The 46,205-nt window shown below is 61.3% G+C and carries 43 protein-coding genes and 1 other RNA gene (1 of these 44 running past the window's edge); 21 read left to right on the top strand and 23 right to left on the bottom strand.

Translation table 11 applies throughout. The annotated features are described in order from the left end of the window. Positions 1-14: 14 nt before the first annotated feature. Genes HX821_RS04220 through HX821_RS04205 form a run of 4 tightly spaced genes read right to left on the bottom strand, consistent with a single transcriptional unit; the run spans position 15 to position 3,164 of the window. Entirely contained in the window at positions 15-758 is a 744-nt protein-coding gene (locus HX821_RS04220) for a penicillin-binding protein activator LpoB (RefSeq protein WP_087693297.1), read from the bottom strand. 3 nt (positions 759-761) lie between these two features. Next, positions 762-1,349, bottom strand: a complete 588-nt coding sequence (lpoB, locus tag HX821_RS04215) for a penicillin-binding protein activator LpoB (RefSeq protein WP_003214026.1) — start codon at positions 1,347-1,349, stop codon at positions 762-764. A gap of 35 nt (positions 1,350-1,384) precedes the next feature. Next, positions 1,385-1,756 (bottom strand): YcfL family protein, encoded by a 372-nt coding sequence (locus HX821_RS04210; protein ID WP_008439304.1) that lies wholly within the window; start codon positions 1,754-1,756, stop codon positions 1,385-1,387. A gap of 10 nt (positions 1,757-1,766) precedes the next feature. Then, entirely contained in the window at positions 1,767-3,164 is a 1,398-nt protein-coding gene (locus HX821_RS04205) for a COG3014 family protein (protein WP_003214023.1), read from the bottom strand. Between the two features lie 307 nt (positions 3,165-3,471). On the opposite strand from HX821_RS04205, the gene HX821_RS04200 reads away from it, so the two are divergent. Next, entirely contained in the window at positions 3,472-5,367 is a 1,896-nt protein-coding gene (locus tag HX821_RS04200) for a cytochrome c/FTR1 family iron permease (protein ID WP_008439302.1), read from the top strand. A gap of 2 nt (positions 5,368-5,369) precedes the next feature. After that, positions 5,370-5,822, top strand: coding sequence for a YaiI/YqxD family protein (locus HX821_RS04195; RefSeq protein WP_003214020.1), 453 nt, complete (start codon positions 5,370-5,372; stop codon positions 5,820-5,822). On the opposite strand, the gene elbB is transcribed toward HX821_RS04195, so the two are convergent. Next, the gene (gene elbB / locus HX821_RS04190; RefSeq protein ID WP_003214018.1) at positions 5,819-6,484 is read right to left on the bottom strand and encodes an isoprenoid biosynthesis glyoxalase ElbB; all 666 of its coding nucleotides are present in this window, start codon (positions 6,482-6,484) and stop codon (positions 5,819-5,821) included. The genes HX821_RS04195 and elbB overlap by 4 nt on opposite strands. Positions 6,485-6,599: 115 nt before the next feature. Here elbB and HX821_RS04185 point away from each other — a divergent pair, with 115 nt between their 5' ends. Next, complete coding sequence (locus tag HX821_RS04185) at positions 6,600-7,835, top strand: sterol desaturase family protein (RefSeq protein WP_177035330.1); 1,236 nt, start codon at positions 6,600-6,602, stop codon at positions 7,833-7,835. Here HX821_RS04185 and HX821_RS04180 read toward each other — a convergent pair. Next, entirely contained in the window at positions 7,816-8,454 is a 639-nt protein-coding gene (locus HX821_RS04180; protein ID WP_003214015.1) for a DedA family protein, read from the bottom strand. The two genes, HX821_RS04185 and HX821_RS04180, sit on opposite strands and share 20 nt — an antisense overlap. A gap of 229 nt (positions 8,455-8,683) precedes the next feature. Here HX821_RS04180 and hemB point away from each other — a divergent pair, with 229 nt between their 5' ends. Further along, positions 8,684-9,697 carry a porphobilinogen synthase gene (gene hemB, locus HX821_RS04175; protein WP_087693295.1) on the top strand — a complete coding sequence of 338 codons (1,014 nt, stop codon included), beginning with the start codon at positions 8,684-8,686 and terminating at the stop codon, positions 9,695-9,697. 18 nt (positions 9,698-9,715) lie between these two features. Continuing rightward, complete coding sequence (ppk1, locus tag HX821_RS04170; protein ID WP_177035329.1) at positions 9,716-11,944, top strand: polyphosphate kinase 1; 2,229 nt, start codon at positions 9,716-9,718, stop codon at positions 11,942-11,944. A 186-nt stretch (positions 11,945-12,130) separates the two neighbouring features. Here ppk1 and ppx read toward each other — a convergent pair whose 3' ends face one another. Further along, positions 12,131-13,633, bottom strand: coding sequence for an exopolyphosphatase (ppx, locus tag HX821_RS04165; RefSeq protein WP_003214007.1), 1,503 nt, complete (start codon positions 13,631-13,633; stop codon positions 12,131-12,133). Between the two features lie 472 nt (positions 13,634-14,105). On the opposite strand from ppx, the gene HX821_RS04160 reads away from it, so the two are divergent. The 4 genes from HX821_RS04160 (at position 14,106) to HX821_RS04145 (ending at position 18,673) form a co-directional block, all read left to right on the top strand. After that, entirely contained in the window at positions 14,106-14,765 is a 660-nt protein-coding gene (locus HX821_RS04160) for a DUF1120 domain-containing protein (RefSeq protein WP_102604076.1), read from the top strand. 123 nt (positions 14,766-14,888) lie between these two features. Beyond that, on the top strand, positions 14,889-15,605 hold the full coding sequence (locus HX821_RS04155; RefSeq protein ID WP_177035328.1) for a fimbria/pilus chaperone family protein: 717 nt from the start codon (positions 14,889-14,891) through the stop codon (positions 15,603-15,605). Between the two features lie 7 nt (positions 15,606-15,612). Next, entirely contained in the window at positions 15,613-18,117 is a 2,505-nt protein-coding gene (locus HX821_RS04150; RefSeq protein ID WP_256344260.1) for a fimbria/pilus outer membrane usher protein, read from the top strand. Beyond that, a complete protein-coding gene (locus HX821_RS04145) occupies positions 18,083-18,673 on the top strand; it encodes a hypothetical protein (RefSeq protein ID WP_177035327.1) in 591 nt (196 codons plus the stop codon). The genes HX821_RS04150 and HX821_RS04145 overlap by 35 nt, the downstream gene beginning before the upstream one ends. Positions 18,674-18,677: 4 nt before the next feature. On the opposite strand, the gene HX821_RS04140 is transcribed toward HX821_RS04145, so the two are convergent. The 4 genes from HX821_RS04140 to HX821_RS04125 are packed head-to-tail and all read right to left on the bottom strand — an operon-like array spanning position 18,678 to position 21,525. Beyond that, on the bottom strand, positions 18,678-19,415 hold the full coding sequence (locus HX821_RS04140; protein WP_003213999.1) for an amino acid ABC transporter ATP-binding protein: 738 nt from the start codon (positions 19,413-19,415) through the stop codon (positions 18,678-18,680). Next, positions 19,402-20,052 carry an amino acid ABC transporter permease gene (locus tag HX821_RS04135; RefSeq protein WP_003213996.1) on the bottom strand — a complete coding sequence of 217 codons (651 nt, stop codon included), beginning with the start codon at positions 20,050-20,052 and terminating at the stop codon, positions 19,402-19,404. Before HX821_RS04135 ends, HX821_RS04140 begins: the two co-directional genes overlap by 14 nt. Further along, positions 20,049-20,717 (bottom strand): amino acid ABC transporter permease, encoded by a 669-nt coding sequence (locus tag HX821_RS04130; protein ID WP_177035326.1) that lies wholly within the window; start codon positions 20,715-20,717, stop codon positions 20,049-20,051. Before HX821_RS04130 ends, HX821_RS04135 begins: the two co-directional genes overlap by 4 nt. A 22-nt stretch (positions 20,718-20,739) precedes the next feature. Then, positions 20,740-21,525, bottom strand: coding sequence for a transporter substrate-binding domain-containing protein (locus tag HX821_RS04125; protein ID WP_003213993.1), 786 nt, complete (start codon positions 21,523-21,525; stop codon positions 20,740-20,742). Positions 21,526-21,780: 255 nt separating this feature from the next. On the opposite strand from HX821_RS04125, the gene HX821_RS04120 reads away from it, so the two are divergent. The 6 genes from HX821_RS04120 (at position 21,781) to HX821_RS04095 (ending at position 29,087) form a co-directional block, all read left to right on the top strand. Next, a complete protein-coding gene (locus tag HX821_RS04120) occupies positions 21,781-22,476 on the top strand; it encodes a FadR/GntR family transcriptional regulator (protein WP_003213991.1) in 696 nt (231 codons plus the stop codon). Between the two features lie 121 nt (positions 22,477-22,597). After that, complete coding sequence (gene trxA, locus HX821_RS04115; protein WP_003213989.1) at positions 22,598-22,927, top strand: thioredoxin TrxA; 330 nt, start codon at positions 22,598-22,600, stop codon at positions 22,925-22,927. 234 nt (positions 22,928-23,161) lie between these two features. Beyond that, positions 23,162-24,421 (top strand): transcription termination factor Rho, encoded by a 1,260-nt coding sequence (gene rho, locus HX821_RS04110; protein ID WP_008438874.1) that lies wholly within the window; start codon positions 23,162-23,164, stop codon positions 24,419-24,421. Between the two features lie 156 nt (positions 24,422-24,577). After that, positions 24,578-26,563, top strand: coding sequence for an acyltransferase family protein (locus HX821_RS04105; protein WP_177035325.1), 1,986 nt, complete (start codon positions 24,578-24,580; stop codon positions 26,561-26,563). Between the two features lie 89 nt (positions 26,564-26,652). Next, the gene (ubiD, locus tag HX821_RS04100; RefSeq protein WP_134327510.1) at positions 26,653-28,119 is read left to right on the top strand and encodes a 4-hydroxy-3-polyprenylbenzoate decarboxylase; all 1,467 of its coding nucleotides are present in this window, start codon (positions 26,653-26,655) and stop codon (positions 28,117-28,119) included. Continuing rightward, positions 28,119-29,087, top strand: a complete 969-nt coding sequence (locus tag HX821_RS04095) for a CDP-6-deoxy-delta-3,4-glucoseen reductase (protein WP_003213981.1) — start codon at positions 28,119-28,121, stop codon at positions 29,085-29,087. Before ubiD ends, HX821_RS04095 begins: the two co-directional genes overlap by 1 nt. Before the next feature lie 150 nt (positions 29,088-29,237). Here the strand turns inward: HX821_RS04095 and HX821_RS04090 are convergent, their stop codons facing one another. Next, entirely contained in the window at positions 29,238-29,714 is a 477-nt protein-coding gene (locus tag HX821_RS04090) for a hypothetical protein (protein WP_003213979.1), read from the bottom strand. Positions 29,715-30,043: 329 nt separating this feature from the next. Here HX821_RS04090 and HX821_RS04085 point away from each other — a divergent pair, with 329 nt between their 5' ends. Both HX821_RS04085 and HX821_RS04080 read left to right on the top strand, forming a co-directional pair. Further along, positions 30,044-32,437 (top strand): TonB-dependent siderophore receptor, encoded by a 2,394-nt coding sequence (locus tag HX821_RS04085; RefSeq protein ID WP_177035324.1) that lies wholly within the window; start codon positions 30,044-30,046, stop codon positions 32,435-32,437. A 40-nt stretch (positions 32,438-32,477) separates the two neighbouring features. Further along, entirely contained in the window at positions 32,478-33,131 is a 654-nt protein-coding gene (locus HX821_RS04080; protein WP_003213974.1) for a gamma-glutamylcyclotransferase, read from the top strand. On the opposite strand, the gene glpT is transcribed toward HX821_RS04080, so the two are convergent. From glpT to HX821_RS04065, 3 genes are all read right to left on the bottom strand, one after another. Further along, complete coding sequence (gene glpT, locus HX821_RS04075) at positions 33,128-34,465, bottom strand: glycerol-3-phosphate transporter (RefSeq protein ID WP_003213972.1); 1,338 nt, start codon at positions 34,463-34,465, stop codon at positions 33,128-33,130. The genes HX821_RS04080 and glpT overlap by 4 nt on opposite strands. A 220-nt stretch (positions 34,466-34,685) precedes the next feature. Next, positions 34,686-35,303, bottom strand: coding sequence for a flagellar basal body-associated protein FliL (locus HX821_RS04070; protein ID WP_008438881.1), 618 nt, complete (start codon positions 35,301-35,303; stop codon positions 34,686-34,688). A gap of 76 nt (positions 35,304-35,379) precedes the next feature. Beyond that, positions 35,380-36,357 carry an NADPH:quinone oxidoreductase family protein gene (locus tag HX821_RS04065; RefSeq protein ID WP_003213968.1) on the bottom strand — a complete coding sequence of 326 codons (978 nt, stop codon included), beginning with the start codon at positions 36,355-36,357 and terminating at the stop codon, positions 35,380-35,382. Between the two features lie 149 nt (positions 36,358-36,506). On the opposite strand from HX821_RS04065, the gene HX821_RS04060 reads away from it, so the two are divergent. Then, complete coding sequence (locus HX821_RS04060; RefSeq protein ID WP_003213967.1) at positions 36,507-36,914, top strand: flagellar basal body-associated protein FliL; 408 nt, start codon at positions 36,507-36,509, stop codon at positions 36,912-36,914. Positions 36,915-37,032: 118 nt separating this feature from the next. On the opposite strand, the gene HX821_RS04055 is transcribed toward HX821_RS04060, so the two are convergent. The 4 genes from HX821_RS04055 to HX821_RS04040 form a co-directional block, all read right to left on the bottom strand. Further along, the gene (locus tag HX821_RS04055; RefSeq protein WP_003213965.1) at positions 37,033-38,151 is read right to left on the bottom strand and encodes an ABC transporter permease; all 1,119 of its coding nucleotides are present in this window, start codon (positions 38,149-38,151) and stop codon (positions 37,033-37,035) included. Position 38,152: 1 nt separating this feature from the next. Beyond that, a complete protein-coding gene (gene rbbA, locus HX821_RS04050; protein WP_177035323.1) occupies positions 38,153-40,873 on the bottom strand; it encodes a ribosome-associated ATPase/putative transporter RbbA in 2,721 nt (906 codons plus the stop codon). Continuing rightward, on the bottom strand, positions 40,870-41,835 hold the full coding sequence (locus HX821_RS04045) for an HlyD family secretion protein (RefSeq protein ID WP_177035322.1): 966 nt from the start codon (positions 41,833-41,835) through the stop codon (positions 40,870-40,872). Before HX821_RS04045 ends, rbbA begins: the two co-directional genes overlap by 4 nt. Before the next feature lie 140 nt (positions 41,836-41,975). Continuing rightward, positions 41,976-42,425 carry an EVE domain-containing protein gene (locus HX821_RS04040; RefSeq protein ID WP_177020275.1) on the bottom strand — a complete coding sequence of 150 codons (450 nt, stop codon included), beginning with the start codon at positions 42,423-42,425 and terminating at the stop codon, positions 41,976-41,978. A 196-nt stretch (positions 42,426-42,621) separates the two neighbouring features. Between HX821_RS04040 and HX821_RS04035 the strand changes: the two genes are divergently transcribed. Further along, positions 42,622-42,771, top strand: coding sequence for a hypothetical protein (locus HX821_RS04035; RefSeq protein ID WP_003213959.1), 150 nt, complete (start codon positions 42,622-42,624; stop codon positions 42,769-42,771). Between the two features lie 7 nt (positions 42,772-42,778). Here the strand turns inward: HX821_RS04035 and HX821_RS04030 are convergent, their stop codons facing one another. The 4 genes from HX821_RS04030 to HX821_RS04015 form a co-directional block, all read right to left on the bottom strand. After that, a complete protein-coding gene (locus HX821_RS04030) occupies positions 42,779-43,408 on the bottom strand; it encodes a 5-formyltetrahydrofolate cyclo-ligase (RefSeq protein WP_087693301.1) in 630 nt (209 codons plus the stop codon). A 56-nt stretch (positions 43,409-43,464) separates the two neighbouring features. After that, positions 43,465-43,643, bottom strand: a non-coding RNA gene (ssrS, locus tag HX821_RS04025) — 6S RNA. A gap of 30 nt (positions 43,644-43,673) precedes the next feature. Further along, positions 43,674-43,991 carry a cell division protein ZapA gene (locus HX821_RS04020; RefSeq protein WP_003213956.1) on the bottom strand — a complete coding sequence of 106 codons (318 nt, stop codon included), beginning with the start codon at positions 43,989-43,991 and terminating at the stop codon, positions 43,674-43,676. Next, positions 43,988-44,197, bottom strand: a complete 210-nt coding sequence (locus HX821_RS04015; RefSeq protein WP_003213954.1) for a TIGR02449 family protein — start codon at positions 44,195-44,197, stop codon at positions 43,988-43,990. The genes HX821_RS04020 and HX821_RS04015 overlap by 4 nt, the downstream gene beginning before the upstream one ends. 139 nt (positions 44,198-44,336) lie before the next feature. On the opposite strand from HX821_RS04015, the gene HX821_RS04010 reads away from it, so the two are divergent. Beyond that, positions 44,337-44,894 (top strand): YecA family protein, encoded by a 558-nt coding sequence (locus HX821_RS04010; RefSeq protein WP_003213952.1) that lies wholly within the window; start codon positions 44,337-44,339, stop codon positions 44,892-44,894. Between the two features lie 20 nt (positions 44,895-44,914). Continuing rightward, positions 44,915-46,205 carry the 5' portion of a Xaa-Pro aminopeptidase gene (gene pepP / locus HX821_RS04005; RefSeq protein WP_134327504.1) on the top strand. Its footprint extends 32 nt past the window's final position, so the window shows 1,291 of its 1,323 coding nt (coding positions 1-1,291); it begins with the start codon at positions 44,915-44,917; its stop codon lies off the right edge, out of view.

Here is a 46,205-nt window from a genome sequence, read left to right as displayed (position 1 = left end):
AGCGGGATTTTCGTTCAGCGCAGGATCTTCGGCGCTTCATCCCGTGGCAGGTTATTGCGCAATGCAGGCTGTCCAGGTGCTTCCTGATAACCACCGCCGAGTTGTTCGGCCAACTGCCGCGCCACATCCTCGCCCAACGCCTTCGACACTTCCCGCACCACGCGAGGCCGGTTCAGGCTCACGCGCACGTCACGGTTGTTCACCAGCTTGGTGTCCTGGCCTTCGCCCATGGCGGTAAACGCCGAGGTGATCTCAAAGGTGCGGGTGTTGATCAGGCTGAAATCCGCCACCAGCGTCAGGCCCAGCACCGCCGAGTAGCTGTTGGTGTGGTCCAGCGCGTTGATGTCCTGGGTGAAGTCGATGTCCGACAAGGTGCCGAACAGCACGTAGTCCGCACCCTTGAAGTTACCGGCCTTGATCCGCTTGATCACGTCATACACATCGCCCTTGGCGTCCGCGGTGTAAGGCGTGCCCTGCACCAGCTGGAACTGCCGCGACTTGAGGATTTCCCCCTTGATGTCGCCGCTGAACTTGCGCAGCTCGGTCTGCTCGATGTAGCTGGTACGACTTTCGTATTCGCTGTAGCTCGAGGCGCCGCTGGCGTTGTAGGCGCTGGCCTGGAAATTATTGCTGGCCGCGACCTGGTGGATGTACTCCTCCACGCGAGCCTCGTAGGCCAGGTCGGTTACCGCGATCTTCGGTGCGGCCGAGGCGCCAAAGGCGCACAGCAGGCCGATCATGCCGATCCATGCACGCATTGCTTAGCGCTCCGTGGTCTTGCGGATTTCTTTTTCGTCCATCCATTCGGCCAGGCCGCTTTCGACGTCGACCAGTTGCAGGCTGAACTTGTAGAACACGTCCTTGTAGTCCGAGCTGCGCTTGACGATGGAGCTGATGGAGCCTTCCAGGCGGTATTTGGCGGCGACCATGTTGCCGGTCTTGCTGACGGTCGACTTCTTGTACAGGCCGCTCTGGTTCTGCAGCTTCAGTTGGTCGACCTGGCTTTGCATGTCGGTGTTGTCGCTGGCGAAGCGGGCGGTGCCGGTCTTCATCAGCTGGGTCTTGATCGACGTGGTGATCTCGCGGGTATCGATGTACTCGCTGGTCTTGTTCTTCACGTCATACACCTGCACCACCGGGCGGCCTTGCAGGATGCCGGACTGGGCCAGGGAGCGGGTCATGCTTTCGGCGATCATCTGCAGGTCGGTGGAGCCGAACTCGTTGGTCACCAGTTCCACGGCCTTGCTGTCGCCGTAGCTGATGTTTTTACCGCCCAGGACTGGCGAGGTGTTGGCGCAGCCGCTGGCCAGGACGGCCACCACGGCGAGGAACGAGAAGCGTGCAAACATGGGGATGTCTCTCTGAAACTGAATGAGTGGGTGGATCAAGGCGTCTTCACTTCAAGGCGGAAGTCGGCAGCCTGGGGCAGGTTGGCGATGGCCGGCAGGAAGGTCGCCTGGTTTGCGTAGAGGTTCAGCACCTTCCAGGTCTCTTCATCACCCACCGGGAAACCGTCGGCACCCAGCCACGCGAAGCGGTAATACATCATCTGGTTGCTGCTGGTGATGTTGCTCAACTGCACCTTGGCGGTCAGGAAGCCGTTTTCCCGGGCGACCCGGATGGCGCCGACGGCGATGCCCTTGAACTTGCCCATCACCACGATCTTGCTCGCGGCGCTTCCGGGTTCCGGCGGTGGCGGGGTGGCGCAACCGGCCAGCAGGACCAGCGCCAGGGCGCCGAGGATGAAATGACGCATAGCGTGCTCCTTAAGGTTGTTTGAGAGTGGCGACGGCCTGGGGCGGATTGTTCTGCACCACGTGGGCTGCAAGACCGCCGGCGAAGACCTGGTTGCCGACCACGCGCAGGGTGATCACCTGGTAGCGTTGATCGGCCTTGACCGTCACCAGCGTGCCGCCCAGGGCGTTGGGCAGGCTGACCTGATGCTCGCCGTGCTTGAGGCGCAGGCGTGTCACCTGGGTCATGTCCGGCAGGGTGCGCCAGGTGCGGGTGTCGGCGCCTTCGGTGACGGCCGAGGCAATACCGAGTACCAGGCCCGCCATCGGGTTGGTCTTGTTCAGGTTGTTCTGGGTGATGCCGCGAGTGACGGCGCGCACGGTGGTGCGCAGGATGATCCCCGGCATGTCATCCCGCAGGGCGCGGCGGGACATGGCGGTGGTGCTGTTGAGGGCAGTGAGGTTCTGTTGCCGGCCGTCGACACCGATCTGCGCGAAGGGCGCGGTCGAGGTGTCGGGCTTGATCACCGGGAACGACAGTGGCGTGATCACCAGGTGGCCGTCGATGGGGATCGGCAACGGCAGGCGAATCGAGTCGCGGGCCGGCGCCAGGCCGCTTTGCACCACGATCAGCACGTCAGTCTCGTCCGCACCGACCTTGGATTTGTCCAGGTCGAGCAGGGCCTGTTCCAGCAGCGGTGTGTTGGGGCGCAGTTCGGCGGCCTTGCGATAACCCGGTGCGGCCAGGTCTTTTTCGCCCAGGGCTTCGTAGACGAAGCCGGCCAGGTAGTGGCTGAACGCGCTCTGGTAGCTGTTCTTCAGGCCTACCACTTCAGGGGCGTTGAGGCTTTCCACCGGGTAGCCGCGCAGGTCCTTGAACTGGGTCGCGATGCCCTGGCGCTCGGCCTCGTTTTCGCTCTTGAGGTATTCCTTGTCCCGCAGGTCGGCAATCACCGCTTCGCGTTCGTGGGTCTTCTTGATCTCGGTGCGGGCACCGTCGAAGTCATTCAGCGCCAGCAGGTTGAGGGCCATCTGGGTGGTCAGCATGACCTTTTCGTAGTCGTAGCCTTCGTAACGGCGGACCTTGTCATTGACCAGGAAGGCGCCGAACTGCGCGAGGTACTTGTCGGTGTCGAACTTGACCGACTCTTCCCACTTGTAGACTTGCAGGTCGGCGCTGCGCCAGGCGACCTGGCTGCCGGTCAGGTCGCCCTTGGCGCGCAGCAACTCACCCTTTTCGAAGTAGTAGAGAAGGTCCTTGTCGTCGCCGGTGTTGTTCTTCTCAAGCAGGGTCAGCGCGGCGTCGACGTTGCCGGTGGCCAACTGCTGATTGGTGGCTTGCAGCTCGGTGTCGTAGCTGCGAAACATCGAACAACCGGACAGCAAGGTCACTGCCGCGAGCGCGAGCGAGGTAAAGGCGCGAGATGCCATCGAAGAGCTTCTTCCCTGAACGTAATCGGCCGAATGTGCTGGTCGGGCCGAATCACCAATGGCAGGAACGCGTTGCGATCCGGCCAATTCCTCATAAAAAGAGGAGCTGAAATGCCATTTAGAAATAACGAAGGCGCGGCATTATAAGCTGCATTACTGGCAAAACAATGGCCTTTTGGATCCGATTTTTAGCTCGGATGCCACTACCTAAGTGTCGTTATCCCCATCCCCGAATCACTAACGCCTTGAGTCAAACCCCTTAAGGTTTGACAATGTGTTACTTCGTATTTCCCTTTGAGATCCATTCATGATTGCCCCCTTCCGTTTTCTTGCCTGGCTGGTGCTGCCGGCGTTGATGTCGTGCAGTTTCAACCTGCTGGCTGCAACTGCCGAGGGCGCGCCCCAAGCCCTGCATTTACTGGACTACATCGGTGCGGACTACCCCCCGACAGTGGAGGCGGGCAAGGTTATCGATGATTCCGAATACCGTGAACAGGTAGAGTTTCTCGGGGTGTTGCAGGGGCTGGTGGCCGATCTACCGGAAAAGCCCGAGCGCGCCGAACTGATCAAAGGCGTGGATGAACTGCTGGCCGCCGTAACGGCCCATCAGGACGGCGCGGTGGTTGCGCACCAGGCCCGGCAATTGGGCGCCAAGTTGGCAGTGGCCTATGAAGTCAGCCAGGCCCCGGCCATTACCCCCGATCCGACGCGCGGTGCGCCGCTGTACGCGCAGAACTGCTCGGTGTGCCACGGCGCCACAGGCGCCGGCGATGGCCCCGCAAGCGTGGGCATGACGCCGCCGCCCGCCAACCTGCGGGACGCTGCACGCCTCGATCGCTTGAGCCTCTACGCGATCTACAACACCCTGGGTCTGGGCGTGGAAGGCACCGACATGCCGTCGTTTGCCGATCAACTGGACGACCGCCAGCGCTGGGACCTGGCGACCTATATCGCCGGCTTCACCGCCGACCCGGCTGCCGCGAACAGTGAAAAGTCCTTCAACCTCGCCGACCTCGCGCGCCAGACCCCCAACGAAGTGCTGGCTGCCGAAGGTCCCGGCGCAGTTGCCACCTTCCGCGCCCAGCGCGCCCAACCGCCGCAGGTCAAGCGTGGCCCGGCGCAGTTGCTTGATTACACCGCGGCCACCCTCGACAAAAGCCTCGCCGCGTTCCGCAATGGCGAGCACGAGCAGGCCTACGACCTGTCGGTAGCCGCCTACCTGGAAGGTTTCGAGCTGGTTGAAAGCTCCCTCGATAACGTTGATGCCAACGTGCGCAAGGACACCGAAAAGGCCCTGATGGCCTACCGGCAGTCATTGCAGGACGGCTTGCCGATCGAGCAAGTGCAGCAGCGCCTGGATGTGGCCAAGGGCAAGCTCACCGAGTCGGCCGGCCTGCTGGGCAGCGATGGCTTGAGCTGGTCCCTGAGCTACATCTCCGGTTTGCTGATCCTGCTGCGCGAAGGCCTGGAAGCGATCCTGGTGCTGGCGGCGATTCTCGCGTTCCTGCGCAACACCGGCCAGCAATCGGCGGTGCGCAGCGTCAACGTCGGCTGGGGCCTGGCGCTGTTGGCCGGCTTGGCGACGTGGGCGTTGGCGGCTTATGTGATCGACGTCAGCGGCGCCCAGCGCGAGTTGCTGGAAGGCTGCACGGCGCTGTTTGCCAGCGTGATGGTGCTGTGGCTCGGGGTGTGGATGCACGACCGCCGTCACGCGGCCGCCTGGCAGGACTACATCAAGAGCAGCCTGGTAGGCGGTGGCGGGCGCTTCGGTTTTGCGATGCTGGCGTTCTTCTCGGTGTACCGCGAGCTGTTCGAAGTGATCCTGTTCTACGAAACCCTGTGGTTGCAGGCCGGCCCTGCCGGGCACAACGCGGTATTGGCCGGTGGCGCCACGGCGCTGGTGCTGTTGGTGGGCCTGGCCTGGGTGATTCTGCGGGGCTCGGCGAAACTGCCGCTGGCGCTGTTCTTTGGCATAAACGCGGCGTTGCTGTGCGCGCTGTCGGTGGTATTCGCCGGGCACGGCGTCAAGGCGTTGCAGGAAGCCGGGATCTTCGGCACCCGGCCGGTGGCGTTCTTTGACTTCGACTGGCTGGGCATTCACGCCGATGCCTATTCCCTGAGCGCCCAGGCCGTGGCGATCCTGGCGATTGTGGTGCTGTACGGTCGCAGCCGGCTCGCTGAAAAGCGCCGGGTGGTGGCTTAACCATGCGCGTGTGGATCGATGCAGACGCCTGCCCCCGGGCGGCCAAGGATCAGGTAGTGAAGTTCGCCCTCAAGCGCCAGTTCGAAGTGGTGCTGGTGGCCGGGCAGAGCCAGATCAAGCCGAGCTTCTCGTGCGTGAAGTTGATCGTGGTGCCCAGCGGCCCGGACGCGGCCGATGACTACCTGGTGGAGCACGCCGTGCCCGGTGACCTGGTGATCTGCAGCGATGTGCCGTTGGCCGACCGCTTGGTGAAGAATGGCGTGGCTGCGCTCGACCCACGAGGCAAGGAGTTCAGCCCGCAGAACATGAGCGAGCGGCTGGCGGTGCGTAACCTGTTCACCGATCTGCGGGAGCAGGGGCAGATGGGCGGTGGCCCGCCGCCCCATGGGGACAAGGACAAGCAGGCGTTTGCCAATTCGCTGGATCGGATTCTGACCCGGCTGATGAAGGCCTAATCGTTCTCGTGGGTGAGTTCCAGCACCCGGTCCACCAGCTTGTTGATGCCTGACGCCACTTCGCTGATGCGTTTGCCCAGCATGTAGGCCGGGGTACTCACCAGCTTGCGCGCCTTGTCTTCGACGATGTCGTCGACCGCGCATTCCTGGTGGGTGGCGCCCATCTTGTCCATGGCGGCTGCGGTGTCGGCGTCATTGCCGATGGTGCAGGTCACGCCTGGGCCATAGATCTTCGCTGCCAGCGCCGGCGAGATGCAGATCAGCCCGACGGGCTTGCCCGCTTCGGCAAACGCCTCGGCCAGTTCCAGCACCTGCGGGTTGACGCTGCACCCGGCGCCTTCCACGGCAAAGTTCGACAGGTTCTTCGCCGCGCCAAACCCCCCGGGCACGATCAGTGCGTCGAAATCCTCGGCGTTGGCCTCACGAATGTCCTTCACCTCGCCACGGGCAATGCGCGCCGACTCCACCAGCACATTGCGCGACTCGGGCATCTCCTCCCCCGTCAGGTGGTTGATCACATGCAACTGGGCAATGTTCGGCGCAAAACACTGCACCTCGGCGCCGCGCTGGTCCAGGCGCAGCAGGGTGATCACGCTTTCATGAACCTCAGCCCCGTCGTACACGCCACAGCCGGAAAGGATCACTGCAATCTTTTTGCTCATGGGCATTTCTCCTGATTCATGGCGTTAAATGTCTACTCATTTGTCACTCATTGCCAATGGGATATCCAGCCGCTACACCTACTCTAGATGTAACAATAATTGACCGGACTTGCCCATGGACTTCGTCCCTTACGCGGTACCGTTTTTCATTGCCTTGATCGTGGTCGAGCTGCTGGCCGACTACCGGCGCGGCCAACGCAACTACCGGGTGGCCGACGCCATCAACAGCCTCAGCACCGGCGTGCTGTCCACCACCACGGGGCTGCTGACCAAAGGGGTGGGCATCCTCACCTATTCCTTCGCCCTCAAGCACCTGGCGATCATCGAGCTGTCGGCCCAGAGCGTCTGGACCTGGGTGTTCGCCTTTGTGTTCTATGACTTCTGCTACTACTGGCTGCATCGCATGGGCCATGAGCGCAACATCCTCTGGGCCGCGCATTCCGTGCATCACCAGAGCGAGGACTACAATCTCAGCACCGCCTTGCGACAGACCAGCACCGGCTTCCTGCTGAGCTGGATCTTCTACTTGCCGCTGGCCGTGTTGGGCGTGCCGCTGGTGGTGTTTATCAGCGTGGCGTCCCTCAACCTGCTGTATCAATTCTGGGTGCATACGCGGCATGTGCCGAAGCTCGGCTGGTACGAGTGGTTCTTCGTCACGCCATCCAATCATCGGGCCCACCATGCACAGAACGCTCTCTACATGGATCGCAACTACGGCGGGGTGTTCATTATTTGGGACCGCCTGTTTGGCTCCTTCCAGGAAGAAGACGATAACGAGCCGGTAATCTTTGGCGTGACCACGCCCTTGGCCAGCTGGAACCCGCTGTGGGCCAACCTGCAGTTTTATGCGCAGCTGTGGAGTGATGCACGGCGCACCGAAAGTGGGTGGGACAAGCTGCGGATCTGGTTCATGCGCACCGGTTGGCGCCCGGCGGATGTGGCGGCAAAGTACCCGATGGCCAAGCCGGACTTGAGCCAGTTCCGCAAGTTCGAGGTGCCGCTGGATGGGCGCCAACAGATTTACATCGCGCTGCAGTTTGCCGCGTACGTGGGTTTTGGCAGCTACCTGATGAATTTCGGCGAGGGCTTGCCGACCGCTGCCCTGGTGTTGGGCTGGAGCGCGATGGCATTGGGGTTGTTTACCCTGGGGGTGGCGCTGGAGAATCGCCCGTGGGCGTTGAAGGCTGAGCTGGTGCGCCTGGCACTGAATGTGCCTTTGGTGTGGCTGGCGCCGCTGGTGGGGCTGTGGCCGGCCAGCTCGTTGGGCTGGCTGGGCCTGGTCAGTTACAGCTTGCTCAGCGGCATCGGCCTCTACTGTTGCAGAGACCGGCTTACTCGACTGGCGTCGTAGGCTTTTCGGCTTTTTCAGGTTCGCCGGCCGCCAGGCGAACCTTCTCGGCGGCACAGGCTTCGCGGGTCAGGCGGGCGTTCTTGACGCGCCGGCGAATCCACAAGCCCAGGCCCAGCACCAGCAGTGCGCCCAGCACCCACAGCTCGTATTTCTTGACGCTGCCCAGCATGCCTTCCAGTACCGCGCCGAAATGGTAAGCCGCAGCGCCCAGCGCAGCGGCCCACACGGCGGCGCCAATCCCGTTCAGCAACAGGTAGCGGCCCGGCGGGTAGCCCGACAAACCAATGGCCACCGGCATCACCGTGCGCAAACCGTAGACAAACCGGAAGCTCAGCACCCAGATGTCCGGGTGCTTGCGAATATGCTCCAGGGCCTTGTCGCCCAGCAGTTGCCAGCGCGGCTTGCGCGCCAACAGTTTGCGGCCGTGCTTGCGTCCCAGGAAGTACCACAATTGGTCGCCGGCGTAGCTGCCGAAAAAGGCAACGACCACCACCAGGTTGATATCCATGTATCCACGGAACGCCAGGAAGCCTGCGAGAACCAGGATGGTTTCGCCTTCGAAGAAGGTGCCTAGGAACAGCGCAAAGTAGCCGAAGTCATGCAGAAATTGTTGAAGCATGGTCTGGGTGCTGGCGAAATGAACGCGCAGCCTACGCCTTCGTGAACATTCATGAAAGTATCGAGATGTGTCACGAAGTGAACAATTCCTACATAAACGACGAATGCGACTACAGGTCGCACGCCGGTTGCCTTACGGCGCATGAGCTAACCACAACTGTAATTCCTTCGTCATAATGGCCGCTTATAACTGTCACGCTCGCCCGTCAAGCCGGGCTCAGGAGTCTGCCGTGAGCTTTACCCCCGCCAACCGCCTGTTTCCCGCCACTCGTCTGCGTCGCAACCGTCGTGATGATTTTTCCCGGCGCCTGGTGCGTGAAAACGTGCTGACGGTGAATGATCTGATCCTGCCGGTGTTTGTGCTGGACGGTGAAAATCGTCGGGAAGCGGTGGCGTCGATGCCGGGCGTGGAGCGCTTGACCATTGATTTGCTGCTCGAAGAGGCCGCGAACTGGGTTGAACTGGGGATTCCGGCGCTGGCGCTGTTCCCGGTCACGCCGTCCGGGCTCAAGTCCCTGGACGCCGCCGAAGCCTGGAACCCCGACGGCATCGCCCAGCGCGCCACCCGCGCCTTGCGTGAACGCTTTCCGGAGCTGGGGGTGATTACCGATGTGGCGCTGGACCCGTTCACCACCCACGGGCAGGATGGCATTCTCGACGAAGAAGGCTATGTTCAGAACGACATCACCGTTGATGCGCTGGTAAAACAGGCCTTGTCCCACGCCGCAGCGGGCGCCCAGGTGGTGGCCCCCTCGGACATGATGGACGGTCGCATCCAGGCGATTCGCGAAGCCCTGGAGTTGGCCGGCCACGTCAACGTGCGCATCATGGCCTACTCGGCCAAGTACGCCAGCGCCTATTACGGCCCGTTCCGCGATGCGGTGGGCTCGGCGCTGAACCTGGGCAAGGCCAACAAGGCCTCGTACCAGATGGACCCGGCCAACAGCCACGAAGCCCTGCACGAAGTGGCCGCGGACCTGGCCGAAGGCGCCGACATGGTGATGGTCAAGCCCGGGATGCCGTACCTCGACATCCTTTATCGGGTCAAAGAGGAATTCAAGGTGCCGACCTTTGTCTATCAGGTCAGCGGTGAATACGCCATGCACATGGCCGCGATCCAGAATGGTTGGTTGAGTGAAGGGGTGATCCTTGAATCCCTGACTGCCTTTAAACGCGCGGGTGCTGATGGCATCCTGACTTACTTCGCCGCCCGCGCCGCCCAATTGCTTAGAGAGCAACACTAGCCCTCACAGGAACACTCGATGAATACCGAAGGACTCACAGAAGTTGCCGTAAAAGACGCTCACCCGGTGGTCGAACAAGCTACCGAGACCCCGCCGGAGCTGGAGCCGGCCCCGCCTGCCGTGGTGGCCGAAGCGCCCGCTGCCGCGCCGGTACCGGTGGTTGCGGTTACCAACCTGGATGACAGCAGCCTGTACATCCATCGCGAGCTGTCACAACTGCAATTCAACATCCGCGTGCTGGAACAGGCGCTGGATGAGTCCTATCCGTTGCTGGAGCGGCTGAAATTCCTGCTGATCTTCTCCAGCAACCTGGACGAGTTCTTCGAGATCCGTGTCGCCGGCCTGAAGAAGCAGATCACGTTCGCCCGTGAACAAGCCGGTGCCGACGGCCTGCAACCGCATCAAGCCCTGGCCCGCATCAGCGAGCTGGTACACGGCCACGTGGACCGCCAATACGCGATCCTCAATGACATCCTGCTGCCGGAACTGGAAAAGCATCACGTGCGCTTCATCCGGCGCCGTCACTGGACCACCAAGATCAAGACCTGGGTGCGCCGCTACTTCCGCGACGAAATCTCGCCGATCATCACCCCCATCGGCCTCGACCCGACGCACCCGTTCCCGCTGCTGGTGAACAAGAGCCTGAACTTCATCGTCGAGCTGGAAGGTATCGACGCCTTCGGTCGCGATTCCGGCCTTGCGATCATTCCGGCACCGCGCCTGTTGCCACGGATCATCAAGGTACCGGAAGAGGTGGGGGGCGCTGGCGATAACTATGTATTCCTTTCGTCGATGATCCACGCCCACGCCGATGACCTGTTCCAGGGCATGAAGGTCAAGGGCTGCTACCAGTTCCGCCTGACCCGTAACGCCGACCTGGCGCTGGACTCCGAAGACGTCGAAGACTTGGCCCGCGCCCTGCGCGGCGAGCTGTTCTCCCGTCGCTACGGTGATGCGGTGCGCCTGGAAGTGGCGGACACCTGTCCGAAACACCTGTCCGACTACCTGCTCAAGCAGTTCAACCTGAGCGAGACCGAGCTGTACCAGGTCAATGGCCCGGTGAACCTGACGCGCCTGTTCAGCATTACTGGCCTGGACAGCCACCCGGAGCTGCAATACACGCCGTTCACCCCGCAGATCCCGAAACTGCTGCAAAACAGCGAGAACATCTTCAGTGTGGTGAGCAAGCAGGACATTCTGCTGCTGCACCCGTTCGAGTCCTTCACCCCGGTGGTCGACCTGCTGCGCCAGGCCGCCAAGGACCCGCACGTGCTGGCTGTGCGCCAAACCCTGTACCGTTCCGGCGCCAACTCCGAAATCGTCGATGCGCTGGTGGATGCCGCGCGTAACGGCAAGGAAGTGACGGCAGTGATCGAACTGCGGGCGCGGTTCGATGAAGAATCCAACCTGCAACTGGCCAGCCGCCTGCAAGCGGCCGGCGCGGTGGTGATCTACGGCGTGGTCGGCTTCAAGACCCACGCCAAGATGATGCTGATCCTGCGCCGCGAAGCCGGTGAGATCGTGCGCTACGCCCACTTGGGCACCGGCAACTACCACGCCGGCAACGCCAAGCTCTACACCGACTACAGCCTCCTGACCTCCGACGATGCCTTGTGTGAAGACGTCGGCAAGCTGTTCAGCCAGTTGATCGGCATGGGCAAGACCCTGCGCATGAAGAAACTGCTGCACGCGCCGTTCACCCTGAAGAAGGGCATGCTCGACATGATTGCCCGCGAGACCCAGTTCGCCCTCGAAGGCAAGGCGGCGCACATCATCGCCAAGTTCAACTCGCTGACCGATCCGAAGATCATCCGCGCGCTGTACAAGGCCAGCCAGTCGGGTGTGCGTATCGATTTGGTGGTGCGTGGCATGTGCTGCCTGCGGCCGGGCATCGCCGGGGTCTCCCATAACATCCACGTGCGTTCGATCATCGGGCGCTTCCTGGAGCACACGCGGGTGTTCTACTTCCTCAATGGCGGCGAGGAGCAGATGTTCCTCTCCAGTGCCGACTGGATGGAGCGCAACCTCGACAAACGCGTGGAGACCTGCTTCCCGGTGGAAGGCAAGAAACTGATCATGCGGGTCAAGAAGGAGCTGGAAAGTTATCTCACCGATAACACCCACAGCTGGAGCCTGCAGTCGGACGGGCGCTACGTGCGCAACACCCCGACCGGCAACCAGAACCCGCGCAGCGCCCAGGCGACGTTGCTGGAGAAGCTGGGCAGCCCGATTCTGACGGTGAACTAAAAACCGACGCGGTCAAAAATGTGGGAGCGGGCTTGCTCGCGATAGCGGAGTTTCAGTCAACAGATTCATCGACTGTTCCACCGCCTTCGCGAGCAAGCCCGCTCCCACATTTGTTTTGTGGCGTTGGATTGTTCCCACGCTCTGCGTGGGAATACATCCTGTGACGCTCCGCGTCACTCACTCATATCAGCGCACGTTCAGCGTGAACCCAACCCGCGTCAGCCACTCGGCTTCCTGGGCGAAATCCGCCTGGGTCAGCTGGTTTTCATCCAGCCAGTTCTTCGGGAATACCACGTCCAGGCTGTCGGCATTGGCCCGCAGGACCACTTGCGGCATTTCCTGGGTACCACGGATGTGGTGGAACAGGATCGCAAACCGCAGCAGCGCGCACAGGCGAATCAGCTTGATGCCCTCGGCACCGAACTCGGCAAACTTGTCCCGGGGGATGTTGCGGCGGTGGCCGCGTACCAGCAGCGCGAGCATCTGCTGGTCTTCACGGGAGAAACCCGCCAGGTCCGAGTGCTCGATCAGGTAGGCGCCGTGCTTGTGGTAATGGTAGTGGGCGATGTCCAGCCCCACTTCATGGACCTTGGCCGCCCAGCCCAGCAGTTCACGCCACACGCCGTCTTCCAGGTCCCAGTCCGCTGCGACCTGGTCGAAAGCATGCAGCGCCTTGCGTTCAACCCGCGCCGCCTGTTCCAGGTCGACGTGGTAACGCTCCATCAACGAGCTGAGGGTGCGCTCACGGACGTCTTCATGATGATGACGGCCCAGCAGGTCGTAGAGCACCCCTTCACGCAGGGCGCCATCGCAGTGGTCCATGCGTTGCAGTTCAAGGGCGTCGAAAATCGCTTCGAGAATCGCCAGGCCCGCCGGGAAAATGGTGCGGCGATCAGGCTTGATGCCTTCGAAGTCGATCTTCTCGGCATCCCCCAGCTTGAACAGCTTGCGCTTGAGCCAGGCCAGGCCTTCGGCGTTGACCTCGCCAGTGCCATGGCCGCCGGCCTTGAGGGCCAGGCCGATGGCGCGGATGGTGCCGGACGAACCGATGGCCTCATCCCAGGTCAGGCGGTGCAGGGCGTGCTCGATGCTCATGATCTCCAGCCGCGCCGCCGTATAAGCCTGGGCGTAGCGGGCCGGGGTGATCTTGCCGTCCTTGAAATAGCGCTGGGTGTAGCTGACGCAGCCCATTTGCAGGCTTTCGCGCAGCAGCGGCTCGAAGCGCTGGCCAATAATGAATTCGGTACTGCCACCGCCGATGTCGGCCACCAGGCGCTTGCCCGGAGTGTCGGCCAGGGTGTGGGACACGCCGAGGTAGATCAGGCGTGCTTCCTCGCGGCCGGAGATGACCTCTACCGGGTGCCCGAGGATCTCCTCGGCGCGGCGGATGAACTCGCCCCGGTTGCGGGCTTCGCGCAGGGCGTTGGTGCCGACGATCCGCACGGCGCCCGGGGGCATGCCGTTGATCAGTTGGGCAAAGCGCTTCAGGCAATCGAGCCCGCGCTGCATGGATTCTTCATTGAGCTGACGCTCGTCGTCGATCCCGGCAGCCAGCTGCACTTTCTCGCCGAGCCGCTCAAGGATGCGGATTTCGCCGTTCTGGGCCTTGGCCACGACCATGTGAAAGCTGTTGGAGCCCAGGTCGATGGCGGCGATCAGGGACAGATTCTTGGCTTGGGATTGCGGCATGGTTAAGGGGTCTCGGTCGATAACCTCGCCATCGTGCCACGATCAACCGCTGACGCCAACGCGTAGTGCTTCTGGAATTCGCTCATCGGTGTCTTGGAGGAAAATCTGCAGGATATGTAGGGCGATTCTTGATGCGCCTGGCGATTGTTCCGTAGGGCAAGTGGAGTAACGGAAATCTCCAGCTTTAATAGGCTTCCTGAATATGCCTACATGGCTGGGTTATTTGTTCCAGTCGATAATTAAGTCAGGACTACTGCAAGGATGATCTAAGGGGACATTGTTTTTTTACCGCTCTGACACTAGTTCAGGCGTCGTCTCATTCTTTCTTCGGGTGTTTACGAGAGAGACTGTCACTCGGCAATTAAGCCGTGGTGTTAACTATTTGTAGTTTGCCTATCAAGGTTGATAGCAGTTGGGCATGGAATAGCCCGGCGAACCACATGCACCTGAGAACTTCAGTGACAGGATGAACATGAACAGAACATTTGGTTTGGCAATAGTGGTCGTTGGCCTGGCGGTAAGCATGGGTGCTCAAGCAAATACAAGTGGTGCCGGAAACCTGAGAGTCACCGGAACCATTAAACCAGCTGCATGCACGGTAAACCTCGGCGCCACAGGCGGCACCGTTGATTACGGTACGATCAATGCGTCGAGCATTCCGCTGACCTCTTTCTATCCTCTGCCGGAAAAGTCGCTGCCGTTAAACGTCAACTGTGGTGCGGCGGCTGCCCAGATGGCACTGTCCGTTACTGACTCACAAACAAACAGTGTTGTAAGGGGGATCCTGGGAACCGGCTTCACCGACAACCACAACTTTGGTCTTGGCGCGGTCGGAACCAGGAATACCGGTGGCTATTCGATCAGGCTCGCCACCTTGACCACTGTCGGCGCTACGCTGTACCCGCTTAGAAGGACAAGCTCCGGCGGTGCCTGGAGCACCAGTGACGGCAAGGTCGAAAAATCTCCTTACCAGCACTCCTGGAGCCGTAATAACAACACAACTCCAGCCGCGGTCTCTTCCGTTACCGGCACTCTCGTAGTCAAGGCTGTGATCAATCGCGGCGATGCACTGGATCTCAGCAGGGATATTCAATTGAATGGAGCTGCTACTTTGGTAGTAACTCGAATCTAACTCTATAAACATGGCCAGCATTTAGCAGGCGGTCGCGCACCGTGGCTTCGTGCTGGCTCTTTATATGCGTATAGGTATTTCGTGATTGTCAACGGTGCGTTATCTGGTTGCGGGTAGAGTTCGATGAGTCGTCTTTTAAATACAGTTAATGCTCTGTTCTGGTGTGCGAATCTTTGTTTTTTGGTTTCTGGCAGTGTAAGAGCGGATGGGATGGAGCCGGAAACATCCGTTGTTATTCTTTATGAAGAGAACGGTGAAGCGACGATCAACGTAAAAAATACGGACGCTGGCCCTGCTTTACTTCACACAGTCATTCAAAACGTCCCGGAAGATCCGGAGACACTCTTGATCGTTACGCCCCCTATCGCCCGTGTCGAACCGGGCGAAACACAACTTGTGCGGTTTATCAGTACCTTGAAGCAGCCGCTCAAGACTCAGCGATTGAAGCGCGTCACCTTTGAAGGTATTCCGCAGGCGCGCGCCGAAGGGCGCTCGATTATTGGAGTGACCATTCGACAGGACTTACCGCTGATCCTGCACCCCCAGGGCTTGCCGCGGCATCAGGAGCCATGGAAGTTGCTGAAGTGGAAGCTGCGGGGAAATCGGCTGACGGTTCATAACGACAGTGCCTACGTGGTCCGGATGGGGCTGGAGGTACACCTGCTGCCGTCGAGGCACCCGGCGATATTGCCGCGCACCTATATCCTGCCTGGCGAAGTGTTATCGACCCGCATCGAAGAGGCGGTGGCCCAGGTCAGCGGTGTCGAGATTCAACCCGCGACGGTCTACGGGTATTCGGCAACCGCCTACGAAGCCTCCGTTGTTGTCGAGGCGGGTTGAGCGGTCTATGAGAAATGCTACCCATGCAAACGATTGGAGCCTCTCTGTACGACCCATTCGAATCTCGGTTTCCCGGACTTGTATCGGCCTGGCAACGCTGTGGAGCCTTCCCGCCTGCGCGCTGGAGCTCGGATCGGGTTTTGATCTGGCGGTCTTGTCGGCGAACGGGATCGACCCGAAGGTTGCCCATTATTTTCGCAGTGCTGCGCGATTCCGCGAGGGCGTGCACGTGGTGGGGCTGCAGGTCAACGGCACCTCATTGGGCCTGGTGGAGGCACGCTTCGATTACCAGGGGCAGTTGTGTTTTACCCCGGTCCTGCTGGACAAGGCCGGGTTGCGGTTGCCAGCCGCGATTATTCGGCCGGGCATTGCGCCCGATCAGGCGTGTCATGACTTTCTCGGTGCTTACCCCGCGACCATCGTCAAGTTGCGCCCCGGCAGCGATGAGGTATCGCTGGTGGTGCCTACTCAGTCAATGCGCGAGGCCGAATGGGATGTCGGCAGTTTCTCCCAGGGCGGCACGGCAGCCTTGTTCAATTACGATGTGCAGGGATTCGAAGAGCGCTTCAACAGCGGCTCTTCCCGCTCGGTCTCGGCCTACACCGAGGCGGGATTCAATATCGGCAACTGGATCGTCCGAAGCCGCCAATTCTTCGTCTCCGATAACGGCAAGCGCAGCAGCGAGCATGTGAATGCCTACGCCCAACGCGATTTCGCGCCCCTGAAGTCGACCTTCCAGGTCGGGCAGATTTCCAGCAACAACCCGGTGTTCGGTGGGTTACAGCTGTCGGGTTTCCAGCTCTCGCCGGATGGCCAATCGCGCAGTCCGGGTGGCAGCAGCGTGGTGGTCGAAGGTTTGGCCCAGAGCCCATCCCGGGTCGAGGTGCGCCAGGCCGGGGTGTTGATCCATACCACACTGGTACCGGAAGGCCCGTTCACGTTGACCGGATTACCCATACTCAATGGCACCAGCGATCTTGAGGTCAGTGTCATTGGCACTCGCGGTGGCAGGCATGGGTTCACCGTCCCTGCCGCGTCCTTTGCGGGGGCGGTACCGATAGAGCCCGGTTATTACTTCTCCCTGGGCAAGGTGCGCGGGGCAAATCCGGGTGCCGGGGAGCCTCCGGTCGTGGCGATGGGCAGTGGGACCTGGGGATTGGGGCGCAACTCGTCACTGGGATTCGGCCTGTTGAGTACCGACGAATACCAGGCGGCGGGTGGCGTGTGGAGCAGTGTTTTTTTCCAGCACCTTTCGGTTGGCGTGCGCCAGAACCTGTCTCGCGATGGCCGGGACGAAGTTACCGGGGCTCGCAGCTCAGTCACCGTGGGAAGTCCGCTGTTCGCCGGCATTGAAATGACGTCGAGTGCCACTACCCAGACGCGGGATTATCGCGAAGTACTGGAAGTGGGGCAGTCGACGCGGCGTGACCAGCGGGATGCCCGCTTCAAGGACCAATACACGGTAGGTTTGAGTTGGGTCGACCCGTCCCTGGGAGGCTTTTCCGTCAGTTATTCCCGCAGCTCGCAATTTGATGATCGCTCCGCCGAACACGTCTTTGCCTCATGGAACCAGCAGTTCAATGGCACCCAGGTGGCTTTGATTGCGGATTCCCGGGTGGGCGGCTCTCGACCGCGCAAGGTCAAGAACACCGTTCGAGATGAGCGCAGCGATGTGTCGGATAAGGGGCTTTCGCTTCGGTTGCAGGTCACCGTGCCGTTCGGTGGGGATCGCCGCGTCACCTCGTATGCCAGTCGGCGGGGCGACAGGTTCGATCTTGGGACCGCCTTCAGCGATCGGGTCAACGACTATGTGAACTATGAAGTGGGGGGTGCGCGTGAGCAGGCGAGCCGTACACAGGCTGTTCACGCCCGCGTGAATGCCATGCCGCGTTACACCCAGATAGGGTTGGGTGTGCGACATGATTCATTGAGCACCGGGTATAACGGCCAATTGCAGGGCGGCGTGGTGGCCCACGACAGAGGCATGACGTTCTCGCCATATGCCGTCCAGGACACCTTTGGAATTGTCTCGGTGGGTAATGTCGGGGCAGCCAAGGTTTCGACGCCGCAGGGGCCGGTCTGGACTGACTACCGCGGGCAGGCGGTGATCGCCAGCCTGCCTGCCTACCGCAGCAGCAATGTCGAGGTGCAAACCCAATCCCTGCCCAAGCGCATCGATCTGAAAAACGGCACCAAGGTCCTTGCGGCCGGACGCGGTTCTTTCAACACGATCGATTTCGAAGTAGTGAAAGTGCGCCGTGTATTGCTTGAGGTCCGTGACGCGCGGGGCCAACCCTTGCCCCAGGGAGCCTCGGTTTTCGACAGCAACAATGCTTTCCTGACCAGCGTCGTGGGCGAGGGCATGGTCTTCCTTAACAGCCTGGATGAGTCGCGAGCGCTGAACATCTCCTTGCCAGATTCAAGCACCTGCTTGTTGCAACTGAACCTTGAGCCAGAATCCAATGACGACAAATTCTATGAAACAGGTTCGGCGCTCTGCCGTACCCTCTGAGCCGGTGGGGCCTTTTGACGGTGGACGCCTGCGTCATGGGCTTATCCTTTACCTGCTGCTGTTTGTCGTGGTGTTGGCCAATGAGGCGCGGGCAGATAACTGCCAGGTGTCCTTGAGCCAGCCCCGGGTTGATTACGGTCTGGTTCGCCAGGCCGAGCGGGGCGACCCACAGATCGCGCTGGGCAAGCGCACGCTTCGCCTGAGCATGGCCTGTGAGGTGCCGGTATCCATGGCGCTGCGCTTTACGGGCGTACCCGCAGGCCTGGAGGGCTTTCGGTTTGGGCGCCAGGGGCATTTCACCCTGAGCCTGCAGTCCGCTCAAGTCGATGGAAAATCCGTTGAGCTGGTAATGCCGCACCTTTCTGAAGAGCCGGCGACCGGACGATTGCTGCCGGGCCATAGGCTTGTTGCACACGTAGCGGGTATGCCGGTGCATGGGCGCCGCTTCACCGCCCTGGTCAACGTCGAGACCTTCCTGCCTGCGGCTTTGCTGGCCGTCAGGGATGAAACGACATTTGAGGGGCAGGGCGGTTTTGAGTGGGCGCCCGGGGCTTGATGCCTCAGTCCGTGCGCTCCACCGAACCAATGAAGTTGGCCAGCTCGGCGGTCTGCGGATTGGCAAACAGGATTTTCGGGTCGCCCACTTCATGCACCTTGCCCTGGTGCATGAACACCAGCTTGTCACCCACTTCCCGGGCAAAACGCATCTCATGGGTGACCATGATCAGTGTCATGCCATCCTTGGCCAGTTGGCGCACTACGCTGAGCACTTCGTTGACCAGCTCCGGGTCCAGGGCCGAGGTGATTTCATCGCACAGCAGCACTTTGGGCGACATCGCCAGAGCCCGGGCGATTGCTACCCGCTGCTGCTGGCCGCCGGACAAACGATCGGGGAACGCGTCGAACTTCTCCCCCAGCCCAACGCGCTCGAGCATCTGTCGCGCCAATTGTGCGGCCTTGGCTTTCGGCACTTTCTGCACCACTTGCGGCGCAAGCATGACGTTTTCGCCCACCGTCAGGTGTGGGAACAGGTTGAACTGCTGGAACACCATGCCGACTTTCTGCCGCAGGGTGCGCAGGTCGGCGCGGGCGGCGTCGAGGTATTCGCCGTCGACTTCAATCACGCCGTCGTTGATCGACTCCAGGCCATTGAGGGTGCGCAGCAGGGTGGATTTGCCCGAGCCGCTGCGACCGATGATCGCCACCACCTGGCCTTCTTCGACACTCAGGTCGATGCCCTTGAGTACGTGGTGATCGCCGTAATACTTATGCAGGGCGGAAATTCTAAGCAGAGGCATGCAGTCTCCTTTCCAGGTAGCGCGCACTGAGGGACAAGGGGTAGCAGAGCAGGAAGTAACCCAGCGCCACCAGGCCATAGACCATGAAGGGTTCGAAGGTAGCGTTGGCGAGCATGCCGCCGGTCTTGGTCAGCTCGGTGAAGCCGATGATCGAGGTCACGGCGGTGCCCTTGACCACTTGCACCGAGAAACCCACGGTTGGCGCCACGGCAATGCGCAGGGCCTGGGGCAGGATCACGTAGCGCAATTGCTCCAGCGGGTTCAGGGCCAGGCTCGCGGACGCCTCCCATTGGCCGTGGGCGATGGAGTCGACGCAGCCACGCCAGATTTCGGCCAGGTAGGCGCTGGTGAACAGGGTCAAGGCAATCGCCGCCGCCAGCCAGGGCGAAATGTCCACGCCGAGCAAGGCGATGCCGAAGAACACCAGGAACAGTTGCATCAACAGCGGCGTGCCCTGGAACAGTTCGATATAGGTGCGGGCGACATTGCGCGGGAACGCCTTGGTGCTGATGCGCATAGTCATCACCAGCAAACCGATCACGCCGCCGCCGATGAACGCTACCAGCGACAGCAGCAAGGTCCACTGCAAACCGGTGAGCAGGTTGCGCACGATGTCCCAGAACGAAAAATCACTCATCGGGCGTTCCTCATGACATAGCGCCGGCCGATCCAGTTCAGCAATTGGCGGATCATCAGCGCCATGCACAGGTAGACCAGGGTCGTCAGCGCATAGGTTTCAAAGGCGCGGAAGTTGCGCGACTGGATAAAGTTGGCGGCAAAGCTCAGTTCCTCGGTGGCGATCTGCGAGCAGACCGCCGAGCCGAGCATCACGATGATGATCTGGCTGCTCAGGGCCGGCCAGACCTTGCCCAGCGCGGGCAGCAACACCACATGGCGGAACGCCTCGAAACGTGTCATCGCCAGCGCGGCCGCCGCTTCCAGTTGCCCGCGGGGGATCGCCTGGATCCCGGCGCGGATGATCTCGGTGGAGTACGCCCCCAGGTTGATCACCATCGCCAGCACTGCCGCCTGCCATTCGGTGATTTTCAGGCCGAGGGACGGCAGGCCGAAGAAGATGAAAAACAACTGCACCAGAAACGGCGTGTTGCGGATCGACTCGACGTACACCCCGAAGATCCAACTGAACGGCTGGATCTTCCACGCCCGCACCACGGCGCCGACGATTCCCAGCGCCACGCCCAGTACTGCACCGATGGCGGTCAGTTCAAGTGTGAACAGCGCGCCGCGCAGCAGCAGATCGGTATTGGCCAGGACCGGCACAAAGTCGAATTGATAGGCCATAGGCTAACCCTCGTTACCGCGCTCAGAGATCAGCCGGCAGCGGCTCTTTGAGCCACTGCAATGCATTCTTTTCCAGGCTGCCGTCGGCCTTGGCCGCGACCAGGATCTGGTTCACCTTGTCCAGCAGCGCCGGCTCGTTCTTGTTCACGCCCACGTACACCGGCGAGTCCTTGAGCTTCACTTTCAGTGCCGGCACGCGCTTGGGGTTGCGTTCGCTGATGGCCACCATCACCACGTTGCCGCTGGCGATCAGGTCCACCTGGCCGGCGAGGTAGGCGGCGATGGTCGAGTTGTTGTCTTCAAAGCGCTTGATCGTCGCCTCTTTTGGCGCCACGGCGGTCAGCTCGATGTCTTCGATGGCGCCACGGGTCACGCTGATGGTTTTGCCCTTGAGGTCGTCAACGGTGCTGATCGGCGCATCGGGAGGGCCGAATACGGCGAGGTAGAAGGGCGCGTAGGCCTTGGAGAAGTCGATGACCTTCTCGCGCTCGGCGTTCTTGCCCAGGCTGGAAATCACCAGGTCGACCTTGCCGGTGGTGAGGAACGGGATGCGGTTGGTGCTGTTGACCGGGGTCAGTTCAAGCTTGACCTTGAGCTGGTCGGCCAAAAGCTTTGCGGTGTCGATGTCCAGGCCGCGGGGCTTCATGTCCGGGCCGACCGAGCCGAACGGCGGGAAATCCTGGGGCACGGCCACCTTGAGGGTGCCACGGGCGACGATATCGTCCAGACCGTTGGCCTGGGCGGGCGCCTGGCTCAGCATCAGGCTGGCAAACAGGGCAGTGAGCAGGGCGCTGCAACGCTTGGTCATGGCGACTCTCCGAAAAGGACGAAAGGATTTTTCGGTTTTTGCCAGTGCACAGCCCATGCCAGCACCGCCGTATTTCGCGCCAGAGCCGGTGGCTGTTGAGTCTTGGCGGTCTTACTGGTCTGAACAGTTAATGGGTTTTCTGCACCCTTTTCGAGCGCCGTCAAAACCGCGCGAGCCCCTTTGGGGCGTGGCTTGCCGGGCGCTGCGAATAGCTTTACAACTAGCCGCTCAGTTGACTGGAAACCTGAGTTTCTTATGAATTCCATCGCCCAAGCCGTACCGGAAGTGGCGCTACAGGCCATCCGCAAATTGATCGCTGACGAGGGCTTCGGGCCGGGTGATGCGTTGCCCTCCCAGCGCGACCTGGCGCTGCAATTGGGCGTGAGCCGGGCCTCTTTGCGTGAAGCCTTGTCGTCACTCAGTGCCTTGGGCGTGGTAAGTGTGCAGCCGGGCAAAGGCGTGTTCGTGCAAGCGGCCGAAGAGCTGCCGGGGTTGGCCTGGCCGTTTACGGCACAGGCGACGCCGCTGGATATCTTTCAACTGCGCTACGCCCTGGAAGGTTTTGCGGCGGGGCTGGCGGCGGTGACGCTGACCACCGGGGAGTTGGACATCCTGGAAGATAACGTCGAGGCGATGCGCAAGGAGCTGAAGGCCGGTGATTTCGAGGCAGCCGCCCGGCTGGACTTCGAATTCCACCGGCGCATCCTGCTGGCCAGCGGCAATCAGGCGATGGTGAGCATCCTCAGCGCCAGTGCCGAGGTGTTCCTGGAGAGCCAGAAACTACCGTTCATCCGGCCGGAGCGGGCCATGGAGACCTGGCAGGAGCACCGCAAGGTCCTCCGTGCCCTGGCCCGACGCGCCAGCGGGGCGGCGCAGAAAAGCATGCAGGAACATGTGCGTAACGCGGCGTTGCGTACAGGGATTGCCTTCATCACTCCCGTAACTCCATGAGTTGGGCTATACCCAAACTCATGCGCCATCATAGGAAGAGTCAATCAGCTGCAGCTTCCTGAACGCGGGAAGGGCGGCTATGATGGGCAACGTTTTTTTTGCTTACAACCCGGAGACATCCATGAGCAACGATCTTATCAAGCACGTCACCGACGCGACCTTCGAGGCCGAAGTACTGAAGGCCCAGGGCCCGGTGCTGGTTGACTACTGGGCTGAGTGGTGCGGTCCTTGCAAAATGATCGCTCCGGTCCTGGACGACATTGCCACCACTTACGAAGGCAAGTTGACCATTGCCAAGCTGAACATCGACGACAACCAGGAAACTCCGGCCAAGCACGGCGTGCGTGGTATCCCGACCCTGATGCTGTTCAAGAACGGCAACGTCGAGGCCACCAAGGTCGGCGCGCTGTCGAAGTCCCAGCTGCAGGCTTTCCTCGACGCCAATATCTAAGCGTCCTCAAAAAGCCCCGCAATTTGCGGGGCTTTTTCGTGAAACAGGGCTAGACGCTCTGAAACTCAGGTGGTACATTCGGCCCCGCACTGGTTTCTCCACTGCCCCCTGCAAGCCGTCGCCGACGCTCTCCTTTTCGATTAGTACGCGATCCTGTCGCCTTCTCTGCGGCGCGGCCTCATTAAGCCAAAAGCTTAATTTCCCCCCCTCCATAAATGATTACGTCATTCCTATATGAATCTGACTGAACTCAAGCAAAAGCCGATTACCGAACTGCTCGAATTGGCCGAACAGATGGGCATAGAAAATATGGCCCGTTCGCGCAAGCAGGACGTGATTTTCTCCCTGCTGAAAAAGCACGCGAAAAGCGGCGAGGAAATCTCCGGTGATGGCGTGCTGGAGATTCTCCAGGACGGCTTCGGCTTCCTCCGCTCTGCAGACGCTTCCTATCTCGCCGGCCCAGACGATATCTACGTCTCGCCGAGCCAGATCCGTCGCTTCAACTTGCGCACCGGTGACACCATCGTTGGCAAGATCCGCCCTCCAAAGGAAGGCGAGCGTTATTTCGCTCTGCTCAAGGTCGACACGATCAACTACGATCGTCCCGAGAACGCGAAAAACAAGATTCTCTTCGAGAACCTGACGCCGCTGTTCCCGACCGTGCGCATGAAGATGGAAGCCGGCAACGGTTCCACCGAAGACTTGACCGGTCGTGTCATCGACCTGTGTGCCCCGATCGGCAAAGGCCAGCGCGGCCTGATCGTGGCCCCGCCGAAAGCCGGCAAGACCATCATGCTGCAGAACATCGCAGCGAACATCGCCCGTAATAACCCTGAAGTTCACCTGATCGTGTTGCTGATCGATGAGCGTCCGGAAGAAGTAACCGAAATGCAGCGCACCGTGCGCGGCGAAGTGGTTGCCTCGACGTTCGATGAGCCGCCAACCCGCCACGTGCAGGTTGCCGAAATGGTGATCGAGAAGGCCAAGCGCCTGGTCGAACACAAGAAAGACGTGGTGATCCTGCTCGACTCCATCACCCGTCTGGCCCGTGCCTACAACACCGTGATCCCAAGCTCCGGCAAGGTGCTCACCGGTGGTGTCGATGCCCACGCCCTGGAGAAACCGAAACGTTTCTTCGGCGCTGCGCGGAACATCGAAGAAGGCGGCTCGCTGACCATCATCGCCACCGCACTGGTTGAAACCGGTTCGAAGATGGATGAAGTGATCTACGAAGAGTTCAAAGGTACCGGCAACATGGAACTGCCTTTGGACCGTCGTATCGCCGAGAAGCGGGTGTTCCCGGCCATCAACATCAACCGTTCCGGCACGCGCCGCGAAGAGTTGCTGACCGCCGATGACGAACTGCAGCGCATGTGGATCCTGCGCAAGCTGCTGCACCCGATGGACGAAGTTGCGGCCATCGAGTTCCTGATCGACAAGCTGAAAACCACCAAGACCAACGACGAGTTCTTCCTGTCGATGAAGCGTAAGTAACACGACGCTTCGGTCAAAAAGGATGGCGCCCCATGGGGCGCCATTTTTTTTGTTTCTGGAAAAGGAGTTTTGGCTTTAGTGTGTGTCTGTTTAGAAACAAATTCGCGTGTGTGACTACACTCGCTGTCCATCCGATCAGGCAAATTACAAGATTTTATGACCATTCTCGCTTATCGCAGGGACATTGACGGCCTGCGTGCCATAGCTGTGCTCGCTGTTGTGCTGTTTCATTTTGGTGTACCGGGCTTTACCGGCGGCTTTGTCGGCGTCGACGTGTTTTTCGTGATCTCCGGCTACTTGATCACCTCGATCATCTGGCGCGAGCGTGAGGCCGGCCGTTTCAGTTTTGTCAGCTTCTGGGCCAGGCGAGCGCGGCGTATCCTGCCGGCACTGTTCGTGATGATGCTCGGCGCGCTGGTGGTGGGCTGGTTCCTGCTGGCGCCAAAGGATTACAGCGAGTTGGGGCGCTCGATACATAACCAGGTGGTGTTTATCTCCAACCTGTTTTTCATGCGTCAGGACGGTTACTTTGATGTGGCCTCCGATATCAAACCGTTGCTGCATACCTGGTCATTGTCGGTTGAAGAACAGTTCTACATCCTCTTCCCACTGCTTCTGACACTGCTGTCGAGCCGGCTCAAATATTGGCGCACGGCGCTGTTCGTGTTGTTGCTGGTGTCATTCGGCATGAGTACATGGGCGGTGGCCCACGCTCCGGAACGAGCCTTTTTCCTGCTGCAGATGCGTGCCTGGGAGCTGTTGGCGGGCGCAATGCTGGCGGTAATGCCGGTACGCGAGTACCGCGCCAGCCCGGCGTTGGCGCAGGCCGTCAGCCTTGCCGGCCTCGGCCTGATCCTGCTGGCGGTCTTCGCGTATGACCCGAGCACGCCGTTTCCCGGCGCCGCAGCGCTGTTGCCGGTGGTGGGCGTGGTCTGCCTGATTTGGGCCAACGGCCAGCAAACTACCCTGACGAGCAAGCTGCTGGGTAGCCGCTTGCTGGTGGGGATTGGCCTGATCTCCTACTCCTGGTACCTGTGGCACTGGCCGGTGTACGTGTTTGGCAAGTACGCCAGTGTCGACGGGCTGGGCCCGTGGGAGCTTGGTGCACTGTTTGTGTTGAGCCTGGTGTTGGGTTATGCGTCCTGGCGGTTTGTCGAGGCGCCGTTCCGTGAACGTCGGCTGTTGGCAGGGCGCAAGCAAATCCTGGTGGCGGCGGGTATCGCGCTGCTTGGGGTGGGACTGCTCGGCAAAGGCCTGGTCATGACGAAGGGCTTGCCTTGGCGCCTGTCGCCCGAGGCGCTGCAATTTGCCCAGGCGCGCGAGTGGAGCCCGGACCTTATGGCCTGCCTGGTGGATGGTGGGAAAAATCGCCACCATGGATTTTGTCATTTCGGGCCTCAGTCCGCGCCGACGCGCGCGCTGGTCTGGGGCGATAGCCATGCCACGGCGCTGGTTCCGGCGTTGCGAGACGGCGCGAGCAAGTACGGTGTCAGCGTCACGCAGGCAGGTTATGCCGGTTGCCTGCCGTTTAATCGCAAGGAAAGCGTTCCGGGCTGCTTGACCTTTAACCAGCAGGTCACGCAACTGCTCGGCAAGGAAACCTTTAGCGACGTGGTGCTGGTGGCGCGCTGGAGCCTGTATGTCTATGGGCAGCGCGATGGTGACACCGAGGCTTCGTTGCTGGACCCGGCGACCGGAACCTATGACCGCGCCTTCGCCGAGCGGCGCTTCGCTGAAAGTCTCGGCGCCCTTGTGCAGCAATTGCGCGCCAGCGGCCATCGGGTGTGGCTGGTCAAGGAAGTCCCCCTGCAGGAATTCAGTCCGCCTTACCGCCTGAGTCGCCTGGCGATGCTCGGCCGGCCCACCGACAAAGAAGGCATGCCCCTGGATGAGCACCTCCAGCGCCAGGCCTATATCAGCAGCGTATTCGAGCGCATGGCGGCGGCTGATCCCGGGGTAAAGGTAATGGATCCGGCGCCCAAGTTATGCAGTGCGAATGACTGGTGCCGGGTGGAACTGGACGGTCAGTCGCTGTACACCGACGACAATCACCTCTCGGCGGTTGGTTCGCGGTATGTCGAGGCGTTTCTTGAACCCTTGTTCAAAGCCTTGCGCGATGAAACCCAGGCATCGGCTCTTTGAGTCTGTGTCGTCGGCAATGCTGCTCAATAAGCTGCCAGCGACCGTAAGAGCAGGTAGGATGTACGCCTATTTTACGGGTGGCATGGTTAATGAAATTCAAGGATCTTCGGGATTTCGTGCAGCAACTTGAGCAGCGCGGAGAGTTGAAACGTATCCAGGTGCCGATTTCCCCGGTCCTGGAGATGACTGAGATTTGCGACCGCACCTTGCGCAACAAGGGCCCGGCGCTGCTGTTCGAAAACCCGGTGGGCTTTGATATCCCGGTGCTCGGCAACCTGTTCGGCACTCCCGACCGCGTGGCGTTTGGCATGGGCGCCGAGTCGGTCAGCGAACTGCGCGAGATCGGCAAGCTGCTGGCCTTCCTCAAGGAACCCGAGCCACCCAAGGGGCTCAAGGACGCCTGGTCGAAGCTGCCCATCTTCCGCAAGATCATCGCCATGGCCCCCAAGGTCGTGAAAGACGCGGTTTGCCAGGAAGTGGTGATCGAAGGCGAGGATGTCGACCTCGGCATGCTCCCCGTGCAGACCTGCTGGCCTGGCGACGTCGGCCCGCTGATCACCTGGGGCCTGACCGTCACCAAGGGCCCGAACAAGGACCGCCAGAACCTCGGCATCTACCGTCAGCAAGTGATCGGCCGCAACAAGGTCATCATGCGCTGGCTGAGCCACCGTGGCGGCGCCCTGGATTTCCGTGAGTGGTGCGAAAAGCACCCCGGCCAGCCATTCCCTGTTTCCGTGGCCCTGGGCGCCGACCCGGCGACCATCCTCGGCGCCGTCACGCCGGTGCCCGACAGCCTGTCCGAGTACGCTTTCGCGGGCCTGTTGCGCGGCAATCGCACTGAGCTGGTGAAATGCCGCGGTAACGACCTGCAAGTGCCGGCCACCGCCGAAATCATCCTCGAAGGCGTGATTCACCCGGGCGAGATGGCCGATGAAGGCCCCTACGGCGACCACACCGGCTACTACAACGAAGTCGACAGCTTCCCGGTGTTCACCGTCGAGCGCATCACCCACCGGGTCAAGCCGATCTACCACAGCACCTACACCGGCCGCCCGCCGGATGAGCCGGCGATCCTCGGCGTGGCGTTGAACGAAGTGTTTGTGCCGATCCTGCAAAAGCAGTTTCCGGAAATCACTGATTTCTACCTGCCGCCCGAAGGCTGCTCGTATCGCATGGCCATCGTGACGATGAAGAAGTCGTACCCCGGCCACGCCAAGCGGGTAATGCTGGGTGTGTGGTCGTTTTTGCGACAGTTCATGTACACCAAGTTCGTTATTGTCACCGACGACGACATCAACGCCCGGGACTGGAACGACGTGATCTGGGCTATCACCACGCGCATGGACCCCAAGCGCGACACGGTGATGATCGACAACACACCGATCGACTACCTCGACTTTGCTTCCCCGGTATCGGGCCTCGGCTCGAAAATGGGCCTGGACGCCACCCATAAATGGCCGGGTGAAACCACCCGCGAATGGGGCCGCGTGATCGTCAAGGACGAAGCGGTCACTGCCCGTGTCGATGCGCTCTGGAAAGAATTAGGAATAGATTGATGCGTGTAACCCTGCAGCCTTCCGGTGCGGTACTTGAACTGACGCCCGGCGAGCGGATCCTCGAGGGCGCGCGCCGCCTGGGCTACGATTGCCCCCAGGCCTGCCGCAATGGCGTGTGCCACGTGTGCGCGGCGCTGCTGGTGGAAGGCCGGGTGCAGCAAGCCGGTGAGGTGCGTGACCATGGCGAGTTCTATACCTGCATTGCCGAACCGCTGGAAGATTGCATTGTGTTGTGGGATGGCGTGCTGGCGCCGGGAGAATTGCCGGTGCGCAAACTGTCTTGCCAACTGAGTGAATGCGTCGAGGTGGGCGGTGACGTCTGGCGCGTGCGCCTGCGGGCTCCGGCCGGCAAGGCGGTACGCTACCACGCCGGGCAATACCTGATGATCGAGCGGGAAAACGGCGAGAAGTCGGCATTCTCCCTGGCCTCGGCGCCCCACGCCGGGCGCGAGCTGGAATTGCACGTGCTGGCCCGGGAAGACAGCGCCCGCAGCCTGCTGGAGCAGTTGCAGCGCAACCAGATGGCCCGCATCGAAATGCCGTTTGGCGACACCCACCTGGCGGAACTGCCCGACGGGCCGCTGGTGCTGATCGCCGCCGGCACCGGCATGGCCCAGATGCATAGCCTGATCGAACACTGTCGCGCCAGTGGCTTCAAGCACCCGGTGCATCTGTATTGGGGGGTACGTCGACCGGAAGACTTCTACGACATCGAGCACTGGGACCAGTGGCTGCAACTGCCCAACCTGTTCCTGCACAAAGTGGTCAGCGACCTGTGTGGCTGGGAAGGGCGCTGCGGGCTGTTGCATGAAGCGGTGTGCGAAGACATCAGCGACCTCAAGGCCGTGCATGTCTACGCCAGTGGTTCACCGGCGATGATCTACGGCACCCTGGATGCGCTGGTCGAGGCCGGCATGGATGCACACCAGATGCGTGCTGACGTATTTGCCTACGCACCTCGCCCGTAACATGTGGCGAGGGAGCTTGCTCCCGCTGGGCTGCGCAGCAGCCCCGAAACAGTCGCTGGGTTCTATCTTTAAGATCGCATGAACTTCAGGGCCGCTTCGCGACCCAGCGGGAGCAAGCTCCCTCGCCACAGAAGCCCTTCAGTGGCTTGATCAGAAACGAACGCCCGTGGTCACCATCGCCGCATTGAACCCGAGCAACACCAGCTCGGCGGCGACCGGCCCGTAGTGGGTGCCCACCGAGGGGATGATCACCGGCGCTACCCCCAGTCCATTCAGCGGAATCTTGTCGCGGTACTTGCCGCGATAGCCCTGGATCACACCCCCTGTCAGCTTCAAGTACACCGGGTAATCGGGCATGTCGTAGCGTTTGCCGGCATAGGCGTAGTACGAACGCTGGCTGAACGAGTTGCGAAACGTCGCCCCGCCATACACCAGGCCTGACGCTTCATTGCGCTCCAGGCCGATCAGGTCCTGGTTGTTGTTGTGGTCCTTGTCCGGCGCAAAATGCCGGGTGTAGACGCTCGTCTGGGCATACCAGAAGCCTTTTTCGTCCTGGGTCGGCACTTCCGCCGCCAGGGCGGTGGTGGCCTGTGCCAGGAACAACAGGCTGGGCAGTCGGTATTTCATGGAGTGACCTCGGTAGTCGATTCGGTTGGCGGCCAGGTGGGTCGTGACAGGCGCCTATTTTGAAGGCTCAGCGTGCCCCCAGGCTGAACCTGCGCTGAAACTACAGGGATTGAGGCAGCCAATCCTGATGAGCGGAGCGGCCTGGGCTTATGCATTCGCTTATTCTTTAAAGGTATTTAATTTGTTACATAAATATCATTAAGCTATATGCCAACGGACTACCGACTTTCTGCCAATAACCAATAAATGACCGCCACCGTCCGCCACACGGATCGATCGTACGAGCTCAGAGCATTGACGTTCTGGCTTTTGATTCCAAGGGGAGCGGTATGGGGAGCAACAAGCAGCACCTGCTGTACACGGCGATTTTGTCGGCTAATTTGCTGACCGCTGTGGGATTCAGTCCACTGGCATCCGCCGAAACGGCCACTGCCGATGTACCCAAACTCGATACAGTCATTGTCACCGGCACCCGCGCCCAAGAGCGCACCGCCAGTGCCTCGTTGTCACCTATCGATGTGATTTCCGGCGACACCTTGCGCAGCACCGGCTCTGATGAGTTGGGCGCGGTGTTGGCCCGATTGATTCCTTCCATCAACTTTCCACGCCCGAGCCTGGTAGACGGTGCCGAACTGGTGCGCCCGGCGCAGCTGCGTGGCCTGTCACCGGACCAGGTGTTGGTGCTGGTCAACGGCAAGCGTCGCCACACCAGTGCCTTCGTCAATCTCGGCGGTGCGGTTGGGCGTGGCTCGGCGCCGGCGGATTTGAATGCGATCCCGTTGTCGGCGGTCGACCATATCGAGGTGCTGCGTGACGGCGCATCGGCCCGCTACGGCTCCGATGCGATTGCCGGGGTGATCAACGTGATCCTCAAGCATGACGACCACGGCGGCTCGATCACCAGCAAGTTTGGTGAGTACAAGAAGGGCGACGGTATCCAGCGCAACCTCAGCGGCAACACCGGTGTGGCGCTGGGCGATAACGGGTTTATCAACATCTCTGCCGAAGGCGCCGACAACGATTACACCAACCGCGCCGGCAAGGACCTGCGTCCGGGCAGCGTTGGTTCGACGACCTACGGCCAGCGGGTGTTCCGCCAGGGCGAGCCGGCCACTGACCAGGGCAAGCTGTTTCTCAACTCGGAATATTCCTTCAGTGATGCGGCCGAGTTCTATGCGTTTGGCGGCTACAGCAAGACCCGCGGCGAGACGGCGGCGTTCTACCGGGCCAGTAACGCGAGCAACAACATTCCTGCGCTCAACCCCAATGGTTACCTGCCGTTGATTCGCGGTGACGTGGAAGACACGTCCCTGGCGGTCGGCCTGCGCGGCTTGTTGGCCTATGACTGGCACTACGATGTGTCGGTCAACTACGGCAAGAACCAGTACCAGATCGGTACCGAAACCATCAACACCTCGCTGGGCCTGGCCACGCCGCGCAAGTTCGACAACGGCACGTTGGTCAATGACCAGAAGCAACTCAGCCTGGACCTGTCGCGGGAATTCAGCCTGGGCTGGTTGCCGTATCCAGTGTCGGTGGCGTTTGGCGGCGAATACCTGGACCAGGGTTACCAGATCAAGGCGGGCGACCCGGCGTCCTACTACCAGACCGGCAGCTCGGGCCTGGGCGGCTTCCGTGATTCCGACGCCGGCACCAGCACGCGCCACAACTGGGCGCAGTACCTGGACCTGGAAACCAACTTCACCGAAAAACTCAGTGCCTCCGCCGCCGTGCGTCACGAGGACTACAGTGATTTTGGCTCCAACGTCAGCGGCTCGCTCTCGGCGCGCTACGACTTCACCCCGCAAGTGGCCTTGCGCGGCAGTGTATCCAACGGTTTCCGTGCGCCGTCCCTGGCACAGCAAAACTTCGCCTACACCTCGTCGCAACTGATCGGCAACACCATCCAGGAAGCCGGCACCTTCCCGGCCAACAGCCAGGTGGCGCGCCTGCTCGGCGCTGAAGACCTGAAAGCCGAGAAGTCCCGCAACTACAGTCTCGGCCTGGTGCTGGAGCCGACCGACAACCTGACCGTGACCGCCGATGTCTACCGTATCGACATCAGCGACCGCATCAGCCTGTCCTCCAATCTGGACCTGAGCAAGAACCCGGCTGCGCTCGCGTATCTGCAGGCCAATGGCGTCGGCAACATCAACTACACCACGGTGCGCTACTTCACCAACGCCACCGACACGACCACCAATGGCGTCGACCTGGTGGCCAACTATCGCTACCAACTGGACAACGGTGTGCGCTGGAACAGCACCGTGGGCTACAACTACAACCACACCAAGGTCACCGACGTAAAAGCCAACCCGTCCGTACTGGATAGCCTGGGCGCGAGCCTGGTTCGAGTGGACCGTCGCGAGCGCATCGGCCTGCTGGGCGATACCACGCCACAGCACAAGCTGAGCCTGGGCAACGACCTGAGTTTCGGCAACTGGGCGCTGCACAGTAATTTGGTGCGCTATGGTTCATTCACCAGCTACCAGGCCGACCCGACCAACGACCAGAGCTTCAAGGCCGCCTGGCTGTTGGACCTGTCAGCCGACTACAAGCTGAAAAACTGGACCTTCACCGTTGGCGGCGACAACGTCACCGACAAATACCCGGAAAAACTCAATGCCTACGCCAGCAGTGGTGGCAATTTGGCCTATAGCACTTTTTCGCCGTACGGTTACAGCGGCGCGTTCTATTACGGTAAAGTTGCTTACAACTGGTAACAGCTTCTCGTAACAACAAAGGAGACCTAAGCGATCTGCCATGACCGCCATTGAATCTGATCTTTTGCAATTGGCTTACCCTCCGCGGCTCGATCTGGGGCCGCAACTCACTCACGAACAGTTGATGAGCTCGATGCAAGCCACCATGGCGCTGCACAAGGGTGGGCCGGTCTGGCTATTCGCTTACGGTTCGCTGATCTGGCGGCCTGAATGTTCGTCGACACAGCGGATGCGGGCGCGGGTCCACGGTTATCACCGGGGCTTGTACCTGTGGTCCCATGAGCACCGGGGCACGCCGGAAATACCGGGGTTGGTGTTTGGCCTGGATCGCGGCGGCTCGTGCAGCGGGTTTGCCTACCGCTTGCCGGAAGATCAACTGGAGGCCTCGCTGTATGCCCTGTGGCAGCGCGAGATGCCGTATCCCTCGTACCGGCCGCACTGGCTCAGCTGTCGTCTGGAAGATGGCAGCCAGGTGCAGGCATTGGGATTTGTCCTGGAACGGCACCTGCCCAGTTATGCCGGCAATTTGCCCGACATCGTGCTGAATCACGTGTTGCAAAGCGCTTGCGGGCGTTACGGCACTACGCGCGATTATGTCGAGCAGACCGTCAACGCCCTGCGTAGCCACGCCATGCCAGACAAGAATCTGGAGGCGCGGCTCAAGCGGTGTTCCAAAGGCTGTTCCGACGATTAACGTGCGGCACTGACGCTATTGGTGTGCCACAAGGTGGGGATCAGGAACGCGATGGCCAGCAGGCACGCGCCGATCAGCAGCACGAAACCACCGTCCCAACCGAAATGGTCAACGGTGTAGCCCATGGCCGCACTCGCTGCCACTGAACCACCCAGGTAACCGAACAGGCCCGTGAAGCCCGCTGCAGTACCGGCGGCTTTCTTCGGTGCCAGCTCCAGCGCCTGCAGACCGATCAGCATCACCGGGCCGTAGATCAGGAAGCCGATGGAGAACAGCGCGATCATGTCGATCATCGGGTTGCCCGGCGGGTTGAGCCAGTAAACCAGGGTCGCCACGGTGACCAGGCCCATGAACACAATGCCGGTCAGGCCACGGTTGCCACGGAAGATCTTGTCCGACATCCAGCCGCACAGCAGCGTGCCCGGAATGCCCGCCCACTCGTAGAAGAAGTACGCCCACGAGGTTTTATCCACGTCGAAGTGCTTGGCTTCCTTGAGGTACGTCGGTGCCCAGTCCAGCACGCCGTAGCGCAGCAGGTAGACGAAGACGTTGGCGAAGGCGATGTACCAGAGCATTTTGTTGCGCAGCACGTACTTGACGAAGATTTCCTTGGCGCTGAATTCGTCCTCGTGGCTGGCGTCGTAGCCTTCCGGGTAATCGTTCTTGTATTGCTCGATGGGCGGCAGGCCCACCGATTGCGGGGTGTCGCGCATGGTGATGAAGGCAAACGCCGCCACCAGCAGGGCCACGGTAGCCGGGACGTAGAACGCCGCGTGCCAGTCGTTGAACCAGGCCATGCCCAGCAGGAACAGCGGGCCGATCAAGCCGCCGCCGACGTTATGCGCCACGTTCCATACGGAAACCACACCGCCGCGCTCCTTCTGCGACCACCAGTGCACCATGGTCCGCCCACTTGGCGGCCAGCCCATGCCCTGGGCCCAACCGTTGATGAACAGCAGAATGAACATCATGGTCACGCTGGACGTAGCCCAAGGTGCGAAACCGAAAATGAACATCACCCCGGCGGACACCAACAGGCCGAAGGGCAGGAAGTAGCGCGGGTTGGAGCGGTCGGACACCAGCCCCATGAGGAACTTGGACAGGCCGTAGGCAATTGCGATCGCCGACATTGCCAGGCCCAGCTGGCCACGGGTGTAACCCTCGTCGATCAGGTACGGCATGGCCAGGGAGAAGTTCTTGCGCAGCAGGTAGTACCCGGCGTAACCGAAGAAAATACCGGCGAAGATCTGCCAGCGCAGGCGTCGGTACGTGCTGTCTATTTTTTCTTCAGGCAGGGGCGCCTGATGTGCGGCAGGACGGAAGAAAGCAAACATTCAAGAGCTCCAGATTTCTTGTTTTGACTGCGGATGCGAATGTTACAGTTTCGTTACCGAAAATAGCACCGCCTCTTATCTGCGGGCATAGGAATTGAGTGCAATTGCATGTTCTTTTACGAACATGTCGCTTAGAGGCAAGTGAGGGGCGTTTTCAGGAGGGAATGCCAAGAAGCTGTGGTGAGGGAGCAAGCTCCCTCACCACAGGCAGTGATTCGGTTCAGTTGCCGTTGGCGGCTGCGATATCACCTGGAAGCAGGTGTTCCTGGATCTTCTGGCTGCGGGATTCCACCAGTTGACCCTGGTCGTCGAAGCGCAACACGATCAGCCAGTCATACACATTTTCCGGCCATTTCTTCATGCCGGTCAGCGCCGCGCCGTCACCGCCGAAGGCCTCGATCAACTTGTCGATATGCCCGTGATGCCAGGCGATCAACACGGTCTGCGCCTGGTTGGACTTGCGCAGGGACTTCACCAGCTTGCCGACTTGATCGTCTGAGTAGGGTGTTTCAAGCGGGAGCTGCAGGCGCTGGGCCAGGGGTGTCAGGGTCAGGCGCGGGCGAGAGCTTTCCTTGCTGTCGCTGGTAGCGATCAGCCGCTGGGGCACCACGGAGATGCCGTTCAACAGCAGCGGGTCGAAATAGCTGGCGTAGGCCGCCGCCCGTTGTTCGCCCTTGGGGCTCAGCAACGGACCTTCATCGGGTTTTTCCGCATGGCGCACGATCAGCACCGTCACGTTGTTCAGCCCGCGTACATCCTTGCCCTCTTTATGGGCAAAGGCGTGAGCCGACACCATCATCAACAACCCCAGAAACAGCGCGCGCAGCGGTGTGACCATTATTCATTCCTGCCAGTGAGTGAGTGCCTCGGCCGATCATGGGCCCAGGCACTCCGCGGACAAAATGAAACAATAGTCAGCGTAGCTGCACCACGACCTTGCCCACAGCCTTGCGCTGGCCGAGGTCGTTGATCGCCTGCGCCGCCTGCTCCAGCGGGTACACCTGGGACACCAGCGGCTTCAACTTGCCCTCGGCGAACCAGCCGAACAGTTGCTGGAAGTTGGCGGCATTGTCCTGCGGCTGGCGCTGGGCGAACGACCCCCAGAACACCCCGACCACCGCTGCACCCTTGAGCAGCGCCAGGTTCACCGGCAGCTCGGGAATGCGCCCGCTGGCAAAGCCCACCACCAGCAGCCGTCCATTCCAGGCGATGCCGCGAATGGCCTGGTCAAACAGGTCGCCGCCCACCGGGTCGTAGATCACATCCACGCCGTTGCCGCCGGTAAGGCGTTTGATCTCGTCCTTGAGGCTGGCTTCGCTGTAGTTGATCAACTCATCGGCACCGGCAGCCTTGGCCACCGCCAGCTTGTCGGCGCTGCTGGCCGCGGCGATCACCCGGGCGCCCATGGCCTTGCCGATTTCCACCGCAGCCAGGCCGACGCCGCCGGAGGCACCGAGCACCAGCAGGGTTTCCCCGGGTTGCAGGTTGGCCCGCTGCTTCAGGGCGTGCATCGACGTGCCGTAGGTCATGCTGAAGGCGGCGGCGGTGTTGAAGTCCATGCTCGGCGGGATCGGCAGCACGTTGTAGCCCGGCACCGCGACCTGCTCGGCGAAGCTGCCCCAGCCGGTCAGGGCCATCACCCGGTCACCGACCTTCAGGTGGCTGACGTTCTCACCGACTTGGCTGATCACGCCTGCCGCTTCACCGCCCGGCGAAAACGGGAAGGGCGGCTTGAACTGGTACTTGCCCTCGATGATCAGGGTGTCCGGGAAATTGACCCCGGCCGCATGCACGTCCAACAGGATTTCGTTCTTCTTGATCGCCGGGCTTTCGACGTCTTCCAGCACCAGGTTTTCGGCGGGGCCGAAGGCTTTGCACAGCACAGCTTTCATCGGACTATTCCTTTTGGCGTGTTGGCCGATAAGTGTAGGTGGGCAGGGCGACGGGTCAACGAGCATGCCCCGGCCTGATAAGTCGCCATAAGCTTGTGCTCAGGGCTGCTAGCGTTATGCTACTGGGCAACCGAATTGAGGAATGAACTGTGAAAGCGTGGATCCTGTTGATGCTGGCCCTGACACTGCCGACGGCAGCCCTGGCCGAAGAAGCCAAAGAAGGCGAAGCGCCGAAGGTCAGCTATATCAGCCTGAGCCCGCCGTTTGTCGGTAACTACGGCCTGGATGGCACCGCGAAGCTGCGGGTGTTCAAGGCGGATATCGCCCTGCGGGTCACCGGTCCCGAGGCAGCCGCTGCCGTGAAAGCCAACGACGCGCTGATTCGCAACCAGTTGGTGGCGCTGTTTACCCAGCAGACTAACGACACCATGAGCAGCGTTGATGGGAAGGAAAAACTGCGCCAGGAAGCCCTGAAGCAGACCCAGCAAGTGATGAACGACGAAACCGGCAAGCCGCAGGTTGAGGATCTGTTGTTCAACAACCTGATCATCCAGTAAGCCGGTCGCTTCGCGCCCTTCGCGAGCAAGCCCGCTCCCACATTTAACCGCATTCTCATGTTAGAACTCGGTCAAGTGTGGGAGCGGGCTTGCTCGCGAAGAGGCCCTGACAGACACCTCAGGAAGCCAGGCTCTTCCTGAACCGCGCCAACGCCACCGCAAAGAACAGCAACCCAATCCCCGCCAGCGCCAGCAAGTCCGGCCACACCACATTCACACCCGCATCCCGGAACAGAATCGCCGCACTCAGGCTCACAAAGTGCGTCGACGGCGAGCCCTGCATCACCCATTGCAACCACTGCGGCATGCTGTCCAGCGGCGTGCTGCCGCCGGACAACAGCAGCATCGGGATAATCACCGGGATCGCCAGCAGGCCAAACTGCGGCGTCGAGCGGGCGAGGGTGGCGAGGAAGATGCCGAGGGCAGTACTGGCAAACAGGTACAGCGCCGTCACCAGCAAAAACAAAGTCAGCGACCCGGCCAGCGGCACGCCGAGCAAGCCTTTCACCACCACTTCCAGCGACAGCCAGGTGCACAGCACCACCACCAGCATGTTGCTCCAGATTTTCGCCAGCATGATTTCCAGCGCAGTCAGCGGCAGAACCAGCAAATGGTCGAGGGTGCCGTGTTCGCGCTCACGCAGCAGCGCGGTGCCGGTCAGCACGATGGCGAGGATGGTGATGTTGTTGACGATCTGGATCACCGCCAGAAACCAGCCGCCTTCCAGGTTGGTATTGAACAGCGCCCGGGTGGTCAGCAGCGCCGGCGCCTTTTGGGCGGCATCGGCCTGGTTGCCATAGGTCAGCAATTCCCGCTGGAAAATCCGCCCGATATACCCGGCACCCATGAATGCCTGGCTCATGGCCGTGGCATCGACGTTGACCTGCACCCCCGGCTGGCGCCCGGCCAACAGGTCGGCCTGGAAATTCGCCGGCACGTTGATCACGAAGGTGTACTGGCCGCTGTCCATCACCTTGTCCAGTTGGTCGTACGGCAACGGCACCGCCGCCTGGAATTCCGGCGGTTGCAGCGCTTCGGCCAGTTGCCGGGAAAGCGCGCTGTGGTCTTCATCCACAAAGGCCACGCTGGCGTTGTGCACGCCGATCACCGAGCCGGCGGCGGGCATATAGATGGCGACGGTAAAGGCGTAGAACAGGAACAGCAGCAACACGCTGTCGTGGCGCAGGCTGGTCAGTTCCTTGATGCCGAGGCGCAGGATATGGGCGAACTTGTGCATCTCAGGCCTCCTGCTTCTTGAGCATGATCAGGCTAAGCCCGGTGAACCCCAGGAAAAACCCGAACAGCGCCAGGCACTGTGGCCATAGCTGACGCAGGTCCAGGGCCTTGGTAAAGGTGCCCACCGCAATGTCGAGGAAGTAGCCCGCCGGGAACAACATGCCCATCAACGCGGCGGCGCCTTCCAGGGACGAGCGCGGCACGATCAGCCCGGAGAACTGGATGGTCGGCAGGCTGGTGATGATCATGGTGCCGAGGATCGCTGCGATCTGGGTGCGGGTGAACGCGGAAATCAGCAGGCCCATGCTGGTGGTGGCCAGCACATACAGCAGGCCGCCGAAAGCCAGGGTCACGCCGCTGCCCTTGAACGGCACGCCGAACAGCCAGCGGTTCATCGCCACCAGCAGGCCCAGGTTGATCAGGCTCACGGCCAGGTACGGCGCCTGCTTGCCCAACAGGAATTCCAGGCGGGTCAGGGGTGTGGCGTAGAAGTTGGTGATGGAGCCCAGTTCCTTCTCGCGCACGATCCCCAGGGCCGTGAGCATCGCCGGGATAAACGCGAGGATCAGCGCCATCACGCCGGGACCGATAGCGTTCACGCTGACCACGTCCTGGTTGTAGCGAAAGCGGGTTTCCAGTTTGGCGGCCGCTTGCTGATTCAGTGGGGTGCTGTTCAGTTCGGCCAGTTGTTGGAGGTTGGCCTGGTGCACGGCCTCGACATAATTGCGGCTGGTTTCCGCACGGAACGGCATGCCGCCATCGAGCCAGGCGGCCACGGCGGGTTGGCGGCCGGCGTAGAGATCGCGGCCGAATCCTGGCGGAATCTCCAGCGCCAGTTTGATCTCCGAGCGCTGCAGGCGTTTGTGCAGTTCGTTGGAGTCAGTGATCGGCGGCTGTTCGGCGAAATAGCGCGAACTGCGAAAGGCCTCCAGATAGGCGCGGCTTTGCGGCGTCTGATCCTGGTCGTAGACGGCGAAGGCGAGCTTTTCCACGTCCAGGGAAATGCCGTAGCCGAAGATCACCATCATGAAAATCGCCCCCAACAGGGCGAAGGCCATGCGCACTTTGTCCCGCAGCAGTTCCTTGCCTTCGCGGCTGGCCACGGCCAACAGGCGGGCGACGCTGAACCCGCGTTTGCTGACGGGTGGGGCCATGGGTTCGCTGACGGTTTCGGAGGGCGCGGTGGCCGCTTCGGGCGCGCCTTGGGCCTGTTCGAGGCAGGTGACGAACGCCGCTTCCAGGGTTTCGCCGTGGAACTGCTGTTGCAGCGCGTCCGGCGTGTCGCAGGCCAGCACCTTGCCCGCGTGCATCAGCGAGATGCGGTCGCAGCGCTGGGCTTCGTTCATGAAGTGGGTGGACAGGAAGATCGTCACGCCCTGTTCCCGGGACAGTTCGATCAGCAGCCGCCAGAAGTCATCCCGCGCGGCCGGGTCGACGCCCGAGGTCGGCTCATCGAGGATCAGCACTTCCGGGCGGTGCAGCACCGCCACCGCCAGGGACAAGCGCTGGCGCAGGCCCAGCGGCAACTCGCCGGACGGCTGCTCGGCAACGTCGCCCAGGTCAAAACGCTTGATCAATTCGTCGATGCGCTGGCCGCTCTCGGCCTTGGGCAGGTCGAACAACTGCGCATGCAGCACCAGGTTCTGGCGCACGCTGAGTTCGCCGTACAGCGAGAAGCTTTGCGACATGAAACCCACGCGCTTGCGGGTGGCCAGGTCCTTGGCGTTGACCGGGTTGCCCAGCAGCGTGGCGGTGCCCTCGGTAGCGGGCATCAACCCGGTGAGGACTTTCATGGTGGTGGTCTTGCCGCAGCCGTTGGAGCCGAGGAAACCAAAGATCTCGCCCCGGCCAATCGCGAAGCTGACCTTGTTGACTGCCGTGAAGTCGCCGAAGCGCAGGGTCAGGTCGTGGGCTTCGATGGCGATGTCGGTGTTGTCGCTTTGCCGTGGCGGAATCACCAGGGGTTCGTTGTTATGGGCGCTGTCGCCCTGGAAATGGGTGAAGGCTTCGTCCAGTTTGCCGCTGGGCGTCGCGGCGGCGAGTTCGCTGCTCAGGCCGTCGGCGATCAGCTTGCCGCGGTCGAGCATCAGGCAGTGTTCAAACTGCTCGGCTTCTTCCATGTAGGCGGTGGCCACCAGCAGTGTGAGCTGCGGGCGTTCGCTGCGTACGGTTTCCACCAGTTCCCAGAAGCGCCGACGGGACAATGGGTCGACCCCGGTGGTGGGTTCGTCGAGGATCAACAGGTCCGGGTCGTGGATCAGTGCACAGCACAGGCCGAGTTTCTGCTTCATGCCGCCGGAGAGCTTGCCGGCGGGGCGCTCGGCGAAACGCGCGAGGTCGGTGGCGAGCAGCAGGTTGTGCATGCGCTGGTCGCAATCGGCTTTTGACAGGCCGAACAGCGTGGCAAAGAACCGGATGTTTTCGCTGATGGACAGCTCGGGGTACAGGTTGCCGCCCAGGCCCTGGGGCATAAAGGCGATGCGCGGGTACAGGCTGTTGCGGTGGCGGCGGTCTTCGATGGAGCCGCCGAGTACTTGCAGTTCGCCTTGTTGAAGCTTTTTGACCCCGGCGATCAAGCCCAGCAGGCTCGACTTGCCGGCGCCGTCCGGGCCGATCAGGCCGCAGCGTGTGCCGGCAGGCAGGCTGAAGGCGATGTCGATCAGCGCCTGTTGCTTGCCGTAGCGATGGTTGATCCCCGTGGCGTGCAGCGCCAGGCCGCTCATTGCAGGTTGGCCGGCCAGTCCAGGTCAGCGGTGCGCACATAGCCGGCGCCGGGCATGCCCGGTTTGGCTTGGGGCACGGCGCTTGGTTGGGTCAGCCGCAGCTTGACCCGGAACACCAGCTTCTGGCGTTCGTCGCGGGTTTCCACTTCCTTGGGGGTGAACTGCGACTTGGCGGCGACGAAGCTGATTTTCGTCGGCAGCGGTTGCTTCGGCAGGGCGTCGAGGACGATCCGCGCCTCACTGCCGACGGTCAGGGCGCCGGTTACCGAAGCGGGCAGATACAGGTTCATGTATTGGTCGTTGGGGTCGATCAGCAGCAACACGCGGCCACCCGCGCCGAGCACTTCGCCGGGTTCGGCCAGGCGTAGCTGGATGATGCCGTCGATAGGCGCCCGCAGGCTGCTGTCTTCGATTTCACTGGTGAGCTGGGCGACCTGGGCCTGGGCGGCGCCGATGGCGGCCTTTACCGAATTGACCTGGGCCTGGGCGGCGACCACGGCAGCGTTGCCGGTGTTTTGCCGGGCCTGCTGCTGGTCGATCAGCTGGCCGCTGGCGAAGCCGCGCTTGTACAGCTCCTGGGTGCGCTTGAGTTCCTGGCTGGCCAGCAGTTGTTCGCTCCGGCGCAGTTGCACATTGGCTTCGGCAGCAGCGAAATTCTCCCTGGCCCGCAGCACTTCAGCTTCGGCCTGGGCGCGCTGGGCTTCCAGGGTACGGGTGTCCATGCGCGCCAGCAGTTGGCCCTTGAGCACCTTGTCGCCTTCGTCCACCCGCACTTCGGCGAGGCGCCCGAGGATCTTGGCGGCGATCTGCACTTCAGTCGATTCCAGCCGGCCATTGCCCATGCTCAAGCCTTCGGGCAGGCGGTCCTGGGTGGATTGCCAATAGCCGAAGCCGCCGGCGGCCAGCAGCAAGACAATCAATGGAATGGCGAAAAGATGGGAGGTACGGTGGTTCGTCGACATGGGTGCATCCTGCGGCGTTAGCGTCCTAGTTTGACCGATCCTGCCCGGAGGCCCTTGATGCGGGTCAAATGAAGCGCCAGCCTAACCCGGTTGGCGCGCAGATGCATGCGCCATGGGCGTGACCGCAGGGTTCTGCTGTTTCAGCGCAGGCCGAGTACGGCGGACCATTGCTCGGCGGTGACCGGCATCACCGAAAGGCGGCTGCCTTTTTGCACCAGGGGCAACTCGGCGAGGGCGGTTTGCTGTTTCAGATAGCCCAGCCCCAGGACCTTCGCAAAGGTCTCGACGTGGGCAACATTGATCGCGCTCCACGGGTTTTTTTCAGGGCTGGCCTTGGCGTCGAAATAGTGACTGTCGGGCTCCAGCGCGGTCGGGTCCGGGTAGGCTGCCTCGACGATTTTACCGATGCCGGCAATCCCCGGTTCCGGGCAGCTGGAGTGGTAGAAGAAGAACTGGTCACCCACCGCCATCGCCCGCAGGAAGTTCCGCGCCTGGTAGTTGCGCACCCCGTCCCACCGGGCCTCGCCGAGCTTTTCCAGGCCCTTGATGGACAGTTCATCGGGCTCGGATTTCATCAGCCAATAGGCCATGTTTTCGCTCCTCAAAAGTCGATTGGGAAAGTTGTCCTGCAATTTTATGACAAACCGACAGTCGGTTGGCGTCAAGGTTTGCGTGTTGGTTCACGTTAACGCAGAATGCCGGGGTTTTGAGCTTGACGCAGCTGGCACGGACTACTAATGGAACGTTGCTGTCATCGTGTGCAAGATGCCTGAAGGGGGGCAATCGATGAAACGCAAACCGGATTTACTATGGATTTTGGTTATTTTGTTCGGCCTGGGCGTTGTGACCACCGGCTATGCGCAGAGCTTGTGGTCGAACAAGACTGACGCACCGATTGAACTCGCACAGCAACAGCCGCAACCGTTCAAACGCTGACCCGTCTTCAAGGCGCTGCTGATTCCAGTAGCGTCTCTGCTATATACCAATCCTTATCGGTGACTGTGCCCTCAAGCGGTACATCCCAGCTTGCCTGTGCCAATCGTTCGACCTTCTGGCATTCATGGGCCAGGCCCAACAGCGTCGGCTTGCGCCAGGATTTCCGGCGGGCCATGTAGGCCAGGCTGCGGTCATAAAACCCGCCGCCCATGCCCAACCGTCCGCCCACATCATCAAAGCCAACCAGTGGCAGCAGCACCAGGTCCAGCGCCCAGACCTTGCGTTGCCGGCCGGCATTTACCTGGGGCTCGAGGATGCGAAAACGGTTGGGCCTCAGCTTTTCGCCGGGGCGCACTCGCTGGAACACCATCTTGGTTCGCGGCCATGCACTGAGCACCGGCAGGTACGTCGCCTTGCCCCGGCGCTGTGCAGCGCGCAGCAGCAGGCGCGGATCGATTTCACCGTCCGTCGGTAGATATAAGGATAGGTGTTTGGCCCGGCGAAACAGCGGGTGCTGTGCCAGTTGCCGATACAGGCCCAGGGCGGCCTGGCGTTGCTCGCTTGGCGTCAGGGCGCGGCGGGCTTTGCGCAGCATGCGTCGAAGTTGCGGGCGGGAAAGCGGCGCAGGTTCGGTCATGGTTTTCGGCTCATAAAACAATGCCAGTCCTGGGACTGGCATTGGATTTGGGAATCAGGCTCCCCGACAGAACCGCTGTCGACTTAGCCCTTGAACCCGAAAGTTCAAGGTGGAAGAAACAGTAGGCTTTAAGGCTTTCCGTCTAGCGGACATGCACACCAGCCCAACGTGTAACTTCCAGGGTAGTGCGAATCGGCTCAGGGACATCGCCGACTGGCAAGCACGCCAGGGAGTGGGGCGAGTATACCCGAAACCGACGCCGCAATCAGCCCTTGGGTGGCTCTGGATCGGTAGAAAGTACCAGATCGACCCGCTCCAGCAGGTCGCGCACCTGCTCGCGCGTCGAGCCGCTGGCCTGCACGTCAGGCCGTTCCTGCTTATGCAGCAGATCGTGGGTAATGTTCAGTGCGGCCATCACGGCGATGCGATCGGCGCCGATGACTTTGCCGCTGCTGCGGATTTCGCGCATCTTGCCGTCCAGGTAGCGGGCAGCGCTCACCAGGTTGCTGCGTTCTTCCTGGGGGCAGATGATCGAATATTCTTTGTCGAGAATCTGCACGGTGACGCTATTGCTTGAACTCATGAGTCTTGCTCCAGGGCCTTCAGGCGCGAAATCATCGATTCGACCTTACGCCGGGCGATTTCGTTTTTTTCAATGAGGTGAGCGCGTTCCTCGCGCCAGGTCTTTTCCTGAGCTAATAGGAGTCCGTTTTGGCTCTTAAGTTGCTCGACCCGGTTAATTAGCAGCTCGAGTCTGGCCATCAGCGCTTGCAGGTCGGTGTCTTCCATTGGGTTCCACTGGATTTTGTCTGATGAATGGCAACTGCTGGATAAACGATCTGACGCCCTCGATAGTCTTGGTACGTCTGCCGATGCTAGGATACAGCGCTTCATTCTAGACATTGCGCCGTCTGGCGCCTAGCTCACCATGCCCATTCAGAACTCCCCGTACGATGCTTTTTCCAAACTGCTGAGTTCCAGCGGTCATCCTTGCTCGCCTGCCGAACTGCACGGCGTGCTGCTGGGCCGCAGCTGCACCGGTGTCGGCTTTGATGCCGACAACTGGCTGGCCGACGTCGCCGAGCTGCTGGAAACCGAGCCTACCGAAAACGTGCGCAATGCGCTCATCGGCCTGCAAGAGATGGTTAAAGGCGAGCTGACCGGTGATGACGTCACCGTCGTCCTGCTGCTGCCTACCGATGACGCGCCGCTCACCGAGCGCGCCGCCGCGTTGGGCCAATGGTGCCAAGGCTTCCTCCACGGTTTCGGCGTGAACGCCGGCGGCCTCGACCTGAGCACCGATGCCCAGGAAGTGCTGCAGGACCTGGCCGCCATCTCCCAGGTGCAAGACGCCCTGGAAGAGTCCGAAGACGGCGAAAGCGACTACATGGAAGTCATGGAATACCTGCGCGTCGCGCCGCTGCTGCTGTTCACCGAGACCCGTAAATCGGCTGAGCCCGCTGCACCCAAGCCGTCGCTGCACTAAGAAAGGAAGCCCATCTGCCCATGATCCATATCCCCAAAGCGGAATACACCCGGCGCCGCAAGGCGCTCATGGCGCAGATGGAACCCAACAGCATCGCCATCCTGCCGGCGGCTGCGGTAGCCATCCGCAACCGTGACGTCGAGCACGTCTACCGCCAGGACAGCGACTTCCAGTACCTGAGCGGCTTCCCCGAACCGGAAGCGGTGATTGTGCTGATGCCCGGCCGCCAACACGGCGAGTACGTGCTGTTCTGCCGCGAACGCAACGCCGAGCGCGAACTGTGGGACGGCCTGCGAGCGGGCACCGAAGGCGCGATCCGCGATTTTGGCGCCGATGACGCCTTCCCGATTACCGATATCGACGACATCCTGCCCGGCCTGATCGAAGGCCGTGACCGAGTGTATTCGGCCATGGGCAGCAATGCCGAATTCGACCGGCACCTGATGGAGTGGATCAACGTGATCCGCTCCAAAGCGCACCTCGGCGCCCAGCCACCGAACGAATTTGTTGCCCTGGATCATCTGCTTCACGACATGCGCCTGTATAAATCGGCGGCAGAAGTGAAGGTGATGCGCGAGGCGGCACGGATTTCCTGCGCGGCCCATGTACGGGCGATGCAGGCCAGCCGCGCCGGGTTGCATGAGTTCAGCCTGGAAGCGGAGCTCGACTACGAGTTTCGCAAGGGCGGGGCGAAGATGCCGGCCTATGGTTCCATCGTCGCCTCGGGGCGCAACAGCTGCATCCTGCATTACCAGCAGAATGACGCGCTGCTCAAGGACGGCGACCTGGTGCTGATCGACGCCGGCTGCGAGATCGACTGCTACGCCAGCGACATCACCCGCACCTGGCCGGTGAGCGGCAAGTTTTCCGCCGAGCAGAAGGCGATTTATGAAATCGTGCTGGCTTCCCAGGAGGCCGCCTTTGCTGAAATCGCCCCGAACAAGCATTGGAACCAGGCCCACGAGGCGACGGTGCAAGTGATCACTGCCGGGCTGGTGAAGCTGGGATTGTTGCAGGGTGATGTCGACGAACTGATCGCCAGTGAAGCCTATAAAGCCTTCTACATGCACCGCGCCGGCCACTGGCTGGGGATGGATGTGCACGATGTCGGCGAATACAAGGTCGGCGGCGAGTGGCGGGTGCTGGAAGTCGGCATGGCACTGACCGTGGAGCCGGGGATTTACATCTCGCCGGACAACCAGAACGTGGCGAAGAAATGGCGTGGCATTGGCGTACGCATCGAGGACGACGTGGTGGTGACCAAGCAAGGCTGTGAAATTCTGACCGGTGGCGTGCCCAAGTCCGTCGCCG

The organism is Pseudomonas sp. B6001, from assembly GCF_013386015.1.
GTDB lineage: Bacteria > Pseudomonadota > Gammaproteobacteria > Pseudomonadales > Pseudomonadaceae > Aquipseudomonas.
Note: the sequence above shows the minus strand (reverse complement) of the source record. Positions and strands in the feature narration are given on the sequence as shown.

Bases quoted from the DNA above. Each gene is read 5' to 3' on its own strand.
- HX821_RS04155 (WP_177035328.1), top strand. From the start codon at position 14,889: ATGAGTCGTCTTTTAAATACAGTTAATGCTCTGTTCTGGTGTGCGAAT.
- HX821_RS04200 (WP_008439302.1), top strand. From the start codon at position 3,472: ATGATTGCCCCCTTCCGTTTTCTTGCCTGGCTGGTGCTGCCGGCGTTG.
- HX821_RS04160 (WP_102604076.1), top strand. From the start codon at position 14,106: ATGAACAGAACATTTGGTTTGGCAATAGTGGTCGTTGGCCTGGCGGTA.
- HX821_RS04195 (WP_003214020.1), top strand. From the start codon at position 5,370: ATGCGCGTGTGGATCGATGCAGACGCCTGCCCCCGGGCGGCCAAGGAT.
- HX821_RS04045 (WP_177035322.1), bottom strand. From the start codon at position 41,835: ATGTCGACGAACCACCGTACCTCCCATCTTTTCGCCATTCCATTGATT.
- elbB (WP_003214018.1), bottom strand. From the start codon at position 6,484: ATGAGCAAAAAGATTGCAGTGATCCTTTCCGGCTGTGGCGTGTACGAC.
- HX821_RS04085 (WP_177035324.1), top strand. From the start codon at position 30,044: ATGGGGAGCAACAAGCAGCACCTGCTGTACACGGCGATTTTGTCGGCT.
- HX821_RS04020 (WP_003213956.1), bottom strand. From the start codon at position 43,991: ATGAGTTCAAGCAATAGCGTCACCGTGCAGATTCTCGACAAAGAATAT.
- HX821_RS04065 (WP_003213968.1), bottom strand. From the start codon at position 36,357: ATGAAAGCTGTGCTGTGCAAAGCCTTCGGCCCCGCCGAAAACCTGGTG.
- HX821_RS04080 (WP_003213974.1), top strand. From the start codon at position 32,478: ATGACCGCCATTGAATCTGATCTTTTGCAATTGGCTTACCCTCCGCGG.
- HX821_RS04140 (WP_003213999.1), bottom strand. From the start codon at position 19,415: ATGCCTCTGCTTAGAATTTCCGCCCTGCATAAGTATTACGGCGATCAC.
- HX821_RS04015 (WP_003213954.1), bottom strand. From the start codon at position 44,197: ATGGAAGACACCGACCTGCAAGCGCTGATGGCCAGACTCGAGCTGCTA.
- HX821_RS04180 (WP_003214015.1), bottom strand. From the start codon at position 8,454: ATGCTTCAACAATTTCTGCATGACTTCGGCTACTTTGCGCTGTTCCTA.
- ubiD (WP_134327510.1), top strand. From the start codon at position 26,653: ATGAAATTCAAGGATCTTCGGGATTTCGTGCAGCAACTTGAGCAGCGC.
- HX821_RS04070 (WP_008438881.1), bottom strand. From the start codon at position 35,303: ATGGTCACACCGCTGCGCGCGCTGTTTCTGGGGTTGTTGATGATGGTG.
- trxA (WP_003213989.1), top strand. From the start codon at position 22,598: ATGAGCAACGATCTTATCAAGCACGTCACCGACGCGACCTTCGAGGCC.
- lpoB (WP_003214026.1), bottom strand. From the start codon at position 1,349: ATGTTTGCACGCTTCTCGTTCCTCGCCGTGGTGGCCGTCCTGGCCAGC.
- HX821_RS04120 (WP_003213991.1), top strand. From the start codon at position 21,781: ATGAATTCCATCGCCCAAGCCGTACCGGAAGTGGCGCTACAGGCCATC.
- rbbA (WP_177035323.1), bottom strand. From the start codon at position 40,873: ATGAGCGGCCTGGCGCTGCACGCCACGGGGATCAACCATCGCTACGGC.
- HX821_RS04145 (WP_177035327.1), top strand. From the start codon at position 18,083: ATGAAACAGGTTCGGCGCTCTGCCGTACCCTCTGAGCCGGTGGGGCCT.
- glpT (WP_003213972.1), bottom strand. From the start codon at position 34,465: ATGTTTGCTTTCTTCCGTCCTGCCGCACATCAGGCGCCCCTGCCTGAA.
- rho (WP_008438874.1), top strand. From the start codon at position 23,162: ATGAATCTGACTGAACTCAAGCAAAAGCCGATTACCGAACTGCTCGAA.
- ppk1 (WP_177035329.1), top strand. From the start codon at position 9,716: ATGAATACCGAAGGACTCACAGAAGTTGCCGTAAAAGACGCTCACCCG.
- HX821_RS04105 (WP_177035325.1), top strand. From the start codon at position 24,578: ATGACCATTCTCGCTTATCGCAGGGACATTGACGGCCTGCGTGCCATA.
- HX821_RS04135 (WP_003213996.1), bottom strand. From the start codon at position 20,052: ATGAGTGATTTTTCGTTCTGGGACATCGTGCGCAACCTGCTCACCGGT.
- HX821_RS04095 (WP_003213981.1), top strand. From the start codon at position 28,119: ATGCGTGTAACCCTGCAGCCTTCCGGTGCGGTACTTGAACTGACGCCC.
- HX821_RS04055 (WP_003213965.1), bottom strand. From the start codon at position 38,151: ATGCACAAGTTCGCCCATATCCTGCGCCTCGGCATCAAGGAACTGACC.
- HX821_RS04010 (WP_003213952.1), top strand. From the start codon at position 44,337: ATGCCCATTCAGAACTCCCCGTACGATGCTTTTTCCAAACTGCTGAGT.
- HX821_RS04030 (WP_087693301.1), bottom strand. From the start codon at position 43,408: ATGACCGAACCTGCGCCGCTTTCCCGCCCGCAACTTCGACGCATGCTG.
- HX821_RS04220 (WP_087693297.1), bottom strand. From the start codon at position 758: ATGCGTGCATGGATCGGCATGATCGGCCTGCTGTGCGCCTTTGGCGCC.
- HX821_RS04035 (WP_003213959.1), top strand. From the start codon at position 42,622: ATGAAACGCAAACCGGATTTACTATGGATTTTGGTTATTTTGTTCGGC.
- HX821_RS04210 (WP_008439304.1), bottom strand. From the start codon at position 1,756: ATGCGTCATTTCATCCTCGGCGCCCTGGCGCTGGTCCTGCTGGCCGGT.
- HX821_RS04125 (WP_003213993.1), bottom strand. From the start codon at position 21,525: ATGACCAAGCGTTGCAGCGCCCTGCTCACTGCCCTGTTTGCCAGCCTG.
- HX821_RS04090 (WP_003213979.1), bottom strand. From the start codon at position 29,714: ATGAAATACCGACTGCCCAGCCTGTTGTTCCTGGCACAGGCCACCACC.
- HX821_RS04185 (WP_177035330.1), top strand. From the start codon at position 6,600: ATGGACTTCGTCCCTTACGCGGTACCGTTTTTCATTGCCTTGATCGTG.
- HX821_RS04130 (WP_177035326.1), bottom strand. From the start codon at position 20,717: ATGGCCTATCAATTCGACTTTGTGCCGGTCCTGGCCAATACCGATCTG.
- ppx (WP_003214007.1), bottom strand. From the start codon at position 13,633: ATGCCGCAATCCCAAGCCAAGAATCTGTCCCTGATCGCCGCCATCGAC.
- HX821_RS04040 (WP_177020275.1), bottom strand. From the start codon at position 42,425: ATGGCCTATTGGCTGATGAAATCCGAGCCCGATGAACTGTCCATCAAG.
- HX821_RS04150 (WP_256344260.1), top strand. From the start codon at position 15,613: ATGAGAAATGCTACCCATGCAAACGATTGGAGCCTCTCTGTACGACCC.
- HX821_RS04205 (WP_003214023.1), bottom strand. From the start codon at position 3,164: ATGGCATCTCGCGCCTTTACCTCGCTCGCGCTCGCGGCAGTGACCTTG.